General features: G+C 73.6%; 50 protein-coding genes (1 of these 50 running past the window's edge). 18 read left to right on the plus strand and 32 right to left on the minus strand.

Going from position 1 to position 57,671, the window contains the following annotated elements; all coding sequences use genetic code 11:
- Positions 1-90: 90 nt before the first annotated feature.
- The 4 genes from ABD665_RS02865 to ABD665_RS02880 all read right to left on the minus strand — a co-directional run bounded on the left by ABD665_RS02865 (position 91) and on the right by ABD665_RS02880 (position 2,246).
- A complete protein-coding gene (locus tag ABD665_RS02865) occupies positions 91-363 on the minus strand; it encodes a DUF4235 domain-containing protein (RefSeq protein ID WP_204912315.1) in 273 nt (90 codons plus the stop codon).
- A gap of 28 nt (positions 364-391) precedes the next feature.
- A complete protein-coding gene (locus ABD665_RS02870; RefSeq protein ID WP_204912314.1) occupies positions 392-745 on the minus strand; it encodes a DUF3618 domain-containing protein in 354 nt (117 codons plus the stop codon).
- The gene (locus ABD665_RS02875) at positions 742-1,173 is read right to left on the minus strand and encodes a phage holin family protein (protein WP_204912313.1); all 432 of its coding nucleotides are present in this window, start codon (positions 1,171-1,173) and stop codon (positions 742-744) included. Before ABD665_RS02875 ends, ABD665_RS02870 begins: the two co-directional genes overlap by 4 nt.
- Positions 1,174-1,253: 80 nt before the next feature.
- The gene (locus tag ABD665_RS02880) at positions 1,254-2,246 is read right to left on the minus strand and encodes a YhjD/YihY/BrkB family envelope integrity protein (protein ID WP_204912312.1); all 993 of its coding nucleotides are present in this window, start codon (positions 2,244-2,246) and stop codon (positions 1,254-1,256) included.
- Positions 2,247-2,371: 125 nt separating this feature from the next.
- Here ABD665_RS02880 and ABD665_RS02885 point away from each other — a divergent pair, with 125 nt between their 5' ends.
- Positions 2,372-3,238, plus strand: a complete 867-nt coding sequence (locus tag ABD665_RS02885; protein ID WP_204912311.1) for a PAC2 family protein — start codon at positions 2,372-2,374, stop codon at positions 3,236-3,238.
- A 109-nt stretch (positions 3,239-3,347) separates the two neighbouring features.
- The gene (locus ABD665_RS02890; protein ID WP_344740977.1) at positions 3,348-4,511 is read left to right on the plus strand and encodes an AI-2E family transporter; all 1,164 of its coding nucleotides are present in this window, start codon (positions 3,348-3,350) and stop codon (positions 4,509-4,511) included.
- On the opposite strand, the gene rpe is transcribed toward ABD665_RS02890, so the two are convergent.
- From rpe to ABD665_RS02910, 4 genes are all read right to left on the minus strand, one after another.
- Entirely contained in the window at positions 4,468-5,118 is a 651-nt protein-coding gene (gene rpe, locus ABD665_RS02895; protein ID WP_204914451.1) for a ribulose-phosphate 3-epimerase, read from the minus strand. The genes ABD665_RS02890 and rpe overlap by 44 nt on opposite strands.
- Before the next feature lie 87 nt (positions 5,119-5,205).
- The gene (locus ABD665_RS02900) at positions 5,206-6,603 is read right to left on the minus strand and encodes a transcription antitermination factor NusB (protein WP_204912309.1); all 1,398 of its coding nucleotides are present in this window, start codon (positions 6,601-6,603) and stop codon (positions 5,206-5,208) included.
- Position 6,604: 1 nt separating this feature from the next.
- Entirely contained in the window at positions 6,605-7,525 is a 921-nt protein-coding gene (fmt, locus tag ABD665_RS02905) for a methionyl-tRNA formyltransferase (RefSeq protein WP_204912308.1), read from the minus strand.
- A gap of 175 nt (positions 7,526-7,700) precedes the next feature.
- The gene (locus tag ABD665_RS02910) at positions 7,701-9,797 is read right to left on the minus strand and encodes a primosomal protein N' family DNA-binding protein (RefSeq protein WP_204912307.1); all 2,097 of its coding nucleotides are present in this window, start codon (positions 9,795-9,797) and stop codon (positions 7,701-7,703) included.
- A gap of 53 nt (positions 9,798-9,850) precedes the next feature.
- Between ABD665_RS02910 and ABD665_RS02915 the strand changes: the two genes are divergently transcribed.
- Positions 9,851-11,152, plus strand: a complete 1,302-nt coding sequence (locus ABD665_RS02915) for a threonine/serine exporter family protein (protein WP_344740982.1) — start codon at positions 9,851-9,853, stop codon at positions 11,150-11,152.
- 13 nt (positions 11,153-11,165) lie between these two features.
- Here ABD665_RS02915 and ABD665_RS02920 read toward each other — a convergent pair whose 3' ends face one another.
- The 10 genes from ABD665_RS02920 to carA form a co-directional block, all read right to left on the minus strand.
- Entirely contained in the window at positions 11,166-11,531 is a 366-nt protein-coding gene (locus tag ABD665_RS02920) for an HAD family hydrolase (protein WP_204912306.1), read from the minus strand.
- Between the two features lie 277 nt (positions 11,532-11,808).
- A complete protein-coding gene (metK, locus tag ABD665_RS02925) occupies positions 11,809-13,002 on the minus strand; it encodes a methionine adenosyltransferase (RefSeq protein ID WP_204912305.1) in 1,194 nt (397 codons plus the stop codon).
- A gap of 9 nt (positions 13,003-13,011) precedes the next feature.
- A complete protein-coding gene (gene coaBC, locus ABD665_RS02930; RefSeq protein ID WP_204912304.1) occupies positions 13,012-14,250 on the minus strand; it encodes a bifunctional phosphopantothenoylcysteine decarboxylase/phosphopantothenate--cysteine ligase CoaBC in 1,239 nt (412 codons plus the stop codon).
- A gap of 22 nt (positions 14,251-14,272) precedes the next feature.
- Entirely contained in the window at positions 14,273-14,578 is a 306-nt protein-coding gene (rpoZ, locus tag ABD665_RS02935) for a DNA-directed RNA polymerase subunit omega (RefSeq protein WP_204912303.1), read from the minus strand.
- 82 nt (positions 14,579-14,660) lie between these two features.
- A complete protein-coding gene (gene gmk / locus ABD665_RS02940) occupies positions 14,661-15,215 on the minus strand; it encodes a guanylate kinase (RefSeq protein ID WP_204912302.1) in 555 nt (184 codons plus the stop codon).
- Positions 15,212-15,583 carry an integration host factor, actinobacterial type gene (gene mihF / locus ABD665_RS02945; protein ID WP_204912301.1) on the minus strand — a complete coding sequence of 124 codons (372 nt, stop codon included), beginning with the start codon at positions 15,581-15,583 and terminating at the stop codon, positions 15,212-15,214. The genes gmk and mihF overlap by 4 nt, the downstream gene beginning before the upstream one ends.
- A 135-nt stretch (positions 15,584-15,718) precedes the next feature.
- Positions 15,719-16,555, minus strand: a complete 837-nt coding sequence (gene pyrF, locus ABD665_RS02950) for an orotidine-5'-phosphate decarboxylase (protein WP_204912300.1) — start codon at positions 16,553-16,555, stop codon at positions 15,719-15,721.
- Entirely contained in the window at positions 16,552-17,679 is a 1,128-nt protein-coding gene (locus ABD665_RS02955) for a quinone-dependent dihydroorotate dehydrogenase (protein WP_344740988.1), read from the minus strand. The genes pyrF and ABD665_RS02955 overlap by 4 nt, the downstream gene beginning before the upstream one ends.
- A 2-nt stretch (positions 17,680-17,681) precedes the next feature.
- Entirely contained in the window at positions 17,682-21,101 is a 3,420-nt protein-coding gene (gene carB, locus ABD665_RS02960; RefSeq protein WP_204912299.1) for a carbamoyl-phosphate synthase large subunit, read from the minus strand.
- Positions 21,101-22,330, minus strand: a complete 1,230-nt coding sequence (gene carA, locus ABD665_RS02965; protein WP_204912298.1) for a glutamine-hydrolyzing carbamoyl-phosphate synthase small subunit — start codon at positions 22,328-22,330, stop codon at positions 21,101-21,103. The genes carB and carA overlap by 1 nt, the downstream gene beginning before the upstream one ends.
- 223 nt (positions 22,331-22,553) lie before the next feature.
- On the opposite strand from carA, the gene ABD665_RS02970 reads away from it, so the two are divergent.
- Complete coding sequence (locus ABD665_RS02970; RefSeq protein ID WP_204912297.1) at positions 22,554-23,072, plus strand: MarR family transcriptional regulator; 519 nt, start codon at positions 22,554-22,556, stop codon at positions 23,070-23,072.
- An 8-nt stretch (positions 23,073-23,080) separates the two neighbouring features.
- Positions 23,081-25,285, plus strand: a complete 2,205-nt coding sequence (locus tag ABD665_RS02975) for an MFS transporter (RefSeq protein ID WP_204912296.1) — start codon at positions 23,081-23,083, stop codon at positions 25,283-25,285.
- Positions 25,286-25,368: 83 nt separating this feature from the next.
- On the opposite strand, the gene ABD665_RS02980 is transcribed toward ABD665_RS02975, so the two are convergent.
- Positions 25,369-26,532 (minus strand): ROK family protein, encoded by a 1,164-nt coding sequence (locus ABD665_RS02980; protein WP_204912295.1) that lies wholly within the window; start codon positions 26,530-26,532, stop codon positions 25,369-25,371.
- 124 nt (positions 26,533-26,656) lie between these two features.
- Between ABD665_RS02980 and ABD665_RS02985 the strand changes: the two genes are divergently transcribed.
- The 9 genes from ABD665_RS02985 (at position 26,657) to ABD665_RS03025 (ending at position 37,793) form a co-directional block, all read left to right on the plus strand.
- On the plus strand, positions 26,657-28,054 hold the full coding sequence (locus ABD665_RS02985) for an extracellular solute-binding protein (protein WP_204912294.1): 1,398 nt from the start codon (positions 26,657-26,659) through the stop codon (positions 28,052-28,054).
- The gene (locus ABD665_RS02990) at positions 28,051-29,034 is read left to right on the plus strand and encodes a carbohydrate ABC transporter permease (RefSeq protein WP_344740993.1); all 984 of its coding nucleotides are present in this window, start codon (positions 28,051-28,053) and stop codon (positions 29,032-29,034) included. The genes ABD665_RS02985 and ABD665_RS02990 overlap by 4 nt, the downstream gene beginning before the upstream one ends.
- Entirely contained in the window at positions 29,031-29,933 is a 903-nt protein-coding gene (locus ABD665_RS02995) for an ABC transporter permease subunit (RefSeq protein WP_204912293.1), read from the plus strand. The genes ABD665_RS02990 and ABD665_RS02995 overlap by 4 nt, the downstream gene beginning before the upstream one ends.
- Positions 29,934-30,018: 85 nt before the next feature.
- Positions 30,019-31,083 carry a zinc-binding dehydrogenase gene (locus tag ABD665_RS03000; RefSeq protein ID WP_204912292.1) on the plus strand — a complete coding sequence of 355 codons (1,065 nt, stop codon included), beginning with the start codon at positions 30,019-30,021 and terminating at the stop codon, positions 31,081-31,083.
- On the plus strand, positions 31,080-32,168 hold the full coding sequence (locus tag ABD665_RS03005) for a Gfo/Idh/MocA family oxidoreductase (RefSeq protein WP_204912291.1): 1,089 nt from the start codon (positions 31,080-31,082) through the stop codon (positions 32,166-32,168). Before ABD665_RS03000 ends, ABD665_RS03005 begins: the two co-directional genes overlap by 4 nt.
- Positions 32,165-33,517: an alpha-galactosidase gene (locus tag ABD665_RS03010; RefSeq protein WP_204912290.1), complete on the plus strand. Its 1,353-nt coding sequence runs from the start codon at positions 32,165-32,167 to the stop codon at positions 33,515-33,517. The genes ABD665_RS03005 and ABD665_RS03010 overlap by 4 nt, the downstream gene beginning before the upstream one ends.
- Positions 33,514-35,217: an alpha-amylase family glycosyl hydrolase gene (locus ABD665_RS03015; protein WP_204912289.1), complete on the plus strand. Its 1,704-nt coding sequence runs from the start codon at positions 33,514-33,516 to the stop codon at positions 35,215-35,217. The genes ABD665_RS03010 and ABD665_RS03015 overlap by 4 nt, the downstream gene beginning before the upstream one ends.
- Positions 35,214-36,341: a glycerate kinase gene (locus tag ABD665_RS03020; RefSeq protein ID WP_204912288.1), complete on the plus strand. Its 1,128-nt coding sequence runs from the start codon at positions 35,214-35,216 to the stop codon at positions 36,339-36,341. The genes ABD665_RS03015 and ABD665_RS03020 overlap by 4 nt, the downstream gene beginning before the upstream one ends.
- Before the next feature lie 60 nt (positions 36,342-36,401).
- Positions 36,402-37,793: a DUF222 domain-containing protein gene (locus tag ABD665_RS03025; RefSeq protein WP_204912287.1), complete on the plus strand. Its 1,392-nt coding sequence runs from the start codon at positions 36,402-36,404 to the stop codon at positions 37,791-37,793.
- Positions 37,794-37,895: 102 nt separating this feature from the next.
- Here the strand turns inward: ABD665_RS03025 and ABD665_RS03030 are convergent, their stop codons facing one another.
- From ABD665_RS03030 to ABD665_RS03085, 12 genes are all read right to left on the minus strand, one after another.
- Positions 37,896-40,406, minus strand: coding sequence for an immune inhibitor A domain-containing protein (locus ABD665_RS03030; RefSeq protein ID WP_344741001.1), 2,511 nt, complete (start codon positions 40,404-40,406; stop codon positions 37,896-37,898).
- A gap of 143 nt (positions 40,407-40,549) precedes the next feature.
- A complete protein-coding gene (gene nusB, locus ABD665_RS03035; RefSeq protein WP_204912285.1) occupies positions 40,550-41,089 on the minus strand; it encodes a transcription antitermination factor NusB in 540 nt (179 codons plus the stop codon).
- A gap of 1 nt (position 41,090) precedes the next feature.
- Positions 41,091-41,651, minus strand: coding sequence for an elongation factor P (gene efp, locus ABD665_RS03040; RefSeq protein WP_204912284.1), 561 nt, complete (start codon positions 41,649-41,651; stop codon positions 41,091-41,093).
- A gap of 117 nt (positions 41,652-41,768) precedes the next feature.
- Positions 41,769-42,866, minus strand: coding sequence for a 3-dehydroquinate synthase (aroB, locus tag ABD665_RS03045; RefSeq protein WP_344741006.1), 1,098 nt, complete (start codon positions 42,864-42,866; stop codon positions 41,769-41,771).
- A complete protein-coding gene (locus tag ABD665_RS03050; RefSeq protein WP_204912283.1) occupies positions 42,859-43,365 on the minus strand; it encodes a shikimate kinase in 507 nt (168 codons plus the stop codon). Before ABD665_RS03050 ends, aroB begins: the two co-directional genes overlap by 8 nt.
- A gap of 7 nt (positions 43,366-43,372) precedes the next feature.
- Positions 43,373-44,572, minus strand: a complete 1,200-nt coding sequence (aroC, locus tag ABD665_RS03055) for a chorismate synthase (protein WP_344741009.1) — start codon at positions 44,570-44,572, stop codon at positions 43,373-43,375.
- A 66-nt stretch (positions 44,573-44,638) separates the two neighbouring features.
- Positions 44,639-46,081, minus strand: coding sequence for an Nramp family divalent metal transporter (locus tag ABD665_RS03060; RefSeq protein ID WP_204912282.1), 1,443 nt, complete (start codon positions 46,079-46,081; stop codon positions 44,639-44,641).
- A gap of 59 nt (positions 46,082-46,140) precedes the next feature.
- Positions 46,141-47,001 (minus strand): shikimate dehydrogenase, encoded by an 861-nt coding sequence (locus ABD665_RS03065; RefSeq protein ID WP_204912281.1) that lies wholly within the window; start codon positions 46,999-47,001, stop codon positions 46,141-46,143.
- Entirely contained in the window at positions 46,991-48,100 is a 1,110-nt protein-coding gene (gene mltG / locus ABD665_RS03070) for an endolytic transglycosylase MltG (RefSeq protein ID WP_204912280.1), read from the minus strand. Before mltG ends, ABD665_RS03065 begins: the two co-directional genes overlap by 11 nt.
- A gap of 112 nt (positions 48,101-48,212) precedes the next feature.
- Positions 48,213-48,680, minus strand: a complete 468-nt coding sequence (gene ruvX, locus ABD665_RS03075; protein ID WP_204912279.1) for a Holliday junction resolvase RuvX — start codon at positions 48,678-48,680, stop codon at positions 48,213-48,215.
- Positions 48,677-51,352, minus strand: coding sequence for an alanine--tRNA ligase (gene alaS, locus ABD665_RS03080; protein ID WP_204912278.1), 2,676 nt, complete (start codon positions 51,350-51,352; stop codon positions 48,677-48,679). The genes ruvX and alaS overlap by 4 nt, the downstream gene beginning before the upstream one ends.
- A 43-nt stretch (positions 51,353-51,395) precedes the next feature.
- Complete coding sequence (locus ABD665_RS03085) at positions 51,396-51,911, minus strand: DUF948 domain-containing protein (protein ID WP_204912277.1); 516 nt, start codon at positions 51,909-51,911, stop codon at positions 51,396-51,398.
- Positions 51,912-51,992: 81 nt separating this feature from the next.
- Between ABD665_RS03085 and ABD665_RS03090 the strand changes: the two genes are divergently transcribed.
- The gene (locus tag ABD665_RS03090; protein WP_344741013.1) at positions 51,993-52,274 is read left to right on the plus strand and encodes a DUF3253 domain-containing protein; all 282 of its coding nucleotides are present in this window, start codon (positions 51,993-51,995) and stop codon (positions 52,272-52,274) included.
- Here ABD665_RS03090 and ABD665_RS03095 read toward each other — a convergent pair.
- Complete coding sequence (locus ABD665_RS03095) at positions 52,258-54,489, minus strand: acyltransferase family protein (protein ID WP_204912276.1); 2,232 nt, start codon at positions 54,487-54,489, stop codon at positions 52,258-52,260. The genes ABD665_RS03090 and ABD665_RS03095 overlap by 17 nt on opposite strands.
- A gap of 307 nt (positions 54,490-54,796) precedes the next feature.
- On the opposite strand from ABD665_RS03095, the gene ABD665_RS03100 reads away from it, so the two are divergent.
- The 3 genes from ABD665_RS03100 to ABD665_RS03110 all read left to right on the plus strand — a co-directional run.
- Complete coding sequence (locus ABD665_RS03100) at positions 54,797-55,453, plus strand: FCD domain-containing protein (RefSeq protein ID WP_204912275.1); 657 nt, start codon at positions 54,797-54,799, stop codon at positions 55,451-55,453.
- A gap of 89 nt (positions 55,454-55,542) precedes the next feature.
- A complete protein-coding gene (locus tag ABD665_RS03105) occupies positions 55,543-56,946 on the plus strand; it encodes an allophanate hydrolase (RefSeq protein ID WP_344741017.1) in 1,404 nt (467 codons plus the stop codon).
- Positions 56,943-57,671: the 5' portion of an isochorismatase family protein gene (locus ABD665_RS03110; protein ID WP_204912274.1), read on the plus strand. 15 nt of this gene lie beyond the right edge of the window; only the first 729 of its 744 coding nucleotides appear in the window; its start codon is at positions 56,943-56,945; the stop codon falls past the right edge of the window. Before ABD665_RS03105 ends, ABD665_RS03110 begins: the two co-directional genes overlap by 4 nt.

The following is a 57,671-nucleotide window of genomic DNA, read 5'->3' on the forward strand; positions in this document are numbered from 1 at the left end:
CTCGCCCGGGCGGATGGTTGCGAAGCGCCGTCGTGGGCGAGCCTGCCGGCGACGATCGTCACCCGAGGCTGCCCCACCAGACGCCGAGGTCTAGTCCCCCGGCCACTCACCCGTCAGCTTCTGGAACCCCTGGGCGCCGAGGCGGTCGACGAGGGCCTTGACGGCCGCGAAGATCGCGCCCTGGATCGTCGCCGCGATCACGACGCGGGCGAGGGTGTACTCGGCCTGCAGCGCGTCGGGGGCGTCGTCCTGACGCGCGACGCGCTTCCAGACCTGCTTGAAGATCGCGCCGGCCACCGCGCCGGCCGCGAGGCCGGACACGAGCCCCACGGGGCGGTAGGCCAGCCGTGCTGCGTTCACCATGTTCCTGCCTCCTGCTTCTTCGTCCGGCTCACGAACGAGCGCTGCGGACGATCAACGTGACGACCAGCGCTGCGGCCCCGGCGCCGATGGCGGCCTGGGCGGCGAGCGGGAGCGCCCTGAACCTGTCGACGAGCGTACGGGACCGCGCAGCGGCCGAACCGGCGGCCGACGCCACCGACTCCTTCGCGTCGGAGACGGTGGCCTGGACCTTGGCGCCCGCCTCGTGGACGGCGTCCTGGGCGTGCGCCTTGACGTCGAGCTTGTCGGTGAGCGCGTCGAGGTTCTCCGCGAGCCGGTCGCGGGTGGCCTCGATGTCGGCCACGATCTCGTCGGGCGTCTGCTTCTCGGTGGCCGCGTCGTCGGGCTGGATGGCCTGGCTCATCGCTTGATCGACTCCTTGATCTCGGCCACGTCGGCCTTGGTGCTCTCGATGGCCCGGGTGGGCACCGGCGGTGCGGCCTGCTGGAGCTTCTTGCGGCCGACGAGCGCCGCGACGCCCGCCACGACGAAGAGGACCACGCCGATGATCAGCGCGGCTAGCCAGGCCGGCACGGCAGCCGACAGACCGAGGACGGCGGCCGCGATCAGGACGCCGAGGCCGTAGAGGGCGATGACGCCCGCCCCGCCGAACGCGCCGATGCCGATGCCGGCCTTCTTGGCCTTGGCCCCGACCTCGGCCTGGGCGAGGTGGATCTCGTCGCGGACGAGCCGGCTGAGGTCCTCCGACAGGTTCCGTACGAGGTCCCCGACGGACTTGTCCGCCGGGTCGGTCGGGACCGCCGGCGCGGTCGTGCTGGCGTCTGACGCCATGGCGCTCACCTTCTTGCTCTCGTTGCTCGTGCTCGTGCTCGTGGTCGTCTGGTCACCGGCTCCGTCGCGTGCGTCACGCGTCAGGCCGGGCTGCCTTTTTTTGCGGGGTCGTCCTCCACGGGCAGGGAGTCGGCCTTGACCGCGTCCCGCTGGCCGATCGGCTGCGCCGGGCCCTTCGTGGAGTCCTTGATCGTCTGCTGCTCGGACTCGGCGTTGATCTCCGCGCCGAGCAGGATCGCGTACGAGGTGATGAAGAGCCACAGCAGCAGGATCACGATGCCGGCGATCGCGCCGTAGGTCTTGGCGTAGCTGCCGAACTGGGAGACGTAGATCGAGAAGCCGACCGAGGCGATGATCCAGAGCAGCGTCGCCACCCCGGCACCGACGGACACCCAGCGCAGCTTGGGCGCGTCCCGGTCGGGGGCGACGCGGTAGAGCACGGCCAGGGCGACGGTGATCACGACGACGATCAGCACCCAGCGGGCGGCCTGGATGCCGAACAGCACGATGCCGCTCGTGCCCAGGAAGCTCAGCACGGCCGGCAGCACGGCGACCAGGGCCACGACGATCAGGAAGAAGATGATCGCGCCGACGGTCAGGGCGAGGGCGATCAGGCGCTTCTTGACGAAGCCCCGGGTCTCCTCCTCGTCGTAGCAGAGGTTGACCGCGGTCATCAGGTTCCCCATGCCGCCGGAGGCGCTGAACAGCGCCACCAGGATGGCGATCACGGCGCCGAAGCCGACCGCGCCGTTGCCGGAAGCCGTGGTGATCTGGTCGGTGAGGATCGAACGGATCTCGCTCGGGATCGCGGAGCCGAGCGCCTCGATCTGGTCGCGGATCGTCGCCGGGTCGGCGAAGAAGCTGTAGAGCAGGACCGCGGCGATGATCGCGGGGAAGATGGCGAGGAAGGCGTAGTACGCCATCCCGGCGGCCATCAGCGGGACGTTGTCGGCCTTGGCCTCGGCCCAGCCGCGCTTGGCGATCTGGAACCAGCCCTTGGCTGGGATCTCCTGCGGCTTGTCGGCCTCGGACCCGGGGACCGGGTCGGCCTCGGTGGTCTGTGCGGCTGGCATGTGGTTCTTCCTTGTGTGGTCGGACTACCTCGCGCGTCGGTTACCCGCACTTACAGCGTAAACATCATCGTCTCGACCGTGTTCTCGAACCTTACGGCGCGCCGGTCGGTGACTACAGTGAGGCCATGCCGAACGACACCGGCGGGTCCGACGGCCACGGCCGGGACCTGCGCGAGCTGGTCGACCCGGTGGTCGTGGTCGCCTTCGGCGGCTGGAACGACGCCGGCAACGCCGCCACCGGCGTGGTCGACCACCTGGCCGAGGCCTACGGCGCCGAGCTCGCCTTCGCGCTCGACCCCGACGACTTCTACGACTACCAGGTCAACCGCCCGATGGTCAGCCTCAGCGACGACGACGAGCGCGTCCTCACCTGGCCGACCACCGAGATCCGCGTGGGCCGCCTCGCGAGCGGGCGCGACCTCGTCCTCGTGCAGGGGCTCGAGCCCAACCTGCGCTGGCGGCAGTTCACGACGACCATCGCCTCGGCGCTGCACTCGGCGAACGCCCGGCGCGTGCACGTGCTCGGCGCCCTCCTCGCCGACACCCCGCACACCCGCCCGATCCCCGTGTCGACGTCGACCTACGACCGCGAGCTCATGACCACGCTCGGGCTCGCCCCGTCGACGTACGAGGGACCCACCGGCATCGTCGGGGTGCTGGGCGACACGCTCACCCGCGGCGGCCTCGAGGTCCTCTCGCTCTGGGCGGCCGTCCCGCACTACGTCTCGCACCCGCCGTGCCCCAAGGCGACGCTCGCGCTGCTCTCCTCGCTGGAGGAGCTGCTCGACACCGCGCTCGACCAGGGCGACCTGCCCGAGCTGTCCCGGGCGTGGGAGCGCGGGGTCGACGAGCTGGCGGCCGACGACACCGAGGTGGCCGAGTACGTGTCCACGCTCGAGGAGCAGCAGGACGCGACGGAGCTGCCCGAGGCGAGCGGCGAGGCGATCGCGGCCGAGTTCGAGCGGTACCTTCGTCGCCGCCGGGGTAACTAGCCCCTTCGCCGGGCGATCCCCGCGCCCCACCAGGAGGAGCACCATGCCCCGGAACACCCCCACCCCGGATCGGACCCCACCCGTGCAGGCACCGCCGGACGTGCCTCCGGTGGCGGGCCAGCCGCAGGCCCCGCCGCTCTTCGGCATCCTGCTGCTCGCCGGCCTGGTGATCATCGGCGTCGGGCTCAAGAGCACGGCGAACATCGTCGGCCCGGTGTTCCTCGTGCTGACGCTCGTGATCACCGTGTCGCCGCTTCGGCGCTGGCTGATCAGGCACTCGGTGCCGTCCGCGTTGGCCAGCATCCTCAGCCTGCTGGCGATCTACCTGCTGCTGATCGTCATCCTCGGCTCGGTCGTCTGGTCGCTCTACCGCCTGGTGGCGACACTGCCGCAGTACGGGGCGGCCTTCACCCGCATCTTCGACTCCCTCGCCGGCGTCGCGGAGCGTTTCGGCTACGGCGCCGACCAGATCCGGAACCTGGCGTCGTCCTTCCAGGTCAGCAGCCTCGCCGGGCCCGCGCAGAGCCTGCTGGGCGCGCTGACCGGCGGCGCCTCGCTGCTGATCCTGATCATCGCCGTCGTGATCTTCATGGCCTTCGACCAGGCCGGGATGCCGGAGCGCATCGCCGTCATCCGGGAGACTCGGCCGCACATCGCCGACGGCCTGCTGAACTTCGCGAGCCGGGTGCGCAAGTACTGGATCGTCACCACGGTCTTCGGGTTCGTGGTCGCCGTGCTCGACGTGATCGCCCTGCTGGTCATCGGCGTGCCGCTCGCGCTGACCTGGGGCGTCCTCGCCTTCGTCACCAACTACATCCCGAACATCGGCTTCGTCATCGGCCTGATCCCGCCGGCGCTGATCGCGCTGCTGGACGGCGGCGTGGGCAGCATGATCGCCGTGATCGTGGTCTACGTCGTGCTCAACATCGTGGTCCAGACGATCATCCAGCCGCGCTTCACCGGCGACGCCGTGGGCATCAGCGGCACGGTCGCCTTCATCTCGCTGATCTTCTGGGCGTACGTCCTCGGCGGCCTGGGTGCGCTGCTCGCGATCCCCGCCACCCTGTTCCTCAAGTCGACGCTCGTCGACAACTCCGTGCCCGCCAGCTGGGTGAACGCGCTGATCAGCGCCGAACCGAGGGCGGACCAGCCGAAGACGCCACGGCGGCGTCCGGGCGGCGGCGACGACGGCGGTCCGAAGAAGGGCGACGACCGGGGGTCGTCCGGGTCTAGGCGCCGGCGGGGCCCGAGCCCCGCTCCCGCAGGCGACTGACCATCGCGTCCGGGTCGTCCGCGCCGAAGACAGCCGACCCGGCGACGAGCGCGTCGGCCCCGGCCTCGACGCAGCGCTCGACGGTCTCCAGCGAGACCCCGCCGTCGACCTGGAGCCAGATGTCCCCGCCGTGCGCCCCGATCAGCTGCCGGGCCCGGCGGATCTTGGGCAGGCACAGGTCGAGGAACTTCTGCCCGCCGAAGCCCGGCTCCACGGTCATGATCAGGATCATGTCCAGCTCGTCGAGCAGGTCGGCGTACGGCTCGACCGGCGTCGCCGGCTTGAGGGCCATGCCGGCCCGCGCGCCCCGGGCCCGCAGCTCCCGCGCCAGCCGTACGGGCGCGGCGGCCGCCTCCACGTGGAAGGTCACCGACTCCGCCCCCGCCTCGGCGTAGGCCGGGGCCCAGCGGTCCGGGTCCTCGATCATCAGGTGCAGGTCGAGCATCGTCGGCGTGACCGCGCGGATCGCCTCGACGACCGGCAGGCCGAGCGTCAGGTTCGGCACGAAGTGGTTGTCCATGACGTCCACGTGCAGCGCGTCGGCGCCGGGGATGCGCTCGATGTCGCGCTGCAGGTTGGCGAAGTCGGCCGACAGGATGCTGGGCATGACACGGGTCGGTCTGGGCACGGCCCGACTCTAACGAGGCCGACGCTAGGACCCGGAGGACGACCCTCCCGCCGGCAGGACAAGGCGTCAGCGGCGCCGCAGGTAGGCCGCGAACATCGCGTCCGTGCCGTGCCGGTGCGGCCACAGCTGCAGGAAGTCGGGGTGGCCGGCCGCGGCGGCCCCGGTCGACGCGCCCGCGAGCTCGGGCAGCACCTCGGCGAAGGGCACGACGTCGACGTCGTCGCGGCCCGCGAGCGTCTCCGTCACCACGTCGGCCGTCTCGCGGCGGTGCGGCGAGCAGGTGACGTACGCGACCAGCCCGCCGGGCGCCGCGGCGTCCAGCGCGGTCTCCAGGAGCGCGCGCTGGAGCGGGTGCAGCGCCTCGACGTCGGCGGGGTCGCGCCGCCAGCGCGCCTCCGGCCGGCGGCGCAGGGCGCCGAGCCCGGTGCAGGGGACGTCGGCCAGCACACGGGTGAAGGAGCCGGCGCGCCACGACGGGCGGGTCGCGTCCGCGACGACGACCACGGGCCGCCGGTCGGCGGGGTAGGCGCGGGTGGCGCCGGCGACGAGGGCGGCGCGGTGCGGCGCCAGCTCCCCCGCGACGACCCGGCTGCCGTCCGCCGCGGCGAGCCCGGTGAGCAGCGCCGCCTTGCCGCCCGGCCCGGCCGAGAGGTCGAGCCACCAACCCGGCGCCGCAGCCGGTCGGGCCACGCCCCAGGCCACGAGCTGCGAACCCTCGTCCTGCACCCCGGCGCGGCCCTCGCGGACCAGCGGCAGGTCGCCGGGGTTGCCGGTGCCGCGGACGGCGTACGGGGACCAGCGGCCGGTGCCCTCGGCGCCGGCCTCCCGGACCAGCTCGTCGACGTCGGCGAGCCCGGGCCGCACGACCAGCGAGACCTCGGGGCTCACGTTGTCCGCCGCGAGCGCGGCGACGAGCTCGTCGGCCGGCAGCAGGTCCGCGTACGCCTCGACGACCCAGCGCGGGTGCGCGTGCTCCAGGGCCAGCCGGTCGAACGGGTCGCGGCCGGCGCCGAGCAGCTCGAGCCAGCCGTCCCGGTCGTGCGCGGCGACCTTGCGCAGCACCGCGTTCACCAGGCCGGTCACGCGACGCCCGACCGTGGCGGCGGCGAGGTCGACGGTCTCGCTGACCGCCGCGTGCGTGCCGACCCGCATGGCGAGGACCTGGTGGGTGCCGAGGCGCAGCAGGTCGACGACCGCGGGCTGCAGCGTGCCCAGCGGACGGCCGGCGGCGGACTCGAGGACGGCGTCGTAGGTGCCGAGCCAGCGGCAGGTGCCGTTCAGCAGCTCGGTGGCGAAGGCGGCGTCCCGGCCGGTGATCCCCCGCTCGCCCAGCAGCTGCGGCAGCACGAGGTTCGCGTACGCGTCCTCACCCGTCACGCGCCGCAGGGCGTCGAAGGCCACCCGGCGGGCCCGGTCGGCCTTGGCGTTCCCCGGGTCGGTCGACGGGCGACGCGCTGCCGCCACCTCAGTCGCCGAGCCGGAGCGCGTCGGTGCTGCCCAGCCCGCGCGCCCAGTCGGCCGCGGCCATCGGCTTCTTGCCCTGCGCCTGGACCTGGCCCAGCAGCAGCAGCCCCTCGCCGGTGCCGACCGTGACCTCGCGGCGGCCGACGACGAGCCCGCCGGGCGCCGCCTGCCCCTCCACCGGGGTCGCGGAGGCGATCTTGAAGCGTTCGCCGCGGAACGTCGTCCACGCCCCCGGGGCCGGCGAGCAGCCGCGGACGAGGCGGTCGATCTCGACGCCCGGGCGGGTCCAGTCGACCTTGGCGTCGTCCACGCTGATCTTGGGGGCGAGCGTCACGCCCTCGTCCGGCTGCACGACCGGTTCGACGCCCGCCTCGACGGCGTCGAGGGTCTCGACGAGCAGGGCGCTGCCCGAGTAGGCGAGCCGGGTCAGCAGGTCGCCGGAGGTGTCGGCCGGCCCGATCGGCTCGGTGACGACGCCGTAGACGGGTCCGGCGTCGAGCTCGAGCACGAGCCGGAAGGTGGTCGCCCCCGTCTCGGGGTCGCCCGCGAGCACGGCGTGCTGGACGGGGGCCGCGCCGCGCCAGCGCGGCAGGACCGAGAAGTGCAGGTTCACGAAGCCGTGCCGCGGGATGTCGAGCACGCGCTGCGGGAGCAGGGCGCCGTACGCGACCACCGGGCAGCAGTCGGGCGCGATCTCGGTCAGCCGGGCCACGAAGTCCTCGTCGCGCGGGCGCTGCGGCTTGAGCACCTCGATCTCGAGCTCCTCGGCGCGCAGGGCGACCGGGCTCGCGGTGAGGCGCTTGCCGCGCCCGCTCGGCGCATCCGGCCGGGTCACGACCGCGACCACCTCGTGGTCGGACGCGACCAGGGCGTCCAGGGCCGGCACCGCGACCTCGGGGGTCCCGCAGAAGACGACTCGCACCCGCGAACTGTACGTGTCTTCTGTCCTCGCTCCGCTCGGACGCGGATCCCGCTCAGACCCTCTGCCTTCCTCCCTCCCGGTGACGACGAAAAGCGTGTCGTCACCGTCCGTTCGTCCAGGCAGAGGCGCAGGATCCGGCGCAGGTAGGTCGTGAGACGGACAGCTCCGACCCGGCTCAGCCGAGGACGAGGGGGTCGACGCGGACGCGGACGGCGCCCTCGCTCTTGCGGGCGCTGCGCACGCCGGCGACCTCCTTGGCCGCGCGGACCAGCGCACCGCCCTCCCGCACCGGGGCGCGCAGGGTCAGCCGGAGCAGCGGCTCGCCGTCGCTGCCCGGCAGCTGCTCGCGCACGGGCAGCGGGACGGGCCCGAGGGTCTCGGTCCCGGGCGGTTCGTGGACCAGGGCCGCGTACTCCTGCAGCACCGGCGCCGGGCCCTCGATCGTCACGACCTTGGCCGCCGGCGGGAAGTGCGCGTCGGCCCGGTCCGCGAGCTCCCGCACGGCGAAACCGGCTGGGTCGACGCGCACCAGGGCCTGCAACGCGCGGCCGCTGCTGTCCCCCACGGCCAGCACGGAACCCCCGTCCGCGCCCCCGCGCACCAGCGCCACCACCGCGAACCACCGGCGCAGCGCCTCCTCCGACGCCCGCAGGTCAGGGCGCAGGAGCAGCAGCGTCGTGTCGAGCAGGACCGCCGCGGCGTAGCCGCCCTCGGCCGGCGGCTCGGCGCCCGGCGTGCAGACGACGATCGCCCCGGTCCCCGAGACACCGTCCAGGCGGGTCTCCCCGTTCGACTGCAGCACCACCACCCCGGGAAAGGCCCGGCCCAGCTCGGCGGCCGTCCGCGACGCCCCCACCACCGGTGAGCGCACGTGCCGCCCGCCGCAGATCGGGCACTCCCATTCCACCTGCGGCCGCCCGCACCAGCGGCAGGTCAGCAGGCCGTCCGACCCGGTGGCGAGCGTCGTGGGGCCCTGGCAGAAGCGGCAGCGGACCGGTTCGCGGCAGTCCTGGCAGACGAGCGCCAGCCGACCGCCGGCGCGGGGCACCTGCACCAGGACCGGTCCGGACGGCAGCGAGGACCGGACCAGCTCGAACACCTCGTGCGGCAGCCGCGCCGCGCGGGCCGCCGGGTCCCGGGCCAGCGCGCGGTCATCGTCGCCGCTCACCCGGACGCGCGGGGCGGCGTGGCGTACCGCGACCCGCGTCTGCACGACCGGCCGCAGCCAGCCCCGGTCGACGTAGGCCTGCAGCTCTGACGTGCGCGCGTACGAGGCGAACAGGGCCGCCGCGCCCTGCTGCGCGGCCCGGACGGCCAGCACCTCCCGGGTGTGGGGGTAGGGCGCGCGCGGCTCCGCCCACAGGTCGTCGCCGTCGTCCCACAGCGCGACCAGGCCGAGGTCGTGCACCGGCGCGTACGCGGCCGCGCGGTTGCCGACCACCACGCTCGCCCGGCCGTGCGCCGCCGCCAGGAACGCGCGGTACCGCGCCGCCGGCCCCGACTCGGCCACCAGCGACACCACGCGCGCGCGCCCGAGCGCCGCCACGCAGGCGGCCTCGAGCCGCGCCACGTCCCGCTGGTCGGGGGCCAGCAGCACGGCGCCGCGCCCGCCCTCGACGCACGCCCGCGCGGCCTCGGCGAAGCCGGCCGCCCAGTCCGCCTCCGGCGCCGCGCTCGGCGTCACCTGCCACAGCGCGCGGGGCGAGCGACCGGCGCGCAGGGCGTCGGCGTACGCGGCCCCGTCCGGGTAGGCCGGCAGCGGTCCAGGGACCCGGTCGGGCCACGGGGCCTCCGGGACGGCCCTGTCCTCCGCCTGCTCGCCCGCCTGCTCCGCGGTCTTCTCCGCCAGCTTGTCGGCCGCCTTCTCCGCGGCGGCGTGCCGGGGCGGGACCGCGAGGCGGACGACGTCGGCGAAGGTCCCCGCGTAGTGGTCGGCGACGGCACGGACCAGCGCGGCGACCTCCGGGGTGAGCACGGGCTCGGACGAGACGACCTTGTGCAGCGGCGCGAGCGTGCGGTCGGTGTCGGTCGTCGCAACCCGCTCCAGCACGAACCCGTCGCGCAGCCGGCCGGCGAACCGCACCCGCACGCGCGCGCCGGGCACGGCGGTGGCGTCCTGCTCGGGCGTCACCCGGTAGTCGAAGGGCCGGTCCAGGTGGGCGAGGCCGACGTCCACCGCGACCCGCGCGACCGGGAGCTCCGGCTGGTCCTCCGGCCGCGGGTCGGCGTGGGTCTCCCGCGCCGGACCGGAGGTGGGGTCGGCGGCGGGCACACGCGATCCTAGGCAGACCGGTCGGACAGTTCCGCCGGTGAGAGGGTGTGGCCGTGGACGAGCAGGCGGCGCAGGAGGTCCGGACGCTGCTCGTGCACCTTGGCACGGCGATGGTGGCGACCGGCCAGCCGATCAACGAGGTCGAGGACGAGCTGGCCGAGGTCGCGCTCGCGCTCGGCCACCCCGACTCCCAGATCGCCGCCGGACCGACCGGCGTCACCCTCTCGTTGGCCAGCGGGGCGCCGTCGACGTACGAGGTGGTCACCGGGGGTCTGCGCCTCGACCAGTCCGCCCAGGTGCGCGGGATCCGCCGGGACCTCCTGCTCGGCCGGGTGGACGGTCCGACGGCCGTGGCGAGCCTGCTGGCGCTGCGCGGGCAGCCGCCGCGCTACCCCGTCTGGCTGGCCAACGTCGGCTGGGTCGCCACGGCCACCGGCATCGCGCTGATCCTGCAGCCGGGCTGGCGCAACGTCGCGCTCGCGGCGGTGGCGTCGGTCGTCGTGGTCGGGCTGTTCCGGCTGTCCCAGCGGTTCCGGCTGCTGGCCACCCTGCTGCCCGTGGTGGCCGCGTTCGTCGTGGCCTGCCTGGTCTTCGCCGCCGCCGACCTCGGCATGGTCGAGGGTCCGCTCCGCACGCTGCTGCCCCCGCTGGCGGTGCTGCTGCCCGGCGCGCTGATCGTCACGGCGATGTCCGAGCTCGCCGCCGGCGACATGATCGCCGGGTCCTCGCGGCTCACCTTCGGCCTGGTGCAGGTGCTGCTGTTCACCCTCGGCGTGGTCAGCGCCAGCCGGCTGTTCCGGCTGCCGCCCGAGGCCCTGCAGAACGTCCGCGTCGCCGAGCTCGGCTGGTGGGCGGCGCCGGTCGGGCTCGTCCTGATCTGCCTGGGGATCGGGCTGCTCGAGTCGCCGCCGCTGCGCCTGCTGCCCTGGATCCTGCTCGTGCTGGTGCTCGCATTCGGCGCGCAGGCGCTCGGGCAGGACGTCTCCGGGCCGGTGCTGGGCAGCTTCCTCGGCGCGGTCGCGGCCAGCACCGGCTCGTACCTGGTGGAGGCCTTCGTGCCGGACCTCCCCCGGCTCGTGGTCTTCCTGCCGTCGTTCTGGCTGCTGGTGCCCGGCAGCCTGGGCGTGCTCTCCGCGACCCAGCTCGCCCTGGACCCCGGTGGCGCCACCGCCACGGTCGTCGGCGTCCTCTCGGTCGTCAGCGCTCTCGCGCTCGGCCTGCTCGTCGGGACCGCGATCGCCCAGTCCGGACGCGGCGCCGTACGCCGGGCCCGCCACCGCCGTCCCCGCGGGCAGCTGCCGCTCGACCACCGGGAGCCCGCCGACGAGACCGTCGAGCCCCGGCCGAACGGCTGACCCCCTCGTGGGGTCAGACCCGCTCGGCCTCCTCGTCGCCCGCCTGGCCGCCGCGCGGGACGCGCAGGGCGAGGATGCCGTTCTGGGCGAGCAGCCGGCAGACGTCCTCGCGGTCGTCGTAGAAGATCTCGATGCCGAGCTCGAAGCACTTGGCCAGCTTGAGCTCCGGCGACTCGCGGGTGTGGGTGAAGACGACCTCGTGCACCGTCGGCACGTCGCTGACGACGCGGACCTCGGCCTCGACCGTCCCGACCCGCCCCTTGCCGATGGCCGAGATGACGTGCACCTCGTCCCCCGCGGCCTGGTGGATCGCCATGAGGTGGCCGATCTGGCGGGGGTAGTGGCTGAGCACGTGCCAGTAGTCGAAGCCGACGATCACGCCGCCACCCTAGGCGGGGTTCCGCGACCGCCGGCGAGTGGAACCAGCGCGGGGGTGTGGGGGGTCGCCCCCCCTCAAGACAGGGTTCCGCGAGCGCCAGCGAGTGCGGCAGTCACGCTGGCCTCAGGACTTTCACGTTTACGTGAAACCCGGGTACTGAACACGGCAGATCTGCCGTGGTGAGTATGGGACTTTCACGTTTACGTGAAAGTCCTGGGGCCTGTGGGGCGTCGGCCCAGGCTGCGGGACAACCCGAGGGGATCGTCCCCTCGGCGCGTCAGCCCTTGACGGCGGCGGACAGCGCGTCGGCGCGGTCGGTGCGCTCCCAGGTGGAGCCCGGCAGGTCGCGGCCGAAGTGGCCGTAGGCCGCGGTCGGGGCGTAGACGGGGCGGAGCAGGTCGAGGTCGGCGATGATCGCGGCGGGGCGGAGGTCGAAGACCGACAGCACCGCTTCCTGGATCTGCGCGACGGGGACCTGCTCGGTCCCGAAGGTCTCGACGTAGAAGCCGACCGGGTGCGCGCGGCCGATCGCGTACGCGACCTGGACCTCGCAGCGGTGCGCGAGGCCGGCGGCGACGACGTTCTTGGCGACCCACCGCATCGCGTACGCGGCGGAGCGGTCGACCTTGGACGGGTCCTTGCCGGAGAAGGCGCCGCCGCCGTGGCGGGCCAGCCCGCCGTACGTGTCGACGATGATCTTGCGGCCGGTCAGGCCGGCGTCGCCCATCGGGCCGCCGACCTCGAAGCGGCCGGTGGGGTTGACCAGGAGCCGGTAGTCGTGGCTGTCGATCGCGAAGCGCTCGAGCACCGGGTCCACGACGTGCTTGCGTATGTCGGGGGTCAGCAGCGCGTCGAGGTCGATGTCGGCGGCGTGCTGGCTGGAGAGCACGACCGTGTCGACGCGCACCGGACGGTCGCCGTCGTACTCGATGGTGACCTGGGTCTTGCCGTCCGGGCGCAGGTAGGGCACGCGGCCGTCCTTGCGCACCGCCGACAGCTGCTCGGCCAGCCGGTGGGCGAGGTCGATGGGCAGCGGCATCAGGTTGGGCGTCTCGTCGGAGGCGTAGCCGAACATCAGGCCCTGGTCCCCCGCGCCCTGCGCGTCGAGCCGATCGACGGCCTGGCCGCTGCGGGCCTCGAGGGAGGAGTCCACGCCGCCCGCGATGTCGGGCGACTGCTGGCCGATCGCCACCTGGACGCCGCAGGAGGCGCCGTCGAAGCCCTTGGTCGAGGAGTCGTAGCCGATCTCGAGGATCCGGGACCGCACGATCGACGGGATCTCGACGTACGCGTCGGTGGTGACCTCGCCGGCCACGACGACCAGCCCGGTCGTCACGAGCGTCTCGACCGCGATCCGGCCGTGCGGGTCCTCGGCGAGGATCGCGTCCAGGACCGAGTCGCTGATCTGGTCGGCGATCTTGTCGGGGTGACCCTCGGTCACCGACTCCGAGGTGAAGAGCCGACCGGTCATGCCGCCACGCTACCCACGTCGGTGGACGGCGACGGAGCCGTCCAGGATCCGGTGGGCCAGGACGTCCTTGGAACCGGCGTGCGGGCCGTCGACGACGGCCCCGCCGTCGTCGCTGCGGGCCAGCAGGGTGATCTCGTTGTCCTCGCGGCCGAAGACGAGGCCGAGCCCGACGGTGTTGAGCACGAGCAGGTCGCAGCCCTTGCGGACCAGCTTGGCGCGGCCGAGCGCGACGAGCTCGGCCTGGTCCACGGCGGTCTCCGCGGCGAAGCCGACGACCACCTGCCGCGGGTCCTCGCGGGCCTCGACCAGGCCGTGCAGCACGTCGGGGGTCTGCACGAGGGTCACGGTGGTCCCCGCGTCCCCGGTCTTCTTGATCTTGACCTCGCTGGTGCTCGCCGGGGTGAAGTCCGCGGGCGCGGCCGCCATCACGACCACGTCGGCGCCCTTGGCCGCCCGCGTCATCGCCGCACCGAGCTCGGCGGTGCTGCCCACCCGCTCGACGTCGATGCCGGACGGCCCGTCGACGTCCGTGTGGGCGACGACGGCGCGCACGGAGGCGCCCCGAAGCCGCGCCGCGCGGGCGACGGCCCAGCCCATCCGGCCGGAGGAGGAGTTGCCCAGGAACCGCACCGGGTCGAGGTGCTCGCGCGTGCCGCCCACGCTGACCGCGACGGTCAGGCCGGCGAGGTCCTGGGCGGCGAGCGCCGGCACGAGGGCCGGAGCGGCGAGCACGGTGCGGGCGACGGCGAGTATCTCGGCGGGCTCCGGGAGCCGGCCGGGTCCGGAGTCGGCGCCGGTCAGCCGGCCGACGGCCGGGTCCACGACGACGACGCCCCGCGAACGCAGGGTGGCCACGTTTGCTCGGGTGGCGGCGTTGAGCCACATCTCGGTGTGCATGGCCGGCGACAGGACCACCGGGCAGGTGGCCGTCAGCAGGACGTTGGTGAGGAGGTCGTCCGCGCGGCCGGTGGCGGCGCGGGCGAGCAGGTCGGCGGTCGCCGGGGCGACGAGCACGAGGTCGGCCTCACGCCCGATGCGGACGTGCGGGACCTCGTACGCGTCGGTCCAGACGGAGGTGCTGACCGGGCGGCCCGACAGGGCCTCCCAGGTCGCGCGCCCGACGAAGGTCAGCGCCGCCTCGGTGGGGACGACGGTCACGTCGTGACCGTCGTCGCGGAGGCGGCGCAGGAGCTCGCAGGCCTTGTAGGCCGCGATCCCCCCGGCCACCCCGAGGACGACGCGGCTCATCGGCGGGACAGGCGCGATCGGGTCAGGCGGAGGCGAACGGGTCGGTCTGGGTGGGCTCGGCCTCGGCGTCCGGGTCGATGTCGATGGCGACGAGCTTGCCCTCGTTGAGCTCGCGGAGCGCGATCGAGAGCGGCTTCTCCTGCGGGCTGGTCTCGACGAGCGGTCCGACGTGGTCGAGCAGGCCCTCACCGAGCTGGCTGTAGTAGGCGTTGATCTGACGCGCGCGCTTGGCGGCGAACAGCACCAGGCGGTACTTGCTGTCCGACTGCGTCAGCAGCTCGTCGATCGGGGGGTTGGTGATGCCTTCGGCGACAACGTTCTGGGGCACAGGTGTCCTTCTCGTCTGGTGCGCAGGCCGCGGCGCGTCCGTCGTGGGGACCGGTCGGGCAGACTGCAGCGCGTCTGCAGGGTCACAGACCCATCAAGGTTACCAAGTCCGTGACGGCCTGCTCGACGCTGACGTTCACGACCACCGCGTCGAACTCGGCGGCGGCGTCCATCTCGGCCTGCGCGGTCTGCAGCCGGCGCTCGCGCTGGGCCGGCGTCTCGGTGCCGCGCCCGACGAGCCGGCGCTGCAGCTCCTCCCAGCTCGGCGGGGCGAGGAAGACGAAACGGGCCTCGGGCCAGGCCGGGCGCACCTGGCGCGCGCCCTGCAGGTCGATCTCCAGCAGGGCGGGCCGGCCGGCGGTGGTCGCCTCGACCACAGGGGCGCTCGGCGTGCCGTAGCGGTGGGTGCCGTGCACGACGGCCCACTCCAGCAGCAGGCCACCCTCGACCATCTCGTCGAACTCCGCGTCGCTGACGAAGAGGTAGTGCACGCCTTCGACCTCGCCGGGGCGCGGCGCCCGGGTGGTCGCGGAGACCGAGACGAAGACCTCGGGGTGCCGGCGGGCGAGCGCGGCCGTGACCGTGCCCTTGCCGACGGCCGTGGGGCCCGAGAGGACGGTGAGGTCGGCGCGGCTCACTCGGCCGACCGGGAGGACGTGGCGGACCGCGACGGGGTGGACCGGGACGGCTCGCCGCGGGTGAACTCGGTGACCAGGGCGGCGGTCTGGTGCTTGCCCAGCCCGCGCAACCGCCGGTTCGGGGCGATCTCGAGCCGCTCCATGACCTTGGCGGCACGCACGGCGCCGACCCGCGGCAGGGACTTCAGCACGTCCACGACCTTGGTGTGGGCGATGACGTCGTCGTGCTCGGCGGCCTCGAGGACCTGCGCGAGGGTCTGCTCGCCCGTACGCAGCGCCTGCTTGACGTCGGCGCGGCGGCGTCGGGCCTCGGTGGCGGCGTGGCGCGCCTGCTGACGCTGCTCGTCGCTCAACGGGGGGATGCTCACCAGGTTCCTCTCGCGTCCTCGTGGGGGTCGGACGGTCTTGGGAGATGGTCTGGGCACCGCGCCTGGGCCCAGGGACACCGAACCTATCTCAGCCCCGGAACAGCCCGCCCGGGCCCGCCCCGGCCGGACCCCGCCTCAGACCGGGCGCAGGACCTCGCGGACCGACGCCACGACGCCGGCCGCGGCGGACCGCAGCCGCTCCGGGTCCGGCCCCGCGCCCATCACCTCGCGGCTCGTGGTGGGGAGCACGAGCGGGAGCGCCGCGCCGAAGATCTCCGCCAGGCCCGCCGCGGTGCCGCCCTGCGCGCCGAGCCCCGGGGCGAGGATCGACCCGTTCAGCGCGTCGAAGCGCGTGCCGGTCCGGCCGATCGTCGCGCCGACCACGACGCCGACGTCCCCGGGCACGGCACCGGCGTTGCGCCGGGCCGCCTCGTCGACGACGACCTGCCCGACGGTCCGGCCGTCGGCCGCGACCGCGTGCTGCACCTGCGGGCCCTCCGGGTTGCTCGTCAGCGCCAGCACGTAGACCCCGCGCCCGTGGGCCCGGGCGACCCCGATCGCGCCGTCCAGCGACCCGAACCCCAGGTAGGGCGACAGCGTGACGGCGTCGGCGGCCAGCGGGGAGCCGTCGGTGAGGTAGGCGGCGGCGTACGCGTCCATGGTCGAGCCGATGTCGCCGCGCTTGACGTCGAGCAGCGACAGCGCGCCCGCGTGCGCGATGTCGGCGAGCGTCCGTTCCAGGACGGCGACGCCGGCCGACCCGTACGCCTCGAAGAACGCCGACTGCGGCTTGAGGACGGCGACCGTGCCGCCGAGGGCCTCGACCATGCCGCGGGCGCACCGCTCGAGCCCGGCGACGTCCGCGTCCAGGCCCCAGGCCCGCAGCACCCCGGGGTGCGGGTCGACGCCCACGCACAGCGGGCCCCGTTCCTCGACCAGGGCGGCCAGCCGGACGCCGTACGGCTCCCTCACGCGTGGGTCCTCTCGGTGGTGCTGCCGGGGGTGGTCGTGGTGGTCAGCGGACCCCGGGCAACGCGTGCGTCGATCTCGCGGACGAGGGCCGGGCCGCGGTACACGAAACCGGTGTAGACCTGCAGCAGCCGGGCCCCGGCGTCGAGCAGGGCCTGCCCGTCGTCGGCGGTGAGGATGCCGCCCACCCCGACCACCGGCAGCTCCGTGCGCGCGGCCAGGAAGGCCACGACCTCGCGCGCCCGGGCGGCCAGCGGCGCCCCGGACAGCCCGCCCGCCTCGGAGGCGCGCCAGCGGTCGGCGTCGGCGAGGCCGTCGCGTCCGAGCGTCGTGTTGGTGGCGACGAGGCCCGCGGCCCCGGCGTCCGTGCAGACGCCGAGCACGTCCTCGAGCGCGTCGAAGGACAGGTCGGGGGCGACCTTGACCAGCACCGGGACCGGCCGGGCCGGGTCCTGCTCGCGGGCCGCGGCGACGAGGGCCGCCACGAGGTCGCGCAGCACGCCGGCCTCCTGCAGGGTCCGCAGGCCGGGCGTGTTCGGGCTGGAGACGTTCACGGCGACGTAGTCGGCGTGCGGCGCGACCGCGGCGAACGACGTCAGGTAGTCCTGCGCCGCCTCGGCCAGGGGCGTCGTCTTCGTCTTGCCCAGCGACACCCCGACGGGGATGCCCGGCACGGACGAACCGCGCCGGATGTTCGCGGCCTCGAGCCGGGCGGCCAGGGCGGCCGCCCCCGCGTTGTTGAACCCCATCCGGTTCACCAGCCCGCCGCTGGCCGGCAGCCGGAACAGCCGCGGCCGGGCGTTGCCCGGCTGCGCCGTCGCCGTCACTGTGCCCAGCTCGACGTGGCCGAGGCCGAGCGCCGCCCAGGCGCGCGGCGCGACCCCGTCCTTGTCCATCCCCGCGGCCAGCCCGACCACACCGGGGAAGGTGAGCCCGAAGGCCTCGACCGGACGCCGCGGCGCGCGGGTCAGCAGCCGGAGGGCGGCGAGCGCCGCGGGACGCCGCTCGAGGGCCTCGAGGGTGGCCAGCGTCGTGTGGTGGACCCGCTCGGGGTCACCCGCGTACGCGCGGAACAGCACCGGCCGCAGCAGGCGGGTGTAGCCCCCGTCGACGAGGGGGGCGAGCACGCTCAGCGGTCGGCCCCCGCGAGCGCCGGCGCCGTCGTGGGACCGGCCTGCCCGTCGTGCCCGACCTGCCCGGCCTGCTCGGCCAGGTCGTCGACGCCCCGCGCCCACGACTGCAGCGAGCGGACGCCCATCCGGCCGCCGCGCACCGCCTCGATGCCCTGCACCGCGGCCGCCAGGCCCTGCACGGTGGTGATGCAGGGGACGTTGCGCAGGACGGCGGCCGTGCGGATCTCGTAGCCGTCGAAGCGGGGCCGCCCGTCCGGGCTGAGCCCGGCCGGGGTGTTGAAGATCAGGTCGATCCGGCCGTCCATGATCAGCTGGACGATGGTCGGCTCCCCCGCCGGGCCGGGGCCCTGGCTGAACTTGCGGACGGTCTCGACCTCGACCCCGTTGCGCCGCAGCATCGACGCCGTACCCGCCGTGGCGAGGATGGTGAAGCCGAGGTCGGCGAGCCGCTTGACCGGGAAGATGATCGACCGCTTGTCCCGGTTGGCCACGGACACGAAGACGGTGCCGCCCTTCGGCAGCGACCCGAACGCGGCGGCCTGGCTCTTGGCGAAGGCCGTCCCGAAGCCGACGTCCAGGCCCATGACCTCGCCCGTGGAGCGCATCTCCGGGCCGAGGATGGTGTCGACCGAGGTGCCCTCGACGGTGCGGAACCGATTGAAGGGCATCACCGCCTCCTTGACCGCCATCGGCGCACCCGGACGCTCGTCGGTGCCGTCGCCGGTGGCGCGCAGCAGGCCCTCGGCCCGCAGCGCCGCGATCGACGTGCCGAGCATGACGCGGGCCGCGGCCTTGGCCAGCGGCGTGTTCGTCGCCTTGGAGACGAACGGGACCGTCCGGCTCGCCCGCGGGTTGGCCTCGAGGACGAAGAGCGTGTCCCCCGCGAGTGCGAACTGGATGTTGATCAGCCCGCGCACCCCGACGCCCTCGGCGATCGCCTCGGTCGAGGTGCGGATGCGGTCGACGACCTCGCTGCCGAGGGTGATCGGCGGCAGCGCGCAGGCCGAGTCGCCGGAGTGCACGCCGGCCTCCTCGATGTGCTCCATGACGCCGCCGAGGTAGAGGTCGGTGCCGTCGTAGAGCGCGTCGACGTCGATCTCCACCGCGTCGTCGAGGAAGCGGTCGACCAGCACCGGGTGCGCAGGCGACACCTCCGTGGCGCGGTCGATGTAGGAGGCCAGGCTGGGCTCGTCGTAGACGATCTCCATGCCGCGGCCGCCGAGCACGTACGACGGGCGCACGAGCACCGGGTAGCCGATCTCGGTCGCGATCGTGCTGGCCTCGGCGAAGCTGCGGGCGAGCCCGTGCTTCGGGGACGGCAGGCCGGCCTCGTCGAGGACGTCGCCGAAGGCGCCGCGCTCCTCGGCCAGGTGGATGGCCTCGGGGCTGGTGCCGACGATCGGCACGCCCGCGTCCTTGAGCGCCTGCGCGAGCCGCAGCGGGGTCTGCCCGCCGAGCTGCACGATGACGCCCGCGACCGGCCCGGCCTGCTGCTCGGCGTGGAACACCTCGAGGACGTCCTCGCAGGTGAGCGGCTCGAAGTAGAGGCGGTCGGCCGTGTCGTAGTCGGTCGAGACCGTCTCCGGGTTGCAGTTGACCATGACGGTCTCGTAGCCGGCGCCGTCGTTGTCCGGCGAGCCGGACAGGGCCAGCGCGGCGTGCACGCAGGAGTAGTCGAACTCGATCCCCTGGCCGATCCGGTTCGGGCCGGAGCCCAGGATCAGCACGGCGGGCCGGGTGCGCGGGACGACCTCGGTCTCGAGGTCGTAAGAGCTGTAGTGGTACGGCGTGCGAGCCGCGAACTCCGCCGCGCAGGTGTCGACCGTCTTGTAGACCGGGCGGACGCCGAGGGCCCAGCGGACGCCGCGGACGACGTCCTCCGACAGGTTCCGCAGGCGCGCGACCTGGGCGTCGGAGAGCCCGTGCCGCTTGGCCAGGCGCAGCACGTCGGCCGTCAGCTCGGGCGCGTCGCGGACCTCGTCGGCGACCTCGGAGATGAGGTAGAGCTGGTCGACGAACCACGGGTCGATGTGGGTCGAGGCGGTGACCTGCTCGGGCGTCGCGCCCGCGCGGATCGCCTGCATGACCACGCCGAGGCGGCCGTCGTGCGGGCGGGCGGCGATCGCGAGCAGGTCGTCGGCGGGGTCGGTCGGCGTGCCGAAGACGAACGGCGCCTTGGGGTCCTCCATGGAGCGCAGCGCCTTGCCCAGCGCCTCGGTGAAGTTCCGGCCGATGGCCATGGCCTCGCCGACGCTCTTCATGTGCGTGGTCAGCGTGGTGTCGGCCGCGGGGAACTTCTCGAACGCGAACCGCGGCACCTTGACCACGACGTAGTCGAGCGTGGGCTCGAAGCTCGCGGGGGTCACGCCCGTGATGTCGTTCGGGATCTCGTCGAGCGTGTAGCCGATGGCGACCTTGGCCGCGATCTTGGCGATCGGGAAGCCCGTCGCCTTGGACGCGAGCGCCGAGGACCGCGAGACGCGCGGGTTCATCTCGATGACGATCATGCGGCCGGTGGCCGGGTCGACGGCGAACTGGATGTTGCAGCCGCCGGTGTCGACCCCGACGGCGCGGATGATGCCGATGGAGAGGTCGCGCATCCGCTGGTACTCGCGGTCGGTCAGCGTCATCGCCGGGGCGACGGTGATCGAGTCGCCGGTGTGGACGCCCATCGGGTCGAAGTTCTCGATGGAGCAGACGATCACCACGTTGTCCGCGCGGTCGCGCATGACCTCGAGCTCGTACTCCTTCCACCCGAGGATCGACTCCTCGATGAGGACCTCGGTGGTCGGGCTCGCGGCGAGCCCGGCGCCGGCGATGCGGCGCAGGTCGGTCTCGTCGTGGGCGAAGCCCGAGCCGACGCCGCCCATCGTGAAGCTGGGCCGCACGACGAGCGGGTAGCCCAGCTCGCCGGCCGCCCCGAGGACGTCGTCGATGGAGTGGCAGACGTAGCTGCGGGCCACGCCGAAGCCGGGGTCGGTGGGGTCGGTCGGCGGGGCGAGGCCCTCGACGATCGCCTTGAACTGCTCGCGGTTCTCGCCGCGCTGGATGGCCTCGACCGAGGCGCCGATGAGCTCGACGCCGTACTTGGCGAGGACGCCGTTGTCGTGCAGCGCGATCGCGGCGTTCAGCGCGGTCTGGCCGCCGAGGGTGGCCAGCAGCGCGTCCGGGCGCTCGAGGGCGATGACCTGCTCGACGAACTCCGGCGTGATCGGCTCGACGTAGGTCGCGTCGGCGAACTCCGGGTCGGTCATGATCGTCGCCGGGTTGGAGTTCACGAGGATCACCCGGAACCCCTCGGCGCGCAGCACCCGGCAGGCCTGCGTGCCGGAGTAGTCGAACTCGCAGGCCTGGCCGATGACGATCGGCCCGGACCCGATGACGAGGATCGAGGAGATGTCGGTGCGGCGGGGCATCAGGCGACCGTTCCGTTGTCGTGTCGGGGGCTCGTCGAGCGGGCGGACATCAGCTCGACGAAGCGGTCGAAGAGGTACGAGGCGTCGTGCGGACCGGCCGCGGCCTCGGGGTGGTACTGGACCGAGAAGGAGAGCAGCGCCCCGTCCTCGTCCTCGAGCGCGAGGCCCTCGACCACGTCGTCGTTGAGGTCGACGTGGCTGACCCGCGCCCACCCGTACGGCGTCTCGGTGCGGCCCGTGCGTGGGGCGTCCACCGCGAAGCCGTGGTTGTGGGCGGTGATCTCGACCCGGCGGGTGGAGAGGTCCATCACGGGCTGGTTGATCCCGCGGTGGCCGTAGCCGAGCTTGTACGTGCCGAAGCCGAGCGCCCGGCCGAAGAGCTGGTTGCCGAAGCAGATGCCGAAGTACGGCACGCCCGCGCCGAGCACGGAGCGGAGCAGGTCCACCACGTCCTCCGTGGCGCCGGGGTCGCCGGGCCCGTTGGAGAAGAAGACGCCGTCCGGGAGCACCGCCTGGACCTCCTCCCAGGTCGACGTCGCCGGGAGCACGTGGGTCTCGATGCCGCGTTCCGCGAGCCGGTAGGGCGTCATCGACTTGATGCCGAGGTCGACGGCCGCCACGCGGAACCGCCTCTCGCCCTGCGCCGCCACGACGTACGCCTCGTCCGTGCTGACCTCGTCGGCCAGGTGCGCGCCGGTCATCTCCGGCGCGGAGCGGACCCGGGCCAGCAGCGCGGCCGGGTCGGTCTCCACGCTCGAGATGCCGACCCGCATGGCCCCGCGCTCGCGCAGGTGACGGGTCAGGGCGCGGGTGTCGACGTCGCACATGCCGACGACGCCCTGGGCGGCGAGCTCGTCGTCGAGGCTGCGGCGCGAGCGCCAGCTCGACGGGACGCGTGCGGCGTCGCGCACGACGTAGCCGGCGACCCAGATGCGCGAGGACTCGTCGTCCTCGTCGTTCCAGCCGGTGTTGCCGATGTGCGGGGCGGTGGCGACGACGACCTGGCGGTGGTAGCTCGGGTCGGTGAGCGTCTCCTGGTAGCCCGACATGGCGGTCGAGAAGACCGCCTCGCCGAACGTCTCCCCGACGGCGCCGAAGGCGGAGCCGGTGAAGGTGGTCCCGTCCTCCAGCACGAGCAGCGCGGGGACCGGGGAGGGACGCCTCGTCGAGCTCCGCGTCGCGGGGGTCGAAGGGCGGGTGGGCGAAGGTACGAAGCCGGTGTCAGGCATCAACCGTCCTTTCCTGCCTCACGGGACAGGTCTTAAAGGGTGGTGTCACGTCAAGGTACCAGCGCGACGCGGTCCGGGCCTCCTCGTCCGCGACCGCCCCGGCCCGCCCGCTCGGAACCGCCGGAGGACGTGACCGGCACCACGTCGGCAGCTCTTGGAATATTGCTTAGGGTCCATATGTTTTGCCGTATGCTTGCGTACAGCAACTAAAGGAAGTCTAGAAGTGAGCCTCTCCGAACCCCGCGCCAACCAGCTCCTCGCCGCGCTCGACTCCGTCGTCCGCACCGTCCGTTTCGTCGCGGCCAAGGACCACGGCCAGACCATGACGGGCACGCTGTCCGGCATCCTCAAGGCCGTCTCCGCCGCCGACCTGCGCCTGGGCGACCTCGCCGCGCACCTGATGGTCGCGCCCTCGGTCGCCTCCCGCGCCGTCGCCGCCCTCGAGGCCGACGGCCTGGTCGAGCGCCACGCCGACCCCGACGACGCCCGCGCCTGCCTGATCGGGATCACCGACCTCGGCCGCGAGCGCCTCGCCGAGCACCGCCGCTACACCCTCCAGCGCGTCGTCGCCGCCCTCCCGGACTGGGACGACGACGAGGCCGCGCTCGCCACCCAGGTCCTCAGCCGGCTCGACCTGAGCCTGGCCGCCGCACCGCTGACCCACCCGCTGCCGGCCCCGAAGGTCCTCGCCGGCAGCACCGCGATCACCCTGCTCGACGAGCTGGAGCCCGCGGCTTCATGAAAGGCACCATGAGCGTCACCACGAGCCGCGCCGAGGCGCCCGCTCCCACCACGGCCCCGACCACCTCGACCACCGCCCCGGCGCCGGTCGGGGCGGCGAAGGTCTACTCCCACCGCGAGATCCTCGAGGTGATGACCGGCCTGCTGGCCGCGCTCTTCACCGCGATGCTCAGCACGACCATCGTCTCCACCGCGCTGCCGACGATCATGTCGGACCTGCACGGGACCCAGCGTCAGTACACCTGGGTCATCACGGCCTCGCTGCTGGCGCTCACTATCACCACCCCGATCTGGGGCAAGCTCTCCGACCTGTTCAGCAAGAAGCTGCTCGTCCAGCTCGCCATCGTGATCTTCGTCGCCGGCTCGGTCGGTGCGGGCCTCTCCCAGACCGTGCCGCCGATGATGGCCTTCCGCGCCCTGCAGGGCGTGGGGATGGGCGGCCTGATCGCCGTCACCCAGGCGATCATGGGCTCGATGATCTCCCCGCGGGAGCGCGGCCGCTACAGCGGTTACATGGGGGCCGTCATGGCCGTCAGCACCGTCTCGGGCCCGCTGCTCGGCGGCGTGCTCACCGACTCGGTCGGCTGGCGCTGGTGCTTCTTCGTGTGCGTCCCGCTGGCCGTCATCTCCCTGGTCGTCCTGCAGCGCACGCTGAAGCTCGTCACCGTCCGGCGCCACGTCCGGATCGACTACGTCGGTGCCGTGCTCGTGGCGGTCGTCGCGGCGCTCCCCATGCTCTGGGTGACCTTCGCCGGCAGCGACTACGCCTGGATCTCCTGGCAGTCGAGCGTCTACCTGGTGGGCTTCGCCGTCGCGGTGGCGCTCCTGGTGGTCGTCGAGCTGCGCGCCCCGGAGCCGATGGTCCCGCTGCGCGTCCTCAAGAACCGCACGACCCTGCTGATGATCCTCGCGAGCCTCGGCGTGGGCATGGCGATGTTCGGCAGCAGCACGTTCCTCACGCAGTTCTTCCAGCTCGGCGGCGGTGAGACCCCCACCCGGGCGGGCCTCATGACCATCCCGCTGATCATCAGCCAGCTGCTGGTGTCCACGCTGGGCGGTCAGCTCGTCAGCCGCACCGGCCGCTGGAAGCCGCTCATGGTCGTGGGCGCCGTCGCCCTGGTCGCGGGCCTGGGCCTGATGGCCACGATCGACCACACCACGCCGTACTGGCAGGTCGCGGTCTACATGACCGTCATGGGCGTCGGCATCGGTGCGCTGGTGCAGAACATCGTGCTCGCGGTGCAGAACACCGTCGACGTCAGCCAGATCGGCGCCACCTCGGCCGCCATCGCCTTCTTCCGCTCGCTCGCCGGCGCCGTCGGCGTCGCGGTCCTCGGCGCCATCCTGGCCAACCAGGTGGGCGTCAAGGTCACCGCCGGGCTGCGGGCCATCGGCGTGAACGGGGCCGGGGCCGGTGACGGCTCGCTCGACCTGAACGACCTGCCCGCCCCGGTGCAGGCCGTGGTCCGCGCCGCGTACGGCGACTCGTTCGGCGAGCTGTTCCTCATAGCCGGTGCCGCCGCGCTGCTGACCCTCGTCACCGTCCTGGTCGTCAAGGAGGTGCCGCTGCGCACCACCGTGGAGCTGCGTCCCGAGGCCGCCGGGGACGTCACGTCCGCGCTGGCCGAGGACACGGGCCGCGAGGCCCGTGGGCTCGAGGGCCCGAAGGCCGAGAACGGGACCGCCACCGGTGCCGCCCGGACCGCGACGGCCGCGGCCACCGCCTCGGCCACCGCCTCCGACGCGGACGCGGACGCCGACGCCACGTGGGACGACCCGTCGGCCCGTCGGGTCGTCGCCGCCCTGGACGTCCTCACCGCCGCCCAGGACCAGGCCCGCACGAACCTGGCCGTCTCCGGCCAGACGCAGACCGAGCTCGTGGCCCTGGTCGAGGGGCTGGAGAAGCGGATCGACACGGTGACCGCGGAGTTCCGCAGCCAGCTCGACGCGATCCGCGACCGGCTCACCGACCCGGAGGTCCAGCCCTCGCTGGGCCTCGACGGGGAGGGCGGCGACCGCCTGCGCTCGTACGAGTACCGGCTGCTGCTCGACAGCCAGCAGACCGCCGACAAGGTCACCCTCGTCGCCCGGACCGAGGCCGAGCGCGTGCTCGCCGACGCCGAGGCGCAGGTCGCCGAGCTGCAGGAGCGCATCACCACGCTGCGCCAGGTCGAGTCCGAGCTCGCCGACCGGGTGGCGACGAAGGTCTCCTGACCCCGGCGCACGACGCACGACGAACGGGAAGGATCCTGCACCTCCACGGTGCAGGATCCTTCCCGTTCCGGCTTCTCGGGCGTCTAGCCGCGGAGGCGGGCGTTCACCGCCTCCGCGGACAGCTCGCGGTCGACCACCAGGCGGGTGAGGCCGACGACCGCGGCGCGGTGGCCGAGCGTGCCCAGCTGGAGCGTCAGGTGCCGCGTCGCGCGCGGCAGGCAGAGCCGGTAGAGCGTCTCGCGGATCCCGGTCAGCAGCGGCGTCGAGGCGAGCGCCCCGCCGACCAGCAGCACCTCCGGGTTGAGCACGCAGACCAGCCCCGCGAGCACCTCGCCGATCCGCCGGCCCGCCTGCTGCGTCAGCCGGCTCGCGTCCGGGTCGCCGGCCCGCAGCAGCTCCCCGACCTCGAGGCCGTGCGTCACCGGCCGGCCGAGCTCGGCCAGCTGCCGGGCCACGGCGGCCCCGCTGGCCAGGGCGGCGAGGCAGCCGTGCGCCCCGCACCGGCACACCAGCGGCGAGGAGGGGTCGACCCGGACGTGGCCGATGTCGCCGGCCCCGCCGTCGGCGCCCGTGTACGGGCGGCCGTCGAGCACGATGCCGGCCCCGATCCCCGTCGACACCTTGACCAGGCAGAGCGCCCGCGCGCCCTCGTGGCCCACCGCGAACTCCCCCAGCGCCGCCGCGTCGGCGTCGTTCGCGGTGTGCACCACGACGCCGCCCAGGGCGCCGGAGAGGTGGTCGGCCACGGGGTAGCCGTCCCAGCCGGGCATGATCGGCGGCTGGTTGGGCCGCCCGGTCACCGGGTCCACCGGCCCCGGCAGGCTCAGGCCCACGCCGCTCAGGTCCGCGGTTCCGCTGCCGTGCCGCTCGAGCAGCCGGGCCAGCCCGGCGGCGAGCGCGTCCAGCACGACCACGGGACCGTCGCGGATGTCGACCAGCAGGCTGTCCTCGGCCAGCACCGTGCCGTCCAGGTCGGTCACCGCCAGGCGTGCGTGCGTGGTGTCGACCGCGGCCACCGCGACGAACGAGTGCCCGCCGTTGAAGACGAGGCTGCGGCTGCGGCGGCCGCCGGTGGGCCCGGTGGTCTCGCCCTCCACGATCAGGTGCGCCTCGAGGAGCGCGTCGACCCGCTGCGCGACGGTCAGCCGCGACAGGCCGGTCGCGTCGACCACGTCGCCCCGCGTACGGGCACGACCACGGCGGACGAGCTCGAGGACGTCGCCGGGGCCGTTGACCATGCTCGTCATCCTGCTCCTCCGTCGTCACGCCCTCGGGTCACGGACCCGGGGACCGCGTCGAACTTATGATTGACACGTTGGCAACTTAAGGCAAGTGTGTAGCCATAAGTTCTCGTCGACGAAGGGGTCGCCTGTGCCTGCCGCCAGGACGTGGAGCCGTGCTCTGCTCGCCGCGCTCACCGCGGGTCTGCTCGTGCTGCTCCCGGGGTGCGTCCAGGGCGACGCCCGGAACACCAGCCCGGACAGCATCAAGGTCTGGATCGAGGAGGACCTGCCGGACCGGGTCGCGGCGACGCAGAAGATCGTCGACGCGTTCACGGCCTCGAGCGGGATCAAGGTCCAGCTCGTGGCCGTCGCCGAGGACCAGTTCAACCAGCTGCTGCTCTCCTCCGCGGCCGCCGGCACCCTGCCCGACGTGGTCGGCGGCGTCCCGCTGGGCCAGGTCCGCACCATGTCCTCGAACGAGCTCATCGACACCGCCGCCACCGGCCAGGTCGTCGACGCGCTCGGCCGCGACACCTTCACCTCCAGCGCCCTCGACCTGACCCGCTCCGGCGACGCACAGCTGGCGGTGCCGAGCGAGGCCTGGACGCAGCTGCTGCTCTACCGCAAGGACCTCTTCGACGCGGCCGGGCTGCCCGCGCCCACGTCGTACGCGGCGGTGCAGAAGGCGGCGCAGACGCTCGACACCCCGGAGCACGCCGGGTTCATCGGCGCGAGCGTCGCCGGCGACAGCTTCACCGAGCAGACCTTCGAGTACTGGGCGCTCGCGAACGGCTGCCAGCTCGTGGACGACCAGGGCCGCGTGACCTTCGACAGCCCGGCCTGCGTCGAGGCCCTGCGCTCGTACGGCCAGCTCGTCCGCGAGTACGGGCCGCCCGGGGCGCAGGACGTCGACACCACGCGGGCGTCCTACTTCGCCGGCAAGTCCGCGATGACCGTCTGGTCGACCTTCATCCTCGACGAGATGGCCGGCCTCCGGGAGGACGCGAAGCCGTCCTGCCCCGAGTGCGTGGCCGACCCGACCTTCCTGGCGAAGAACACCGGCATCGTCACCGCGCTGCAGGGCCCGGAGGGCAGCACCCCGACCGTCTACGGCGAGGTCACCTCCTGGGTCGTCACCGCCGCGGCCTCGACGAGCCCCGCGCAGCGGTTCGTGGAGTACGTCATGAACGAGGGCTACGAGCCCTGGATCGCCATCGCGCCCGAGGGCAAGGTGCCGGTCCGCACGGGCACGGCGGACGACCGGGAGAAGTTCAGCAAGGCCTGGTCCACCCTCGACGTCGGCGTGGACTCCCGCGCGCCGCTGTCCCGCTTCTACTCCCCGCAGGTCGTCGACGAGGTCGCGACCGGCCCGGCCAAGCTCTCGCGCTGGGCGATCCCGCAGGGCCAGGGCGACCTGCTCGGCGCGCTCCAGGGTGAGCAGCCCGTGGCCCAGGCGGTCAACGAGGTCGCCAACGGCACCGACCCGGCGCAGGCCGCCAGGGACGCGGCCGACACCATCGTCTCGATCCAGGAGTCGCTGCAGTGACCACCCTCAGCCAGCCCGCCCTCGGCGAGGTCCCCGGCAACGCCCCCGAGGGCCGTCGCCGCCGCTCCGCCCGCGTCCGCGAGGACCGGAACACCGGCTACGCGCTCATCGCCCCCACCGGCCTCATCGTCCTGGTGATGGTGGTGCTGCCGATCATCTGGACGGTCTCGCTGGCCTTCCAGCACGTCCGGCTGATCAACCTGCGCCAGACCGGCTTCTTCGGCCGCTACACCGTCGACAACTTCGTCGCGGTGCTGACCTCGCCGGGCTTCGGCACGGCCCTGGTCAACACGCTCGTCTACTCCGTCGGCGGCACCTTCGGCGCCATCGTGGTCGGGCTGGTCGCCGCCCTCGCGCTACGCCGGCCGTTCCGTGGACGCGGGCTGATCCGCGCCGCGCTGCTGCTGCCGTACGTCGCCCCGATCGTGGCCGCGACCTTCGTGTGGAAGACGCTGCTCAACCCGGAGTTCGGCGCGGTCAACACCTGGGGCACGACGCTGCTGGGCTGGGACGAGCCGGTCGCGTTCCTCACGTCCGGCGAGAGCGTGGCCCACCTGCCCGTCTCCACGGCGATGCTCACCGTCGTCGTGTTCGAGGCCTGGCGGTCCTTCCCCTTCGCCTTCCTCTTCCTCACCGCCCGGATGGAGGCGATCCCGGCGGTCCTCGACGAGGCGGCCGAGGTCGACGGCGCGAGCCCGCTGCAACGGTTCTGGCACATCGTGCTGCCGCAGCTGCTGCCCACCATCGCGGTGCTGACCGTCCTGCGGTTCATCTGGACGTTCAACGACTTCGACGCGATCTACCTGCTCACGGGCGGCGGTTCGGGGACGCAGGTCGTCGCCGTCCGCGTCTACGACTTCCTGATCTCCCGCGGCAACATCGGCACGGCCGCCGCCCAGGCCCTCGTGCTCGCGATCATCCTGGCGGTGCTCGTCACCGTCTACCTCAAGCTCTTCGGACGGTCGGAGGAGGCCGCATGACCACGACGTCCGCCCCGACGGTGCGCCGTCGTGCCAGCCGCGAGCTGGTCGAGCGCCGCATCCTCGGCGTCCTGCGACCGGTCGTGATCGTGCTGCTGCTGATCGCCTCCGTCTTCCCCTTCTACTACATGGTCGTCCTGTCCTTCCGGCCGCTCGACGCGGTGCTGCAGGACCCGGGCGCGCTGTGGCCGAAGCTGAGCGAGATCGACCTGACGACGTACACGTCGGTGCTGCGGTCGGTCGACGAGGGTGGCCAGGGCTTCCTGGTCTTCCTGCGGAACAGCCTCGGGGTCTCCCTCGGCACGGTCGTGCTGACCCTCCTGGTGTCGCTGCCCGGCGCGTACGCGGTCAGCCGGCTCGAGTTCTTCGGCCGCCGGCAGATCGGGGCCGTGTTCCTCGGCGTCTACTTCTTCCCCGCGATCCTGCTGGCCATCCCGCTGTTCAGCTTCTACAGCCAGATCGGCCTGCGGGGCTCGCTCGTCGGGCTCATGATCGTCTACGTCGCACAGACGGCGGCCGTGTCGATCTACACGCTCCGCAACTACTTCGACACGATCCCGGCCAGCCTCGAGGAGGCGGCCGCGGTCGACGGCTGCACCCGGCTGCAGGCCATGCGGCTGATCAGCCTGCCGCTGGCGCTGCCCGCGATCGTGTCCAACGCGCTCTTCATCTTCATGATCGCGTGGAACGAGTTCCTCTTCGCGCTGCTCTTCCTCATCGAGGACCGCGACCGCTGGACCGTGTCCCTCGGGCTCTCGCAGCTCTCCGGGAGCATCGAGGTCCCCACCACGGTGCTCATGGCCGGCTCGGTCATCCTCACCCTCCCGATCGTCGTGCTCTTCTTCCTCAGCGAGCGCTGGCTCGCCGGCGGGCTGACGGCCGGCGCCGAGAAGGGCTGAGGGCCCCGGCCCCGCCTCGCCACCCTCCTTCTTCACCTCCACCCCCCAGCCGATCCCACCCACCCCACCCCACGCAGAAGGACCCGTGCCCCAGACCGTCGCGTTCACCGCCCCCCGCGAGGTCGGCCTCGCCGACGTCGAGGCCCAGCCGCTCGAGCCCGGGACGGTGCGTGTCCGCACCTGGTACTCGGGCGTCTCGGCCGGCACCGAGCTGACCGCCTACCGCGGGACGAACCCCTACCTCACCGGCACCTGGGACCCCGACCAGCGTATGTTCCTGCCCGGGACGCCGACCTTCGCCTACCCGGTCGAGGGCTGGGGCTACTCCGAGGTCGGGGAGGTCGTCGAGGTCGCCCCCGACGCCGGGGACCGGTGGTCGGTCGGCCAGGTGGTCTACGGCATCTGGGGCCACCGCAGCGAGGCGGTGGTCCCGGTCGGACGGCTGCGCGGCACGCTGCCACCCGAGGACGCCCTGACCGGGACCTTCGCCCGGGTCGGCGCGGTCGCCCTGAACGCCGTGCTCGCGGCCGACGTGTCCCTCGGCGACCGGGTCGCCGTCTTCGGCCAGGGCGTCATCGGCCTGATCGCCACCCGCCTCGCCGTCCTCAGCGGCGCCGAGGTCGTCGCGGTGGACGCCCTCCCGGCCCGCCTCGACCACGCCCGCGACCTCGGCGCGGCGCACGTCGTGGACGCCCGGGTCGAGGCGGGCGCCGGGGCGGTCGTCCGCCGCTGGTCCGGCGGCGGCGTCGACAGCGCGATCGAGCTGAGCGGCGTCGTGCCCGCCCTGCACGAGGCCGTCCGCAGCGTCGTCGTCGAGGGCACCGTCGTGGCCTCCGGCTTCTACCAGGGCGGGGCGGAGGCGCTGCGGCTCGGCGAGGAGTTCCACCACAACCGGGTCCGCATCGTCGCCAGCCAGATCTCCGGGACGCCCGTCGCCCTCGGCCGCCGCTGGGACCAGGCCCGGCTCGTCTCCACCGTGATGGGCCTCGTGGCCGCCGGTCGGCTGGACGTGCTGCCGCTGGTCACGGACGTGGTCGACGCGGCCGACGTCGCCACGGTCTTCGCCCGCCTGGACGCCGGGGATCCCGCGATCCTGCAGGCCGTGCTGCGCTTCCCCGCCGCGCCCGCACCGACGGGGGCGCCCGCGTGAGCGCCCCGCTCCTCGACCTCCCCGCGACGGGCCCCCGCTTCCCCGCCGACCGCTCGGGCGTCGCGATCCTCGGCGCCGGGACGATCGCCCAGAGCGCGCACCTGCCGGCGTACGCGCAGCACGACGTCGGCGTGACCGGGGTCTGGAGCCGGGACCCCTCCCGTACCGCGGGGATCCGCGACCGCTTCCCCGGCGTGGGCCGCGTCTACGCCAGCGCGGACGAGCTGCTGGCCGACCCGGAGGTGCGGTTCGTCGACCTCGCCACCGGGCCCGAGGGCCGCCTCGCCTGGCTGGAGCGGATCGTCGACGCCGGCAAGCACGTGCTGGCGCAGAAGCCGCTGGTCGCGACGTCCGAGGACCTCGCCGCGCTGCCCGCCGTGCTCGCCCGGGCCGACGCCGCGGGCGTCCGCGTCGCGGTCAACCAGAACGGGCGCTGGGCCCCGCCGTGGCGTCTGACCACGCTGCTGCTGCGCCGCGGTGACCTCGGCGAGGTCGTCGGGGTGACCCACGTGCTCGACAAGGCTTTGCCCCCGCTGGTCGGCACCCCCTTCGACGACGTGCGGCACATGCTCCTCACCGACTACCTCCTGCACTGGGTCGACGTCACCCGCACCTGGCTGGCGACGGCACCCGAGGGGCACGGCGAGGTGGTGGCCGTGCGGGCGTACGACTCCCGCGTGCCCGGGCAGCCGGCCGCCGCCAAGAACCCGTGGTCGGCCACCGTCGAGCTGAGCACCGCCGGCGGGGCCACGGCCACGCTGCGGATCGCGGGGAACGCGGTCGCCAGCGAGCCCTCCTGCCCGTTCTGGGTGCACGGCACCACCGGGACCGCCCGCGGCAGCGTCCTGCTCGACTCGGACCGGCTGAGCCTCGACCACGGCGACGGCGTCGTCGACCTGCCGCTCCGCGGGGCGTGGTTCGTGGACGGGTTCGCCGCCACGATGGGCGAGCTGATGTGCGCGGTGGCCGAGGACTGCCAGCCCGAGAACTCCGCGGCCGACGCCGCGCGGTCCGTGGCCCTCGTGCTCGCCGCGGCCGCGTCGGCCGACGCCGACGGCGCCCCGGTCCGGGTGGGAGCACGATGAGCTTCACCCTGGTCGACGAGGTCCGCGTGGGACCCGACGCCCGCGTCTACGCCGAGGGCTGGCAGAGCTGGAGCCCCGCCACCTGGTACGCGCCGGGTGCCCGGGGCCTGCGCCCCGACCTGGACTGGCAGCACACGATGCGCTTCCGGCCCGGCACGCCGCTGGCCGACGAGGGCCTCCAGGCCGAGGGGCTCCTGGTCGTCGACCCGGGCGACGGCGGTCCCGTCCGCCGCTACGCCGCCCCCTCCACGACCACCGTGCCGACGCTGCGCACCGTGCTGCGGGGCGACGTGCTCGAGGTCCACGCCGACGGACCCGTCACGAACGGCGCCGCGACGACGGCGGTGGCGGCCCTCGCGGATGCCGTCGCCCCGCTCACGGCGGACGTGGTCGTCCGGCCGGCCCCGTCGGTGTGGTGCTCCTGGTACCGCTACTTCGAGCAGGTCACCGCGGCCGACGTCGAGGAGAACCTCGACGCGTTCGACGCGCACGACCTCCACGTCGACGTCGTGCAGCTGGACGACGGCTGGAGCCAGGGGCTCGGCGAGGACCTCGCGCCCGCCCCCGGCTTCGGCGACCTCGCCGGGCTCGTCGACCGGATCCGGTCCTCGGGTCGCCGGGCCGGGCTCTGGCTGGCGCCGTTCCTCGTCGGCGACCGGACGACCCTCGCCCGGGAGCACCCCGACTGGCTCGTCGGCGCCGCCGGGCACAACTGGGCGCAGGACCTCCGCGGGCTCGACCTCACGCACCCCGGCGTGCAGGACCTGCTGCGCACGCACCTGCGCCGGGTCGTCGACCTCGGCGTCGACTACCTCAAGCTCGACTTCCTCTACGGCGGCGCGGTGCCGGGTCCCCGGCACTCCGGCGCCGATCCGGTCGAGGCGTACCGGACCGGCCTCGCGCTCGTTCGCGAGGTCGTGGGCCCGGAGGTGTACGTCGTGGGCTGCGGCGCTCCCCTGCTGCCGAGCCTCGGGCTCGTCGACGCGATGCGCACCTCGCCGGACACGTTCCACGAGGGCGGGGAGGACGGTTCACGGGGCCTGCGCGGGCTGATGCCGATGGTGGCGCGGAGCTGGCAGCACGGCCGGCTCTGGTCGACGGACCCCGACTGCCTGGTCGCGCGACCGGCGTACAGGCTGCGCGAGCCGTGGGCCGGGGCTGTCCGGACGTACGGCGGGCTGCGCAGCGTCAGCGACCGGGTCGCCGAGCTCGACGACTGGGGCCTGCGGACCACCCGGGAGCTACTCGACGACCCGGTGCCTCCCGTGCCGTTGCCCGACGCGACGGTGGAGCGCGGGGCCCGGCTCGCCGCCGACCTCGTCGCCGGCCGGCAGGACGGTGCGTCGTGAGCGGCCTCGCGGACGGCTCGGCGGCCGGCTTCGCGGCCCGGCTCGCGCCGGTCGTGGCCGAGCTCTACCCGGCCGGGGCGGAGCGGGTCGTCGCCCAGCTGGTCGCGCTGGCCGGCCGCCACGCGGAGCGGCTGGGGCGTCGGACGTCACGGCCCCTCGACCAGCGCACCGCCGTCCTCATCACGTACGGCGACACGGTCACCCGCGACGGCGAGGCACCGCTGGCCACGCTGCACGGGCTGCTCGAGGACCGGGTCGGGGACGTCGTCACCGACGTGCACCTGCTGCCGATGTACCCGTGGACGTCCGACGACGGGTTCGGCGTCGTGGACCACCGCCGTGTCGACCCCGCCCTGGGCACCTGGGACGACGTCGAGCGGCTGGCCGAGGACAGGACCCTCTGGTTCGACTTCGTGGCCAACCACACGTCCAGCGCGAGCCCGTGGTTCCGGGGGTGGCTCGCGGGCGAGCCCGACCGGGCCGGCTTCTACCTGGCGGAGGACCCCGCCTTCGACACCTTGCGGGTCGTCCGCCCGCGGACGACGCCGCTGTTCCACCCCTTCGTGCGCCGAGACGGTTCCGTGGTCCAGGCCTGGACGACCTTCGGGCCGGACCAGGTCGACGTCGACGTCCGGACCCCGGCCGTGCTGCTCGAGCTGACCGACGTGCTGCTCGGCTACGTCGGCCACGGCGCCGGTGCCGTGCGGCTGGACGCGATCGGCTTCCTGTGGAAGGAGTCCGGCACGACCTGCCTGCACCTGCCGCAGACGCACGCGGTGATCCGGCTGTGGCGGGTGCTGCTGGACGCGCTGGCGCCGGGGGCCCTGCTGCTCACGGAGACGAACGTCCCGCACGCGGAGAACGTGTCCTACTTCGGCGACGGCTCCGACGAGGCCAACCTCGTCTACCAGTTCGCGCTGCCGCCGCTGGTCCTGCACTCCTTCGTCAGCGGCTCCGCCGCCCGCCTGCGGGGCTGGGCGGACCGGATCGGTCCGGTCAGCCCGACGGCGACGTGGTTCAACTTCCTCGCCAGCCACGACGGCATCGGCCTGCGCCCGACCGAGGGGATCCTGGACGACGACGAGCGGGCCGCGCTCGTCGACCGCGTCCTCGCCCACGGCGGCCGGGTCGGGCTGTCCCGGGGACCGGACGGCAGCGAGAAGGTCTACGAGCTGAACCTGACCTACCTCGACGCCCTCTGCACCCCGGCCGAGGCGGCGGACCCGGCCGTGCTGGTCGCCAAGGGGCTCGCCGCGCACAGCATCCTGCTCGGGGTGGTCGGCGTGCCCGCCGTCTACGTGCACTCGCTGCTCGGGACCCGGCCCGACCTGGTCGGCATGGCCGAGACCGGCATCAACCGCCGCGTGAACCGAGCCCGGCTCGACGCCGACGTGCTGCTGGACGAGCTCGACACCGACCTGCGGCGCGCGGGCATGTTCGACGGGCTGCGGTCGCTGCTCGCCGTCCGCCGCGAGCAGCCCGCGCTCGCCCCCGCGGCGACGCAGCAGACGCTGGACCTCGACGACCGCGTGTTCGCCGTGCGTCGCCGGGGCGGGGGGCAGACCCTGGTGTGCGTGACGAACGTGACCGCCGACCGCGTCCCCCTGCCCGGCCTCACCGGCCGGGACGTGATCACCGGCGGCGCCGTCGAGCCGCTGGTGCTCGAGCCGTACGGCTTCGCCTGGGTGGAGCCGGCGTGAGGGTCGTCGCGGCCTTCGACTCGTTCAAGGGTTCGCTGACCAGCCGCGAGGCCGGCGAGGCGGCGGCCGCGGGTGTTCGCGCCGCAGTATCCGGGGCCGAGGTCGTCGTCGTCGGGGTCGCCGACGGCGGCGAGGGTCTGGTGGACGCCCTGCTCGTGAGCGGCGGTCGTGAGGTCGTCGTCGACGCGGTCGACCCGTTCGGGCGACCGCTGCGGGCGGGGTTCGGCGTGCTGGACGACGGCACCGTCGTCCTCGAGGCGGCCCGCACGATCGGGCTCGACCTGGTGGGCACCGTCGACACCTCCGTGCCGCTGCGCGCCTCCTCGTACGGCCTCGGCCTGCAGCTCGCCGCCGCCCTCGTGTCCGGGGCACCCCGGGTCCTCGTCGGGCTGGGCGGCAGCGCGACCACCGACGGCGGGACCGGGCTGCTGGCCGCGCTCGGTGCCCGGCTGCGGACGCGCTGGGGCGACGTCGCCCACGGCAACCTGCTGCCCGATGTGCTCGCGATCGACGCGCTGCCCGACCTCGGCCGCGTCGAGGTGCTGACCGACGTGACCAGCCCGCTGCTCGGCCCGACCGGCGCCGCGCGGCTCTTCGGGCCGCAGAAGGGCGCGGACGACGTCCACGTCGCCCTGCTCGAGGCGCAGATGGAGCGTTGGGCGTCGCTGCTGGCCGCCGCGGCCGGGCGCAGCGTCGCCGACGTCGTCTCCACGCCGGGCGCCGGTGCGGCGGGCGGCCTCGGCGCGGCCCTGCTCGCCTGCGGGGCCCGCCTCCTGCCGGGCTTCGCCCGGGTCGCCGAGCTCGTCGGTCTCGCCCACGCCCTCGTCGGTGCCGACCTGGTGCTGACCGGGGAGGGCTCGTTCGACGCCCAGTCCGCGCTGGGCAAGGGCCCGGTCGGCGTCGCCGACCTGGCGCGGGAGGCGGGGGTTCCGGTGGTGGTGCTCGCCGGCCGGGTCGCGCACCCGCTCGGGCCGACCGGGGACCGCGTCGACGCGGCGTTCGGGATCCACGCCGGGCCCCTCCCGCTGAGCGAGGCCCTGGACCCGGCCGTCGCCGCCGCCGGCCTCAGTGCCGCCGCCGGCGAGGTCGCTCGGCTCGTCGCCAGAAGTGTCAGAGGTCGCTGACAGAATCGTTCGTATGTTCGATACGACGTTCCTCACGGCGAGGAGCTGGCGGCACGTCTCGTGGAGAACGAGGTCGAGCTGCGCCGGCGGGAGTGCGAGGTGCTCGTCCTGGCGGCGGCGTGGGCCGACGTGCACGACCTCGACACCACGGCGACGGGCTACGAACCGCTGGTGGAACGCGCGGTCGGCTACGGCGGCGACGGCTGTCCCGAGACCTCCGAGTACGCGGTCCACGAGCTCGGCGCGCTGCGCGGCACCAGCAGCGGCACCGCCGAGCAGCTGGTCGCCGACGCGCTCGACCTGCGGCACCGCCACCCTCGGCTGTGGGACCGGGTGCGGGCCGGAGAGGTGCGGGCCTGGCAGGCCGTGCACGTCGCCCGCGCGTGCCACCACCTCCCGCGCGAGGCCGCCGGCCTGGTCGACCTCGCGGTGGCCCGCTACCTCGGCCAGCTGACGTGGGGGCGGTTCGGCCGGCTCCTGGCGGCCGCGGTCCTGCAGGCGGACCCGGCGCTGACCGGCGAACGGGCCGAGCAGGCCCGTCGCTCGCGCGGCGTGTGGGCCTACCCGGGCGAGGACGGGCTCACGACCCTGGTCGCCAAGGCCGCCGCCGGCGACGTCGTCTGCCTGCTGGCCACGGTGAACCGCCTCGCCGACGTCTTGGAGACCGAGGGTGACACCGCTCCGGCGGACGAGCGGCGGGCCAAGGCCCTCGGCCTCCTGGCGCAACCCGCTCGAGCCCTGCACCTGCTGATCGCGCACGAGCACGACGAGGACCCGCACGGGCCGGCGGTGCCCGACGACGACGGGCACCAGGACGACGAGGGTGGTTCGAGGCGCGGCGGGCTCGACCTGGTCGCACCCGGAGGTCTGACGCGTGAGCGGGACCTGCTGCCGCGCGTGGTCCTGCACTTCCACCTGTCGAGCGCCGCCCTCGCGCTGGGTCACGGTGTCGCCCGTCCCGAGCACGGCGAGCCGACCAGCCTGGACCAGCTCCGCAGCTGGCTGGCGGAGACCGGGTGCCCGGTGACCGTCCGACCCCTGCTCGACCCGGCGGCGACGGCGGCCGTGGACGCGTACGAGACCCCGGTGCGGATGCGGGAGGCCCTGTTCGCGCGGAACCCGGCCGAGGTCTTCCCCTTCGGCGCGGCGGTGCGCCGCACGCTGGACAGCGACCACTCGGTGCCCTACGTCCCTCTCGAGCGCGGCGGGCCGCCGGGCCAGACCGGGCTGCACAACCTCGGCCCGCTGTCCCGTCCGCACCACCGCGCCGTGACCCACGGGCGTTGGAGACGGCGACAACCCGAGCCGGGAACGTACGTCTTCCGGACGCCGCACGGTCACGTCTTCGTCGTGACCAACCAGGGCACGCTCACGCTCGGCTGCGGCTCCTTCGCCGCCGACGTCTGGCGGCGCGCTCGCCAGGAACCCACGTCGGAGCAGGCCGCGGCCTGACCGGGAGACGGCACGCCCCGGCCCCGGACGCACCACGGCCGGGCGGGTCGCGCACCCTGGTGGGTGCGGACCGCCCGGCCGTGGTGGCGGGTCAGCTCGTGATCAGCGCTGGCTGGTCACGGCCTTGCGGGCGCTGGCCAGCGTGGCGTCAGCCGAGACCGGCGTGCTGGTGCCCAGGGCGACGCGCAGAGACGTGCCCTCCTGCTGCTCGACCGTCATCGTCACGCCGGCGTTCCGCACCCGGACCCCGGCGAGCGGGGTCGCGGCGCGGAAGTAGGACTTCGTGTCGTCGAAGGTCGGCACGGCGTCCTGGCCACGGACGTAGCTCGGCTGCCCCTGCACGTGGAGGGTGAAGGAGTCAGCCTTCTGGCGCCCGAACGTCGCGTCGTAGATCTGCACGCGCGGCACCCACGGTCGCCCGTCGATCCGGTAGAGCGGCTCCGGGTGGGCGTCGACCGTGAGGATCTGCCCGTTGCCCGGGTGCAGGGACACGTTGTTGTTCGTGTAGCTCGTGTCCCAGTAGGTCACCTGGAGGCCGTCTTGGTACGGGAAGTGGTCGACCTTGTCCCGTGCAGGCGCCGGGTAGTAGCCGAAGTCGTACGGACCCGTCTTGAGGTAGGCGTCGTACGAGGTGTAGGTGCGGTTGCTGGCGATGTAGTACTGCGGGAACGCCGTGGTGGTGCTCGCGCCCACCGCGGTGAACCCGTCGGACGTCCAGCCGTTCGCCCCGGACTCCGCCCCGTCGCTCACGACGGTCGTCGAGCCCGAGACCACCTTGATGTCGTCGACGAAGAGGCCGGACGGCTTGGTCGGGTCGTTGCCCTGCGCGGCACCGTCGGTGGCGTAGCGGAACCGGATGCCCACCGTCTTGCCGGCGTACGCCGACAGGTCGAAGGTCGCGGGCACGTAGCCCTTGGAGGTGCCGTCGATGCCGTTGCCCTCCTTCGGGTTGGTGATGCTGCCGGCGATGGCCTTCCAGCCCGACCCGTCGTCCACCTGCACGTAGCCGTAGTCGCAGGCCGTGTCGTCGCAGTCCTCGATGTTCCAGCTGGCCTGGAAGGTCAGCGCAGCCGGGCCGGCCGGGAGGGTGACCTCACGGCTGAGCGTGTTGTCGAGGCCGTCACCCCCGCCGCTCCACCACTGGAGCTTGCCCTCGGGGGGCGTGGGCAGCGTGGTGGTCACCGTCTTCGGCGGCAGCACCGTCACCAGGGCCTGCGCCTTGGCCGAGTTGTACTCGTGCGGGCCGAGGTCGAACGTCTTCTTCTGCCCCGCGACGGCCGTCTCGTAGTCGAGCCACCCGAGCTGCATCTTCTCCCAGGCACCGAGGTCGCCCGGGCGGGTGCCTATGCCCTGGTCGCCGGCCGCCGACAGACGGCTCTGCGACATCAGGCTCCAGAACTCGACCGGCTGCGCGCCGCCCGACGCGGTGTCGTAGAGGTCCGGCAGACCGAGGTCGTGGCCGTACTCGTGCGCGAAGACCGAGAGGCCCCCGTTCTCGGGCTGCATCGTGTAGTCGCCGATCCACAGCCCGGTGTCGCCGAAGGCGAAGCCGCCGAGCTTGATGGTGTCCGGGCCGGACGTCCCCTGGGCGGCCAGGTTGGCGTACCCGCGGTGCGACCAGATGGCGTCCTCACCCTGGATCGGGTCACCGTCGGCCTCGTCGCCGCCCGCGTGGACGATCTGGAAGTGGTCGATGTAGCCGTCGGGCTCGTTGAAGTCACCGTCGCCGTCGTAGTCGTACCGGTCCTGCTGGTCGAAGCCCGCGAGCAGCTTCTTGATCTGCGCGTCGGTCTTGCCGGCGGCCTTCTGGTCCTTCACGTACTGGGCCACGCCGTCGCGGATGAGGATCTCGCTGTTGCCGCAGACGATGTCGGCGCAGACGTTCGGGTCGTCGCCGTTGGCGTCCTTCGGGTCGTCGGTGGACCGGCCGTAGCGGGCCTCGTTGTAGCGGACGCGCACCCAGCCGGTGACCTGGCCGTCGACCGAGTAGCGGCCCGAGGACTGCTTCTCGTAGTAGGTCTTCAGCGACTCGACCCCGTCGCCCTCACCGAAGTAGAGCTTCTTGAAGTACGCGGGCGAGTAGTCCTTCTGCCAGACCGTGCTGTTGTTCGTCGCGCGGTCGGGCTCGGGGATCTGGTTGTGCCGGGGGCCCTCGAAGCTCGTCGGACCCTCCGTCAACGGGTCGGTGTCCTGGTCCGGGAAGTTCGGCTGACGCTCGGTCCCGAACTCCGTCAGGAGCACGAAGATCTTGTCGGTCTGCTCCCGACCCAGCTCGACGTACTGGTCGACCAGCTTGGGCGCCGCCACCGCACCGGTGCTGCTCGCCCGGGCGCGCTGGGACGCGCTCTGCCCGGCCGGCTTCTTGCCGACCTTGACGACGTAGGACCCGTTGATCTTCTGGACCTTGGCCTGGCCGGTCAGCACCAGGTTCAGCGCCTGCTTGCGCAGGGCCTGCTGCTTGTCGTCGAGCGCGTTCGGCAGGGCGTCGGAGCCCTTCGCGACGGGCTCGGACACCGGCGGCGCGGTGACGGGCGGTGCCTTGGGCGGTGGTGCTGCGGTCGCGGTGACCGCTCCGGTCAGGATCAGACCGGTCGCCAGGCCGAGGCCCAGCACTGCTCTTGCGTCTCGTCGCACGCGTTCAACTCCCCTGGCCCGTCTTCGGACCCTCTGCCGATGATCAGGGTCCGAAACGTACGGGCGCCGTTTCCACGTGGCAATCGTCCGTGGGGGTGAAGATGGGGATTCTTTGCGGTTCCTCAGGCGATCGGGGAACTTTCCGACCCCGGTGCCGACGCGCCGTCGGGCACGTGCTGAGAGGCGACGTCCTCGGCCGGCTTGGCGGCCTCTGCAGGCTGCTTGCTGTCGACGATCGCGCCCAGCACGCCGCCCACGAAGGACGGTGACTCGTCGGTCGACAGGTCGGCCACGAGCCGGACCGCCTCGGAGACGGCCACGGCGTCCGGGACGTCCAGGTGGTCGATCTCGAGCACGGCGATCCGCAGCGCGCTGCGGTCGACGCGGGGCGTCCGGGGCAGCGTCCAGCCCTTGGCCAGGGCGGCCGAGATCCGGGCGTCGATCGCCTCGCGGTGGTCGGCGACGCCCTCGACGAGGACCCGCGTGTAGTCACGCACGGGCGGGTCGGCGTCGATGGCCCGCGCGGCCAGGGTCTCGAGCACGTCGGTGCCGCGCACCTCGGACTCGAAGAGGATGTCGAGCGCGCGCTTGCGGGCCTTGGCGCGGGTCGAGACCCGGACCGGACCGGTCGGGGTCGACGGGGAGGAGGTGGGGTCGCTCACCTCAGCCGACGCGGCCGAGGTAGCTGCCGTCACGGGTGTCGACCTTGACGCGCTCGCCCGTCGTCAGGAACAGCGGCACCTGGATCTGCAGGCCGGTCTCGACGGTCGCGGGCTTGGTGCCGCCGGTGCTGCGGTCGCCCTGCAGGCCCGGCTCGGTGTAGGTGACCTCGAGCTCCACCGACGCCGGCAGGTCGAGGTAGAGCGGCGTGTCCTCGTGGATCGCCACGGTCGCCATGTGCTCGGGGAGCAGGTAGTTCTTCGCGTCGCCGACGGTGTCGTCGGGGATGACCATCTGCTCGTAGTTGCTGGTGTCCATGAACACGTAGCCCGAGCCGTCGTGGTACAGGTACTGCATCTCGCGACGGTCGACGCTGGCCGTGTCGACCTTCGTGTCGGAGTTGAACGTGCGGTCGACGACCTTGCCGGTCAGCACGTGCTTGAGCTTGGTCCGGACGACGGTGTTGCCCTTGCCCGGCTTGTGGTGCTGGAACCAGACCACGGACCACAGCTGGCCGTCCAGGTCCAGGACCATGCCGTTCTTCAGATCGTTCGTGGACGCCACGCGTTCGTACCCCTCTTCGACTTCGTGCAGGTCTTCGACCTCGTTGAGCAGTCGCTCAGTCTAGCCGTGCGGGAGCGTCGCTCCACCCTCGCCGTGCGCCGGCGGGCCCGAACCCGCTCAGGCGGTGGCCATGGCCGCGTACGCGCGCCGCAGGAGCTCGTCGGAGGGCCCGGCGAGGATCTCGGCGCTGGCCAGGCCGTCGAGGACCACGAAGCGCAGCGTCGAGCCGCGGGTCTTCTTGTCCAGCCCCATCGCGGCGACCAGGTCGTCGAAGGCGTCCGGCGCGTACGTCGTGGGCAGGCCGAGCGAGGTCAGCACGGCCCGGTGCCGGTCGGCGACCGCGTCGTCCAGGATCCCGGCGGCGCGGGCCAGCTCGGCGACGAACACCATCCCGACGCTGACCGCCTCCCCGTGGCGCCAGCGGAACCGCTCGCGGCGCTCGACGGCGTGCCCGAGGGTGTGGCCGTAGTTGAGCAGCTCGCGCCCCACCTGGCGACCCGTCGAGGTCGCCTCCCGGAGGTCGGCGGAGACGACGCGGGCCTTGACGGCGATCGAACGCTCCACGAGCTCCCGCAGCACCGGCGACGTCGGGTCCACGGCCGCGTCCGGCTGCTCCTCGACCAGCGTGAGGATCTCCGGGTCGGCGATGAAGCCGCACTTGACCACCTCGCCCAGCCCGGCGCGCAGGTCGGCGGGCGGCAGCGTGGTCAGCACGTCGAGGTCGCAGACGACGCCGACCGGCTCGTGGAACGCCCCGACCAGGTTCTTGCCCTCGAGCGTGTTGATGCCGGTCTTGCCGCCGACGGCGGCGTCGACCATCGCGAGCAGGCTCGTCGGCACGGTCACCAGGGCGACCCCGCGCAGCCAGGTCGCGGCGACGAACCCCGCGAGGTCGGTCGTCGCTCCCCCGCCGACGCCCACGACCGCGTCGCTGCGGGTGAAGCCGGCGTGGCCGAGCACCGACCAGCAGCGCGCCGCGACCTCGGCGGTCTTGGCCGCCTCGGCGTCCGGCACGTCGATGCGGACGACCTCGTGGCCGGCCCGCTGCAGGTCGGCGGCGACCCGGACGGCCACGTCGATCAGCGCGGCCGGGTGCAGCAGCGCGACCCGGCGCGGCTCGCCCAGGACCGTGGCGACCTCCCCGAGCACGCCATGACCGACGACCACGTCGTACGGGCGCTCCGCGGCGACGCGGATCCGCGTCACGTCAGGCACGGGCGAGGTCCAGGGCCTCGACGCGGTCGGCGACCTCGTCCGGGGTGAGGCCGTCCGTGTCGACGCTCGCGCGCGCGACCTCGGCGTAGAGCGGGGTGCGCTCGTTGAGCAGCTTCACCAGCCGGCCGCGGACGTTGCCGAGGAGCAGCGGCCGGGCCTCGTTCAGCCCGACCCGGCCGGCGGCGTGCGCGATGGTGACCTGCAACCACACGACGGGACGACCGGCCAGCGTGGCGCGGGTGGCCGGCGAGAGCACGGCCCCGCCGCCGAGGGCGAGCACGCCCGGCGCGTCCAGCAGCTCGGCGGTCGTCGACTCCTCGAAGGCGCGGAAGACGGGTTCGCCGTCGTCGGCGAAGATCTCGGCCACGCTCTTGCCCACCCGGGACTCGATGACCGCGTCGACGTCGGCGAAGGGCACGCCCCACCGCTGCGCGAGCAGGGCGCCGACCGTGGACTTGCCGGAGCCGGGGGCGCCGACCAGGACCAGGGCGGCGGTCACGGCGTCGTCACCGGGACGCCAGCGCCAGGCCGCGGGCGGCGACGTCGTCGAGGTAGGAGCGCCAGTTCCGGCGGGTCTCGGCGACCGAGTCGCCACCGAACTTCTCGATGGCCGCGTCGGCCAGCACGAGCGCGGCCATGGCCTCGGCCACGACGCCGGCGGCGGGCACGGCGCAGACGTCGGAACGCTGGTGGTGCGCGACGGCCGCCTCACCCGTGGAGGTGTCGATGGTGCGCAGCGCACGCGGGATCGTGGCGATCGGCTTCATGGCGGCGCGCACGCGCAGGACCTCGCCCGTGCTCATGCCGCCCTCGGTGCCCCCGGAACGACCGGAGACGCGCGCGATGCCCTCGCCGGAGGAGGTGATCTCGTCGTGGGCGAGGCTGCCGCGCGTGCGGGCCAGCTCGAAGCCGTCACCGATCTCCACGCCCTTGATCGCCTGGATGCCCATCATCGCGCCGGCCAGCCGCGCGTCGAGGCGACGGTCGCCGTGCACGTGGGAGCCCAGGCCCGGGGGCAACCCCCAGACGACGACCTCGACGACGCCGCCGAGGGTGTCGCCGTCCTTCTGCGCGCTCTCGACCTCCGCGACCATCGCGGCGGCGGTGTCCCGGTCGTAGCAGCGCACCGGGTCGGCGTCGATCGCCGCGAGGTCCTCAGGGGCGGGGACGACGCCGGCGGGCGCCTTGACCGAGCCCAGCTCGACGACGTGGCTGAGGATCTGCACCCCGTACGCCTGCTCCAGGAACCGCCGGGCGACGCAGCCCAGCGCGACCCGGGCCGCGGTCTCCCGGGCGCTGGCGCGCTCGAGGACGGGGCGGGCCTCGTCGAAGTCGTACTTCTGCATGCCCACGAGGTCGGCGTGCCCCGGTCGCGGGCGCGTCAGCTTGGCGTTGCGCGCCTGGGCGTCGAGCACCGCGGCCTCGACGGGGTCGGCCGACATGACCGTCTCCCACTTGGGCCACTCGGTGTTGCCGACCTCGATGGCGACGGGTCCGCCCTGGGTCTCGCCGTGGCGCACGCCGCCGAGGAGGCGTACGGCGTCGGCCTCGAACTTCATCCGGGCACCCCGGCCGAAGCCGAGCCTGCGCCGCGCCAGCGCGGCGGCGACGTCGTCCGTCGTCACCTGCACGTGGGCGGGCATGCCCTCGAGGACCGCGACCAGCGCAGGTCCGTGGGACTCTCCTGCGGTCAGCCAGCGAAGCACGCGGGCCAGTGTTCCACGGTGGCGGCGGACCCGGCCCGACGTCTTGTGCCGGGCCGGGTCCGACGCTCAGCCGAAGAGCTTGCCCAGCTGGTCCCGGAACGTCAGGAAGGACAGCGTCCCGAACAGCAGGATCGCCCAGATCATCGCGCCGAGCCGGACGCCGCGGATGCGGATCGGGCCGGGGAGGATCTTCCGGTTGATCAGGATCAGCAGGCCGGAGTAGATGAACATCATGAAGCCGCCGACGACCGCGGCGATGACCAGCAGCACGATCGGCTGGTCGAAGCCCGCGAGCAGCACGACGATCCCGATCCCGACCAGGCCCCAGACGAGCCCGGCGTAGACCTTGGACTCGTTGGCCTTGCGCGCATAGCTCGTCTTGATCACGTCCGCGGCGAGCCGGCTCGTGTAGTCGACGATGCCCAGCGCGGCGGCGAACAGCGAGAACGAGCCGATGATCCAGAAGAAGTACTTGAACCAGGAGCCGACGCGCTCGGCCAGCACCTCGCCCTCCGTCTTGATGAAGCTGATGTTGTTCGCCAGGCCCTCGCGGCCGAACACCGTCGAGTACGCGAGCAGCGAGGTGAACAGGATCGTGAAGAAGGTGATCAGCACGAAGGTGAAGATCTGCTCCAGGTTGGCGAACTTCCACCAGCCCTTCCAGCGCGACAGGTTCTTGTCGGTCGGCTCGAAGATGTAGCCCGTCGACGGTGCGGCCTCCGGCTGGCCGGTGATCGGGCTGACCAGGCGGGGCACGTACTCCCCCATGCCGAAGCCCTTGTCCCGCATCCAGTTGGACTGCACGAGGTTCTGCCCACCGCCGGCGCCCGCGAAGGCCAGCGCACCGAGCAGGGTGGCGAAACCGAGCGTCTCGACCGGGATCCCCGGCCGCGTGACGATCTGCGGGACGTCCTTCCAGGCCGACGCCCCGACGGCGATGATGCCGCCGACGACGAACAGCAGCACGACGGCGCCGACCTTCAGCATCTGCGCGCGTTCGAGGGCGACGTAGACGACGGGCGCGAGGGTCAGGATGAGCCCGATGGCGAGGAGCATGCCGATCGCGATGTAGCGCGGGGTGCCGCCGAACACGTACGAGGCGAGCGTCGCGCTGCTGGTCGCCCAGCCGGGCCAGAGGTTGGCGAAGTAGGCGAGGATCGCGAACACGAGTCCCCAGTGCCGCCAGAAGCGGCTGAACCCGGTGAGCGCCGTCTCGCCCGTGGCGAGCGTGTAGCGCTCGATCTCGAGGTTGATGAAGTACTGCGTGATCAGGCCGACGAAGGCGGCCCAGACGAAGATCAGGCCGACCTGGCTGGCGATGTAGGGGAAGAGGATGAACTCGCCCGAGGCGAGACCGACGCCGGCGGCGACGATGCCGGGGCCGATGAGCTTGCGGTAGGCGACCGGCGCGTCGGGCAGGTCGCGGACCTCGGGGCGCGGGAGGGTCGTGGTGGGAAAGCTGTCCGCAGCGGAGCTGCGGCGGCCGGGAGCGTCGTCTTTGACTGCCATGGCGAAATGCCTACCATCCCGCCTCGGAGTCGTCCAGGGTCCACAGCCCGGCGCGCCGGTCAGCCGTGCGCGTGCGCGGCAGCCAGGGCGTCGTCCCCGGCCGCCCGGAGGACCTCCGGCGACGGACGCCGGCCGGTCATCAGCTCGACCTGGAGGACCGCCTGGGCGACCAGCAGGTCGAGCCCGTCGAGGACCCGTACGCCGGTCCGCGCCGCCGCCGCCGCGAGCGGGGTGGGCCAGGGGTCGTAGACCACGTCGAACACCGCGCCGGCGCTGGCGGCCAGCACCCTGGCCCGGTCGTCGGCCGCCCCCGCCGTCACCGTGGAGACGAGCAGGTCGGCCGCGGGTGGCACGGCACCCCAGGGCACGACGGCTAGCGCGACGCCGACCGCGTCGGCCAGCGACGCCAGTGCGGCGGCCTTCTGCGGGTCACGGGCCTGCACCTGCACCCGGGTCGCACCGAGCCGGGCCGCGGCGACCACGCCGGACCGGGCCGTCGCGCCGGACCCGACCACGGTGACCGTCGAGACCGGCCCGGGCAGCACCCGCCGGACCGCCGCCACCAGCCCGTCCACGTCGGTGTTGTGCACCTCGCGCCCTGGACCGTCGAGCAGCAGCGTGTTCGCGACGCCGGTCACCCGGGCCGTCTCGGACACGAGCCCCACGTGCGGGAGCCGGAGCACCGCGACCTTGAGCGGCATCGTCAGGCTCAGCCCGCGCCACGACGCGTCCAGCCCGTCGACGAACCCCGCCAGCCCGTCCTCGCGCACCTCGGCACGCCCGTAGGACCAGCCCGTCAGGCCGAGCTCGGCGTACGCGGCCGCATGCAGCACCGGCGACAGCGAGTGCGCGACCGGCGAGCCGAGGACGGCGCAGCGGTGGCGGACCCCGCCCTGAGGAGCCGGCGCCTCAGCTGTCACAGCGGCCGGGGTGGCTCTGGCACCACGCCTGGAACTGGGCGACGATCTGCTGGAACTCGGCGTCGGTCTCGGCGAACTTGGTCTCGCCGCTGTCGAAGTCGACCGTCGTGAAGTACAGCCACTTGCCGGGCTCCGGGTTGGCCGCCGCCTCCAGGGCCGCCTTGCCGGGCGCCGCGATCGGGCCGGGCGGGAGGCCCTTGCGCAGGTAGGTGTTGTACTTCGACTTGCTCGCCCGGTCCTTGGGCGTCGTCGTGTTGGTGTTCAGGTTCTCCGCGTAGATGACCGTCGAGTCGAGCCCGAGCGGCATGCCCTCGTCCAGGCGGTTGTAGAGCACCCGGGCGACCTTGGCGCGGTACTGGTCCTGGTTGACCTCGCGCTCGATGATGCTGGCGACGATGAGGACCTCGTACGGGCTGCGGTCGAGCTTCTTCGCCGCCGCGTTCAGGCCGATGTCGGCGGTGACCGCCTTGTACTGGCTGACCATCTGCTTGAGCGTCGAGGTCGCCGTGGCGTCGGCGGTGAGCTCGTAGGTGTCGGGGAAGAGGAAGCCCTCGGGCCGGTTCTTGGCGTAGGACGGCAGGCCCAGCTTCTTCGGGTTCTTCAGCGCGGCCTGGTAGGCCGACTTCTTGATCTTGGTGCCCTTGGCCAGCGCGTCGACCTGGCGGCTCAGCCGGAGCCCCTCGGGGATCGTGAACTGCGCCCGCACCCGCGACTCGCCAGGGTTGATCAGCAGCCGCAGCGCGTTGATCGCGGCCATCTGGGTGCGCATCAGGTAGCGGCCCGGCTGGATGCTGGTGGCCCGCTCCTCGGAGGCGACGGCGTTGTCCCACGCCTGCGCGGACTTGACCACGTCGGCCTGCTTGAGGACGTCGCCGATCTCGTCCAGGGTCGCCCCGGTCGGGATGGTCACGGTGATGGGGGCGACGCCGGAGCCGGTGTAGTCCGGCGTCTCGCCGAAGCCGCTGATCAGCTGCTTGCCCTGGTCGTAGACGAGGAACCCGCCGACGACGAGCACGGCGAGCGCGAGCAGCACCGCCAGGCAGCCCTTGCCCTGGTGGATGACCTCCTGGGCCGCGCTCGGCTTGGTGTCGGGGAGCATCGACGACACGGTGTGCGTGTCCTCCTCGTGGTCGGGGCGCGCCTCGACCCGGTGGGTGAAGCAGGTTGGACGGCGGCGCCGACCACGAGCAGCCGGGGGTCAGTCAGCTCGGTCAGGCAGCGCCGTGCGGCAAGAGTAACGCCCCGGGTGGCTCACCCCGGGAACGTTCGATGCTCAGCGCGTGCTCGAGGATCGCCGCCGCCGCGGCCGCGTCGATCACGCTGCGCTGCTCCTTGGCGCGGCGCCCGCCCTCGCGCAGGCGCCGGGACGCCTCGACGGTGCTCAGCCGCTCGTCCACCATCCGCAGCGGTATCGGCGTGGCGTCGGCGAGCCGCCGGGCGCGTTCGCGCACCTTCTCCGCGGCGGGACCGTCCTTGCCCGCGAGCGTCGTCGGCAGCCCGACGACGACCTCGAGCGGCTCCAGCTCGGCCAGCACGGCGAGCAGGTCGGCGACCTCGGACTCCCCCGCCTTCACCGTCGCGTACGGCGTGGCGAGGATCCCGTCGGGGTCGCACCGCGCGACCCCGATCCGCGCGTCGCCCCAGTCGAGCCCGACGCGCACGCCTCGCCGAAAGCTCACGCGCTGAGCAGGGTGTGGCCGATCGCGTGCTCGACCGCGGTGAGGGCGTCGCCGGCCTTGCTGCCGTCGCTGCCGCCACCCTGGGCGATGTCGGGCTTGCCGCCGCCGCGTCCGCCGAGGGTCTCGCTGGCCACCCGCACGAGGTCCCCGGCGGCGAGCCGACGGTCCCGAGCCCCCGGCGTGGTCACGACGACAACGCTCGGCTTGTCCTGCGAACCGCCGACCAGCGCCACGACCGCGGCCTGGTCGCCCACGCGGTTGCGCACCTCGAGGGCGAGCGAGCGCAGGTCGTTGCCGGCGAGGCCGGGTGCGGCGTGGCGGATGTACTGCACGCCCCACATCTCGTGCGCGTCGGCCGCGATGGCGCCCGCCTGCGCGAGCACCTCGCGGCTGCGCAGCTCGGCGATCTGACGCTCGGCGTCCTTGAGCTGCGCGACGAGGCGCTGGACCCGGTCGGTCAGCTGGTCGGGCTGCACCTTGAGCGCGTCGGTCAGGCCGTGGACGAGCGTCCGCTCGGCCGCGAGGTAGCGGAACGCCTCGATGCCGACGTACGCCTCGACGCGCCGCACGCCGGAGCCGACGGACGACTCCGTGGTGAGCGTGACGAGCCCGATCTGCGAGGAGTGCTGCACGTGCGTGCCGCCGCAGAGCTCGCGCGACCAGCGCCCGCCCATCTCGACGACGCGGACCTCCTCGTCGTAGGTCTCGCCGAACAGCGCGAGGGCGCCGAGCTCACGGGCCTTGGCCAGCGGCATGTACGTGGCCGTGACGTCCAGGTCGGCGCGCAGCGCGCGGTTGGCCGCCTCCTCGACGTCGGAGCGCGTGGTGGCCGAGAGCCCGCCCTGCCACGCGAAGTCGAGCCGCAGGTAGCCGGGCTTGTTGTAGGAGCCGCTCTGCAGGGCTGTCGGGCCGAGCACCTGGCGCAGCGCCGCGTGCACCACGTGGGTGCCCGAGTGCGCCTGGCAGGCGCCGAGGCGCCACTCGCCGTCGACCTGCGCGAGGACGTCGGTCCCCGACTGCAGCTCGCCGCGGACGACGCGCACGCGGTGCGCGACGAGACCCTTGACCGGGCGCTGGACGTCCAGCACCTCGAGCTCGAAGCCGTCGCCGGTGATCGTGCCGGCGTCGGAGTCCTGGCCGCCGGACTCGGCGTAGAAGGGGGTGCGCTCGAGGACGACCTCGACGACGTCGCCCTCGGACGCGGCCGCGACCTGCTCGCCGTCGAGGACGATGCCCCGCACGCTGGTTTCGCTGGCCAGCTCGCTGTAGCCGGTGAACGGCGTGACCCCGCCCGCCCGCAGCTCGCGGTAGACCTCGGTCGCCTGCGCGCCCGCCTTCTTGCTCTTGGAGTCCGCCTTCGCGCGCGCCTTCTGCTCGGCCATGAGCGCCCGGAACCCGTCCGCGTCCACGGTCAGGCCCTGCTCCGACGCCATCTCCAGCGTCAGGTCGATCGGGAAGCCGTACGTGTCGTGCAGCTGGAAGGCGCGGTCGCCGCTCAGCGTCGTGCCGCCGCCGGAGCGTGTGTCCCGGGCCGCGGTTTCGAAGATCTGCGTCCCCGCGACGAGGGTGCGCCGGAACGCCTCCTCCTCGCCGTACGCGATCGCCGCGATGCGGTCCCAGTCGCGCTCGACCTCGGGGTAGGACGCCTTCATAGCGTCCCGGCTGACGGGCAGCAGCTCGGGCAGCACGGGGTCGGTGACGCCGAGCAGCCGCATCGAGCGCACCACGCGGCGCAGCAGGCGGCGCAGGACGTAGCCGCGCGCCTCGTTGCCGGGCGTGACGCCGTCGGCCATGAGCATGAGGCCGGAGCGGACGTGGTCGGCGACGACCCGCATGCGGACGTCGTCCTCGTGGCCGCCCTCCGCGCCGTACGTCCTGCCCGAGAGCGCCTCGGCGCGGCGGAGCACGCCGACGACCTCGTCGATCTCGTACAGGTTGTCGACGCCCTGCAGCAGCGTCGCGACGCGCTCCAGGCCCATGCCCGTGTCGATGTTCTTGCGGGGCAGGTCGGCGAGCACGTCGAAGTCGTCCTTGGCGCGGACGACCGAGAGCTCCTCCTGCATGAAGACCAGGTTCCAGATCTCCAGGTAGCGGTCCTCGTCGACGACGGGGCCACCCTCCTGCCCGTACGCCGCCCCGCGGTCGTAGTAGATCTCGCTGCAGGGGCCGCCCGGTCCGGGGACGCCCATGTTCCAGTAGTTGTCGAGCAGCCCGCGGCGCTGGATGCGCTCCTCGGGCAGGCCCGCGATGCTGGCCCAGAGGGCCGCGGCCTCGTCGTCGGAGTGCAGGACGGTGACCCAGACGCGGTTCGGGTCGAAGCCCAGGAAGCCGTCGTCCTGGCTGCCGGTGACGAGCTCCCAGGCGAGCCGGATGGCCTCGGCCTTGAAGTAGTCGCCGAAGGAGAAGTTGCCCTGCATCTGGAAGAAGGTGCCGTGGCGCGTGGTCTTGCCGACCTCCTCGATGTCGAGGGTGCGCACGCACTTCTGCACGGAGGTGGCCCGGTCCCAGGGCGGCGTCTCGGCGCCGGTGAAGTAGGGCTTGAAGGGCACCATCCCGGCGTTGACGAACAGCAGGGTGGGGTCGTTGTAGAGCAGCGGCGCGGACGGCACGACCTGGTGGCCACGTGCGGAGAAGTAGTCCAGGAAGCGTCGCCGGATCTCGGCGGTTCTCATCGTCTTGGGTCCTCGTGAGGGTCGGTAGAGCGAGCGGGGCGGGTCAGGGGGTGCGGCGGGGCCGCTCGGTAGCTCGGCCCGGGTCCGTCCCGCCGGACAGGGCACGCAGCTCGGCCTCGCGCTCCTGCATGGCGACCTTCACCTCGGCCCGCCGCGCGCGGCGCCCGGCCCGGCGGCCGTCGGGGTCCTGCGTCGCGCTGCGCCGGACCGCCTGGCGCAGGCCGTGGCCGATGGCCGCGGTCTTGACCAGGGGGCGGGCGACGGTCGCGTTGACGATCCCCGAGAGCTGGGCGGCGTTGTCGCTGACCAGGCTGGCGTTCGCGCTGACCTTGGCGACGTCGGCCGTGACGAGGCTGAGCTTGCCCAGCTCCTCGTTCGTGGCGCGGACGGTGCCCTGCAGCTCGGTGAGGATCGGCACGGTCTCCTGCCCGAGGTCGCGCACGGTCACGCGCAGCTCGTCGAGCACGCGTCCGAGCTTGAGCAGCGGGACGGCCAGGAAGACGACCAGCCCCACGCAGGCCAGCGCGGCGACGAGGCCGGCGATCTGTCCGAGGGTCACCGGAGGACCCTAGCGCGACGGACCGCCCTCGGGCGCCGCCGTTTGCCTGCCGCAGGTCGGTGGCCCGCCTACCGTGGACGGGTGCCCGGCGACCCCGACGACCTGGACGCCCGGCTGCGGGCGTCGATGCTCGACCTGCTCGACCGCCGCGCCGCGACGAGCACCATCTGCCCGAGCGACGCGGCGCGGGCCGTGGGCGGCCCGGGCTGGCGCGCGGCGATGCCGCAGGCCCGCGACGTCGCCGCCAGGCTCGCCGACGAGGGGGTGGTCGAGGTCCGGCAGAAGGGCGAGCCGGTCGACGTCCGTACGGCCCGCGGCCCCGTCCGGATCGCCCGCGGCGCCCGGTTCAGGCCGAGAGCCTGACGATCTCGCGCGACTCGAGCTCCTCCTTGACGGCAGGAGCGATCAGGCCGTTGTACTCGGTGGTGAGGTGGAAGCGGTCGAGCTTCATCGGGGTCGTGCCGACGAAGGCCGGGCACCTCAGGTCCACGCAGAACCACTTCTGGCTGTTCACGTAGACCCCGCCGAGGTCGTTCGCCAGCTTGGACTCGAGCACCCCCCACCCCTCCTCGGGGACCGAGACGCAGTCGGCGGGCGTGCTGACCTTGGTGAAGCAGTCGTTGACGTCCTTGTCCGCGGGCGGGCCGGGAAGGAACACGAGCTTGGGCTTCACGGTGATCTTGCCGATCTCCGACGTGGCCGACTCCACGTTGCCCGTCCCGGACAGCACGAGGACGTCCGGGTCGAGCCGGTTGATCGCCGCGACGGCGTCGTCGGGCCGCTGGCGGCAGCTCTTCTGGGCGTCCGGCGGCGGCGCGAGGATCGTCATGTCGCGGAACCCGCACCCGTACATGCCGTAGGAGATGACCCTCCACCCGTCGTCGTTCCCGATCACCCTGCGCAGCAGGTCGACGTAGACCAGGGCCGTCGAGTTCCCGACCACGACGATCGTGCGGTCGGCCTTCGGGTCGCCCCACGTGCAGGACGACTCGTCGATCGTGTCGGCCCCGCCGCAGGCGTGGATGTCGTCGGGACCGAGACCGCCGGTCAGGACCGAGCTCATCGACGGGGACAGGGTCGGCCACGCCTCGGCGCCGAGCGCCTGCGCCAGCGAGGCCTGGAGCTGGTCCTGCGCGGTGGTCCCGGCGCTCGCTCCGGACGGGAGGCCCACCGGTGGCGCGACGGTCGCCGTCGTGGTCGCGGTCCGGGGCTGGAGCGCGACGACCAGCAGCACGGCCGTGACCAGGGCGAGGAGGCTGACGGCCGTCTTCTGGTAGGCGGGCGAGAAGAAGGCCGGACGAGCCTGGGTGCTGCGCCGGTGCCGCCGGTGACCGCGCCGACGCGACCGGCCCCGGTCGCTCCGCGGCACGAGCCACTGCGAGCGTCGGACCGGGTCCTCCACCAGGTGGTACGTGTACACCGCCAGGATCGTGGCGAGGGCGACGAGGAAGAGCCCCGGCAGGAGGCCGTCCCCGAGGACGGCGTGCCCGAGCACGACGACCGGGAAGTGCCACAGGTAGAGCGAGAAGGAGATGTCGCCGACGTAGCCGGCGGCCCGGTTGGTCAGCGGGAAGAGCAGCCGTTGCTGCCGCACGCCGGTGCCGGCGGCGATCACGAGCGCGGTCGCCAGCACGGGCAGAGCCGAGGCGGGCGCGTCGAACCCGTTCGGGCTGACCACGAAGACGCCCGCGACCATCCCGGCCAGCCCCACCCAGGCGAGCGGCGGACGCAGGCGGTCGGGCAGCCGGCTGACCAGCGGCACGGCCACCGCCAGCAAGGCACCGGCGCCCAGCTCCCAGACACGGGAGAAGGTCGAGAAGTACGCGCGGTTGGCCGCGACCTGCGTGTCGTGCAGCGCCCAGACGAACGAGGCCACCGACAGCACCGTGATCAGGACCCCCAGCACGAGCCGCGGTCGGACGGTGCTCGCCGCGCGGCGGCCGAGCAGGACCAGGACCAGCAGCATCAGCCAGGGCCACACCAGGTAGAACTGCTCCTCCACCCCCAGCGACCAGTAGTGCTGCAGCGGGGAGACCGGACGGTCGCTGGCGAAGTAGTCGGTGCTCTGCAGGGCGAAGCGCCAGTTGCCGACGAACAGCAGGGACCACACGCCGTCGACCACGGTCGTCTGCCAGCGCGCCGCGTTGAAGACGAACCACGACGACGCGACCGTGACCACGAGCACCAGCACCGAGGCCGGCATGATCCGCTTGACCCGGCGGCGGTAGAAGCCCGAGAAGGAGATGTGGCCCGTCCGGTCGTGCTCGCGCAGCAGCAGGCCGGTGATCAGGAAGCCGGAGATGACGAAGAACACGTCGACGCCGACGAAGCCGCCGGCCGGCCAGCCCCACACGTGGTTGGCCACCACCGCGAGCACCGCGAAGGCGCGCAGGCCCTGGACGTCCCAGCGGGTGCGGGTGTCGCGCGGCTGGGTCGGCCGACGACGACCGGACGCGCCGGACCTGCGCCGCGAGGGTGCGGTGAAGGACGGCTGCCGGCTGAGCCGGGTGCGTGCACCCCGGGTGGTCGGGTCGCCTGACGGCCGTGCTGGCGTCTCTGCGGCGGTGGGACGGGACATGCGACCCTCTCGGTGGGGACGGGTGGAACCCGTGACCACCTGCCGGGGTGCGACCGGACGTCGGTGGTCGCGTCGTCGCGTGGCACCCGCGGCCGGGTCCGCCGGCCCCGGAGGGCGTCGACCGTGATGGCGCTGCGGTCGAGGCGGCGGGCACGGCCCGAGCTGGTGTGGTCGGCAGGCCAGCGGCGTCCGGCCCCGGGTGGCAACGGGGACGCCGGGCCGCGGAGCCGCTCCAGATGGTTCGCGGTCCACCGCGGCCGCACCGGCGGATGGTTCACTGGGGCGACCGACGGGCGAGAGGACGTGAGTGGTCGACACCGCCGTGGGGCTCTACGCGCCCAGCCTGGTCGAGGTCGCGACCCGCCAGCTCCGCGAGGAGATCCTGTCGGGCGCCCTGGTGCCGGGTCAGCGGCTCGTCGAGGAGCAGATCGTCGCGCGCTTCTCGATCAGCCGGCCGCCGCTGCGGGAGGCGCTCCGGGTGCTCGCGCAGCAGGGTCTCGTCGAGCACGTCCCGCGCCGCGGCGCCCGGGTCACCGAGCTGACCGAGACCGACGTCGAGCAGCTGTTCGGCATCCGGCTGGCGCTGGAGCTGCACGCGGTGCGCACGACGTTTCCGCTCGCGGTGGCTGCCGACGACGCCCGGCTCGCCCCCCTGCAGGGCCAGCTCGACGCGATGCGCCGCGCGGAGCGGGACGGCGACGAGCTGGCCAAGGACGACGCCCACCGGGCCTTCCACGCCGAGGTGGTCGCGCTCGCCGGCAACCGCCAGCTCGACCTCGCCCTCGAGCCCGTCCTGCTCAAGCTGCAACGGCCGATGGCCTCGAACCTGCGGCGCGAGGCCCACGCGATCGGGCCCGAGGCCGGGCTGGGCCGCCACCAGGCGCTGGTCGACGCCATCCGGGGCAACGACGTGGACGCGATCGTGCACCAGCTCGTCCACCACGGGAGCACACGCTTCCTGTAGGGGCGCGCCCGCCGCGTGCGGACTTGCTTACCGGCCCGTAACGCGACGGTCCTGATGGTCGTAACCCAGGATTGTCGACAATAGACGGCGTGAGCACACGAGTGGCGGAGGCGCCTCCCGCGACGGCCGGTCCGACGCCCGGACCGGCGGTCCACGAGCTGCTGGCGGCGTACCGGAACGGTTCGCTGACGCCGGGCGCGCACGTCCGGCGGGTCCTCGACCTCGTCGCGGCGCACGGCGACGACGGGACCTGGATCAGCGTCGACGCCGAGGCCGCGCTGGCCCGCGCGGCGGAGCTCGAGGCGACCCCGGGCGCGGCGGACCTGCCGCTCTACGGGGTCCCCTTCGGGGTGAAGGACAGCATCGACGTCGTCGGCTGGCCCACCACGCTGGCCTGCCCCTCGTACGCCTACGAGCCCCGGGAGACCGCGCCGGCGGTCCAGCGCCTGCTCGACGCCGGCGCGATCTGCCTCGGCAAGACGAACCTGGACCAGTTCGCGACCGGCCTCAACGGCACCCGGACGCCGTACACGGTCCCGCGCAGCGTCTTCGGCGGCGACCTGGTCTCCGGCGGTTCCAGCTCGGGTTCCGCGCGTGCGGTCGCGCTGGGCGAGGTGCCGTTCGCGGTCGCCACTGACACGGCGGGCTCGGGCAGGGTGCCGGCGGCGCTCAACGGCGTGCTCGGGTACAAGCCCTCGCGCGGGCTGGTCAGCACCGTGGGCCTGGTGCCCGCCTGCCGCTCGCTGGACTGCCTGAGCCTCGTGGTCGCCGACCCGGCCGACCTGCGCACGGTGCTCGACCTGATGGTCGGCGTCGACGAGCGCGACGCCTGGAGCCGCCCGTACGCCCGGCTCGACGTCGACGAGCACGCGCTGGTCGTCGGGCTGCCCGACGAGGACGGGCTGACGTTCTTCGGCGACGAGGCGACGGCGGACGCGCACACCCGCGCGCGGGCCGTGGTCGCCGGGCTCTTCCGCACGACGGCGACCTCGCTCGCCCCCTTCCTCGCCGCGGGCGAGCTTCTCTACTCCGGTCCCTGGGTCGCGGAGCGGCTGGTCGAGTTCGGGGACTTCCTGTCGGTCGCGCACGACGACGTGGTCCCCGTGGTCGGCGACATCATCCGCGGCGGGGCCCGCTTCGCCGCGACGGACGTGTTCCGCGCGCAGTACCGGCTCGCCGAGCTGAAGGCCGAGGTCGGCCGGCTCTTCGCGTCGATGGACGTCCTCGTCCTGCCGACGATCGGGACGACGTTCACGGTGCCGGAGGTCCTGGCCGACCCGGTCGGCACCAACACGGTCCTCGGGCACTACACGCACTTCGGCAACCTGCTCGACCTGTGCGCCGCGGCCGTCCCCGCCGGCACGACCGCCGACGGCCGCCCGGCGAGCCTGATGGTCCTCGGCCCGGCCCTGTCCGACGACGCCGTGCTGGCCGTCGCCACCCGGCTGGCCGCCCACCTGCCCACGTCCGCCCCGATCGAGGAGAGCCGATGACCGAGACGACCGAGCGGGCGCAGACGAGCGAGCGGGCGCAGACCGACGAGCAGGAGCGGGTGAGCGTGCCCGCGCGGCCGGGACCCTTCGGTTTCGCGCCCGGGCGCGTCGCCCTGGTGATCATCGACATGCAGCGCGACTTCCTGCTGCCCGGCGGCTTCGGCGAGACCCTGGGCAACGACGTCGCCCAGCTCGCCGGGGTGGTGGCCCCGCTGCAGCGGGTGCTCGCGGCCGCCCGGGCGACGGGGATGACCGTCGTCCACACCCGTGAGGGCCACCGGCCCGACCTGTCCGACCTGCCGCCGGCCAAGCTGCGCCGCGGGAAGCCGTCGCTGCGGATCGGCGACCCGGGGCCGTACGGCCGCATCCTCGTCCGCGGCGAGTACGGCCACGACATCATCGACGAGCTCGCGCCCGTCCCCGGCGAGGTCGTGCTCGACAAGCCGGGCAAGGGCGCCTTCTACGGCACCGACCTGGACGAGCTCCTGCGCGCCGCCGGCGTGGAGTCGCTCGTCGTCACCGGCGTGACCACCGAGGTGTGCGTGCACACCACCGTGCGGGAGGCCAACGACCGCGGCTACGAGGCGCTCGTGCTGAGCGACTGCGTCGGGTCGTACTTCCCGGAGTTCCAGCGCGTGGGGCTGGACATGATCGCCGCCCAGGGCGGCATCTTCGGCTGGGTCACCGACTCCGCCAGCCTGCTCGCCGCACTCCCGCACCCCGCG

It is taken from the genome of Microlunatus spumicola, assembly GCF_039536445.1.
Classification (GTDB): domain Bacteria; phylum Actinomycetota; class Actinomycetes; order Propionibacteriales; family Propionibacteriaceae; genus Microlunatus; species Microlunatus spumicola.

What these genes read in the sequence shown, in the direction of transcription:
- ABD665_RS02980 (WP_204912295.1), bottom strand. Translation starts at nt 26,532, where the DNA reads ATGACGAGCATGGTCAACGGCCCCGGCGACGTCCTCGAGCTCGTCCGC.
- ABD665_RS02865 (WP_204912315.1), bottom strand. Translation starts at nt 363, where the DNA reads ATGGTGAACGCAGCACGGCTGGCCTACCGCCCCGTGGGGCTCGTGTCC.
- ABD665_RS03010 (WP_204912290.1), top strand. Translation starts at nt 32,165, where the DNA reads ATGAGCTTCACCCTGGTCGACGAGGTCCGCGTGGGACCCGACGCCCGC.
- coaBC (WP_204912304.1), bottom strand. Translation starts at nt 14,250, where the DNA reads ATGAGCCGCGTCGTCCTCGGGGTGGCCGGGGGGATCGCGGCCTACAAG.
- alaS (WP_204912278.1), bottom strand. Translation starts at nt 51,352, where the DNA reads ATGAGAACCGCCGAGATCCGGCGACGCTTCCTGGACTACTTCTCCGCA.
- ABD665_RS03095 (WP_204912276.1), bottom strand. Translation starts at nt 54,489, where the DNA reads ATGTCCCGTCCCACCGCCGCAGAGACGCCAGCACGGCCGTCAGGCGAC.
- ABD665_RS02875 (WP_204912313.1), bottom strand. Translation starts at nt 1,173, where the DNA reads ATGGCGTCAGACGCCAGCACGACCGCGCCGGCGGTCCCGACCGACCCG.
- ABD665_RS02995 (WP_204912293.1), top strand. Translation starts at nt 29,031, where the DNA reads ATGACCACGACGTCCGCCCCGACGGTGCGCCGTCGTGCCAGCCGCGAG.
- metK (WP_204912305.1), bottom strand. Translation starts at nt 13,002, where the DNA reads ATGACCGGTCGGCTCTTCACCTCGGAGTCGGTGACCGAGGGTCACCCC.
- ABD665_RS02975 (WP_204912296.1), top strand. Translation starts at nt 23,081, where the DNA reads ATGAGCGTCACCACGAGCCGCGCCGAGGCGCCCGCTCCCACCACGGCC.
- ABD665_RS02885 (WP_204912311.1), top strand. Translation starts at nt 2,372, where the DNA reads ATGCCGAACGACACCGGCGGGTCCGACGGCCACGGCCGGGACCTGCGC.
- mltG (WP_204912280.1), bottom strand. Translation starts at nt 48,100, where the DNA reads ATGCTCCCCGACACCAAGCCGAGCGCGGCCCAGGAGGTCATCCACCAG.
- carB (WP_204912299.1), bottom strand. Translation starts at nt 21,101, where the DNA reads ATGCCCCGCCGCACCGACATCTCCTCGATCCTCGTCATCGGGTCCGGG.
- rpe (WP_204914451.1), bottom strand. Translation starts at nt 5,118, where the DNA reads ATGCCCAGCATCCTGTCGGCCGACTTCGCCAACCTGCAGCGCGACATC.
- ABD665_RS02870 (WP_204912314.1), bottom strand. Translation starts at nt 745, where the DNA reads ATGAGCCAGGCCATCCAGCCCGACGACGCGGCCACCGAGAAGCAGACG.
- ABD665_RS02880 (WP_204912312.1), bottom strand. Translation starts at nt 2,246, where the DNA reads ATGCCAGCCGCACAGACCACCGAGGCCGACCCGGTCCCCGGGTCCGAG.
- ABD665_RS03060 (WP_204912282.1), bottom strand. Translation starts at nt 46,081, where the DNA reads ATGGCAGTCAAAGACGACGCTCCCGGCCGCCGCAGCTCCGCTGCGGAC.
- carA (WP_204912298.1), bottom strand. Translation starts at nt 22,330, where the DNA reads ATGCCTGACACCGGCTTCGTACCTTCGCCCACCCGCCCTTCGACCCCC.